Annotated in this window: 45 protein-coding genes and 5 pseudogenes; 9 read left to right on the top strand and 41 right to left on the bottom strand. The window is 62.5% G+C overall.

Annotated features, from left to right (window positions below; all coding sequences use genetic code 11):
• Nucleotides 1-182 precede the first annotated feature (182 nt).
• Nucleotides 183-298: pseudogene (locus HL671_RS38615) on the top strand (DDE-type integrase/transposase/recombinase); the annotation flags it as partial.
• 56 nt (nt 299-354) lie between these two features.
• Here HL671_RS38615 and HL671_RS34980 read toward each other — a convergent pair.
• The 37 genes and pseudogenes from HL671_RS34980 to HL671_RS34800 all read right to left on the bottom strand — a co-directional run bounded on the left by HL671_RS34980 (nt 355) and on the right by HL671_RS34800 (nt 34,962).
• Nucleotides 355-1,105, bottom strand: a protein-coding gene (locus HL671_RS34980) for an IS5 family transposase (RefSeq protein ID WP_210264229.1) whose coding sequence is annotated in 2 segments (ribosomal slippage) — nt 355-772 and nt 771-1,105 — 753 coding nt in all. Because the reading frame shifts where the segments join, the coding sequence is not laid out codon by codon here.
• A gap of 229 nt (nt 1,106-1,334) precedes the next feature.
• Nucleotides 1,335-1,934 (bottom strand): HupE/UreJ family protein, encoded by a 600-nt coding sequence (locus HL671_RS34975; protein WP_172243038.1) that lies wholly within the window; start codon nt 1,932-1,934, stop codon nt 1,335-1,337.
• Nucleotides 1,935-2,023: 89 nt separating this feature from the next.
• A complete protein-coding gene (hypB, locus tag HL671_RS34970) occupies nt 2,024-3,037 on the bottom strand; it encodes a hydrogenase nickel incorporation protein HypB (RefSeq protein WP_172243035.1) in 1,014 nt (337 codons plus the stop codon).
• Nucleotides 3,037-3,375 carry a hydrogenase maturation nickel metallochaperone HypA/HybF gene (locus HL671_RS34965; RefSeq protein ID WP_012040813.1) on the bottom strand — a complete coding sequence of 113 codons (339 nt, stop codon included), beginning with the start codon at nt 3,373-3,375 and terminating at the stop codon, nt 3,037-3,039. The genes hypB and HL671_RS34965 overlap by 1 nt, the downstream gene beginning before the upstream one ends.
• Nucleotides 3,376-3,387: 12 nt before the next feature.
• Nucleotides 3,388-4,458 (bottom strand): hydrogenase expression/formation protein HypE, encoded by a 1,071-nt coding sequence (gene hypE / locus HL671_RS34960; RefSeq protein ID WP_172243032.1) that lies wholly within the window; start codon nt 4,456-4,458, stop codon nt 3,388-3,390.
• A complete protein-coding gene (gene hypD, locus HL671_RS34955; RefSeq protein ID WP_172243029.1) occupies nt 4,455-5,603 on the bottom strand; it encodes a hydrogenase formation protein HypD in 1,149 nt (382 codons plus the stop codon). The genes hypE and hypD overlap by 4 nt, the downstream gene beginning before the upstream one ends.
• Entirely contained in the window at nt 5,600-6,292 is a 693-nt protein-coding gene (locus HL671_RS34950) for a D-sedoheptulose-7-phosphate isomerase (RefSeq protein ID WP_172243026.1), read from the bottom strand. The genes hypD and HL671_RS34950 overlap by 4 nt, the downstream gene beginning before the upstream one ends.
• Before the next feature lie 16 nt (nt 6,293-6,308).
• Nucleotides 6,309-6,590: a HypC/HybG/HupF family hydrogenase formation chaperone gene (locus HL671_RS34945; RefSeq protein WP_172243023.1), complete on the bottom strand. Its 282-nt coding sequence runs from the start codon at nt 6,588-6,590 to the stop codon at nt 6,309-6,311.
• Nucleotides 6,560-9,019 (bottom strand): carbamoyltransferase HypF, encoded by a 2,460-nt coding sequence (gene hypF, locus HL671_RS34940; protein WP_172243020.1) that lies wholly within the window; start codon nt 9,017-9,019, stop codon nt 6,560-6,562. Before hypF ends, HL671_RS34945 begins: the two co-directional genes overlap by 31 nt.
• Nucleotides 9,016-10,215 (bottom strand): NHL repeat-containing protein, encoded by a 1,200-nt coding sequence (locus HL671_RS34935; protein ID WP_246706040.1) that lies wholly within the window; start codon nt 10,213-10,215, stop codon nt 9,016-9,018. Before HL671_RS34935 ends, hypF begins: the two co-directional genes overlap by 4 nt.
• Nucleotides 10,212-11,081 carry a NifU family protein gene (locus tag HL671_RS34930; protein ID WP_172243017.1) on the bottom strand — a complete coding sequence of 290 codons (870 nt, stop codon included), beginning with the start codon at nt 11,079-11,081 and terminating at the stop codon, nt 10,212-10,214. The genes HL671_RS34935 and HL671_RS34930 overlap by 4 nt, the downstream gene beginning before the upstream one ends.
• Nucleotides 11,082-11,094: 13 nt before the next feature.
• Nucleotides 11,095-11,319, bottom strand: a complete 225-nt coding sequence (locus HL671_RS34925; protein ID WP_172243014.1) for a hypothetical protein — start codon at nt 11,317-11,319, stop codon at nt 11,095-11,097.
• A gap of 9 nt (nt 11,320-11,328) precedes the next feature.
• Nucleotides 11,329-11,541 (bottom strand): hypothetical protein, encoded by a 213-nt coding sequence (locus tag HL671_RS34920; protein WP_024918872.1) that lies wholly within the window; start codon nt 11,539-11,541, stop codon nt 11,329-11,331.
• A gap of 21 nt (nt 11,542-11,562) precedes the next feature.
• Nucleotides 11,563-12,585, bottom strand: a complete 1,023-nt coding sequence (locus HL671_RS34915) for a tetratricopeptide repeat protein (protein ID WP_172243011.1) — start codon at nt 12,583-12,585, stop codon at nt 11,563-11,565.
• Nucleotides 12,586-12,694: 109 nt separating this feature from the next.
• Nucleotides 12,695-12,955, bottom strand: a complete 261-nt coding sequence (locus HL671_RS34910) for a hypothetical protein (RefSeq protein ID WP_246706038.1) — start codon at nt 12,953-12,955, stop codon at nt 12,695-12,697.
• Between the two features lie 44 nt (nt 12,956-12,999).
• A complete protein-coding gene (locus HL671_RS34905; RefSeq protein WP_312010779.1) occupies nt 13,000-13,518 on the bottom strand; it encodes a hydrogenase maturation protease in 519 nt (172 codons plus the stop codon).
• A complete protein-coding gene (locus tag HL671_RS34900; RefSeq protein ID WP_172243008.1) occupies nt 13,491-13,820 on the bottom strand; it encodes a hypothetical protein in 330 nt (109 codons plus the stop codon). Before HL671_RS34900 ends, HL671_RS34905 begins: the two co-directional genes overlap by 28 nt.
• A gap of 40 nt (nt 13,821-13,860) precedes the next feature.
• The gene (locus HL671_RS34895; protein ID WP_172243005.1) at nt 13,861-14,175 is read right to left on the bottom strand and encodes a hypothetical protein; all 315 of its coding nucleotides are present in this window, start codon (nt 14,173-14,175) and stop codon (nt 13,861-13,863) included.
• A gap of 79 nt (nt 14,176-14,254) precedes the next feature.
• Complete coding sequence (locus HL671_RS34890; protein WP_172243002.1) at nt 14,255-15,853, bottom strand: nickel-dependent hydrogenase large subunit; 1,599 nt, start codon at nt 15,851-15,853, stop codon at nt 14,255-14,257.
• A 45-nt stretch (nt 15,854-15,898) separates the two neighbouring features.
• On the bottom strand, nt 15,899-16,861 hold the full coding sequence (locus HL671_RS34885; RefSeq protein ID WP_172242999.1) for an NADH-quinone oxidoreductase subunit B family protein: 963 nt from the start codon (nt 16,859-16,861) through the stop codon (nt 15,899-15,901).
• 371 nt (nt 16,862-17,232) lie between these two features.
• Nucleotides 17,233-18,574: pseudogene (locus tag HL671_RS34880) on the bottom strand (IS1380 family transposase).
• A 143-nt stretch (nt 18,575-18,717) separates the two neighbouring features.
• A pseudogene (locus tag HL671_RS34875) lies at nt 18,718-19,512 on the bottom strand (IS5 family transposase).
• Between the two features lie 94 nt (nt 19,513-19,606).
• Nucleotides 19,607-19,834 (bottom strand): hypothetical protein, encoded by a 228-nt coding sequence (locus HL671_RS34870; RefSeq protein ID WP_172242996.1) that lies wholly within the window; start codon nt 19,832-19,834, stop codon nt 19,607-19,609.
• A 4-nt stretch (nt 19,835-19,838) separates the two neighbouring features.
• The gene (locus HL671_RS34865; protein ID WP_172242993.1) at nt 19,839-21,290 is read right to left on the bottom strand and encodes a sigma-54 dependent transcriptional regulator; all 1,452 of its coding nucleotides are present in this window, start codon (nt 21,288-21,290) and stop codon (nt 19,839-19,841) included.
• Between the two features lie 95 nt (nt 21,291-21,385).
• Complete coding sequence (locus HL671_RS34860) at nt 21,386-22,096, bottom strand: HAD family hydrolase (RefSeq protein ID WP_172242990.1); 711 nt, start codon at nt 22,094-22,096, stop codon at nt 21,386-21,388.
• The gene (gene gph / locus HL671_RS34855) at nt 22,093-22,755 is read right to left on the bottom strand and encodes a phosphoglycolate phosphatase (RefSeq protein WP_024918867.1); all 663 of its coding nucleotides are present in this window, start codon (nt 22,753-22,755) and stop codon (nt 22,093-22,095) included. Before gph ends, HL671_RS34860 begins: the two co-directional genes overlap by 4 nt.
• Nucleotides 22,752-23,984, bottom strand: coding sequence for a class II fructose-bisphosphate aldolase (locus HL671_RS34850; protein ID WP_246706037.1), 1,233 nt, complete (start codon nt 23,982-23,984; stop codon nt 22,752-22,754). Before HL671_RS34850 ends, gph begins: the two co-directional genes overlap by 4 nt.
• Complete coding sequence (rpe, locus tag HL671_RS34845; protein ID WP_012040792.1) at nt 23,981-24,712, bottom strand: ribulose-phosphate 3-epimerase; 732 nt, start codon at nt 24,710-24,712, stop codon at nt 23,981-23,983. Before rpe ends, HL671_RS34850 begins: the two co-directional genes overlap by 4 nt.
• Complete coding sequence (gene cbbX / locus HL671_RS34840) at nt 24,709-25,713, bottom strand: CbbX protein (protein WP_012040791.1); 1,005 nt, start codon at nt 25,711-25,713, stop codon at nt 24,709-24,711. The genes rpe and cbbX overlap by 4 nt, the downstream gene beginning before the upstream one ends.
• Nucleotides 25,714-25,803: 90 nt before the next feature.
• Nucleotides 25,804-26,223 (bottom strand): ribulose bisphosphate carboxylase small subunit, encoded by a 420-nt coding sequence (locus HL671_RS34835; protein WP_172242984.1) that lies wholly within the window; start codon nt 26,221-26,223, stop codon nt 25,804-25,806.
• Nucleotides 26,224-26,233: 10 nt separating this feature from the next.
• Entirely contained in the window at nt 26,234-27,700 is a 1,467-nt protein-coding gene (locus HL671_RS34830) for a form I ribulose bisphosphate carboxylase large subunit (RefSeq protein ID WP_172242981.1), read from the bottom strand.
• Nucleotides 27,701-27,719: 19 nt separating this feature from the next.
• Complete coding sequence (gene fba, locus HL671_RS34825) at nt 27,720-28,799, bottom strand: class II fructose-bisphosphate aldolase (protein ID WP_172242978.1); 1,080 nt, start codon at nt 28,797-28,799, stop codon at nt 27,720-27,722.
• A gap of 17 nt (nt 28,800-28,816) precedes the next feature.
• Nucleotides 28,817-30,019: a phosphoglycerate kinase gene (locus tag HL671_RS34820; RefSeq protein ID WP_012040787.1), complete on the bottom strand. Its 1,203-nt coding sequence runs from the start codon at nt 30,017-30,019 to the stop codon at nt 28,817-28,819.
• Nucleotides 30,016-31,023 carry a type I glyceraldehyde-3-phosphate dehydrogenase gene (gap, locus tag HL671_RS34815; protein ID WP_012040786.1) on the bottom strand — a complete coding sequence of 336 codons (1,008 nt, stop codon included), beginning with the start codon at nt 31,021-31,023 and terminating at the stop codon, nt 30,016-30,018. Before gap ends, HL671_RS34820 begins: the two co-directional genes overlap by 4 nt.
• A complete protein-coding gene (gene tkt, locus HL671_RS34810; RefSeq protein WP_172242975.1) occupies nt 31,020-33,035 on the bottom strand; it encodes a transketolase in 2,016 nt (671 codons plus the stop codon). Before tkt ends, gap begins: the two co-directional genes overlap by 4 nt.
• On the bottom strand, nt 33,032-33,919 hold the full coding sequence (locus HL671_RS34805) for a phosphoribulokinase (protein WP_012040784.1): 888 nt from the start codon (nt 33,917-33,919) through the stop codon (nt 33,032-33,034). Before HL671_RS34805 ends, tkt begins: the two co-directional genes overlap by 4 nt.
• A gap of 26 nt (nt 33,920-33,945) precedes the next feature.
• Nucleotides 33,946-34,962 carry a class 1 fructose-bisphosphatase gene (locus tag HL671_RS34800; protein ID WP_012040783.1) on the bottom strand — a complete coding sequence of 339 codons (1,017 nt, stop codon included), beginning with the start codon at nt 34,960-34,962 and terminating at the stop codon, nt 33,946-33,948.
• Between the two features lie 37 nt (nt 34,963-34,999).
• Here HL671_RS34800 and HL671_RS34795 point away from each other — a divergent pair, with 37 nt between their 5' ends.
• Nucleotides 35,000-35,998: a LysR family transcriptional regulator gene (locus HL671_RS34795; RefSeq protein WP_210264227.1), complete on the top strand. Its 999-nt coding sequence runs from the start codon at nt 35,000-35,002 to the stop codon at nt 35,996-35,998.
• A gap of 59 nt (nt 35,999-36,057) precedes the next feature.
• On the opposite strand, the pseudogene HL671_RS34790 reads toward HL671_RS34795, so the two are convergent.
• A pseudogene (locus HL671_RS34790) lies at nt 36,058-36,300 on the bottom strand (IS256 family transposase); the annotation flags it as partial.
• Nucleotides 36,301-36,562: 262 nt separating this feature from the next.
• Between HL671_RS34790 and HL671_RS34785 the strand changes: the two are divergent.
• Nucleotides 36,563-37,780, top strand: a complete 1,218-nt coding sequence (locus HL671_RS34785) for an IS110 family RNA-guided transposase (RefSeq protein WP_417903712.1) — start codon at nt 36,563-36,565, stop codon at nt 37,778-37,780.
• A 305-nt stretch (nt 37,781-38,085) separates the two neighbouring features.
• Here the strand turns inward: HL671_RS34785 and HL671_RS34780 are convergent.
• From HL671_RS34780 to HL671_RS34770, 3 genes and pseudogenes are all read right to left on the bottom strand, one after another.
• Nucleotides 38,086-39,150 (bottom strand): annotated as a pseudogene (locus HL671_RS34780) (IS256 family transposase); the annotation flags it as partial.
• Between the two features lie 169 nt (nt 39,151-39,319).
• Complete coding sequence (locus HL671_RS34775) at nt 39,320-39,538, bottom strand: conjugal transfer protein TraD (protein ID WP_012040775.1); 219 nt, start codon at nt 39,536-39,538, stop codon at nt 39,320-39,322.
• A 1-nt stretch (nt 39,539) separates the two neighbouring features.
• A complete protein-coding gene (locus tag HL671_RS34770) occupies nt 39,540-39,866 on the bottom strand; it encodes a conjugal transfer protein TraD (RefSeq protein ID WP_012040774.1) in 327 nt (108 codons plus the stop codon).
• Nucleotides 39,867-40,038: 172 nt separating this feature from the next.
• Here HL671_RS34770 and traA point away from each other — a divergent pair, with 172 nt between their 5' ends.
• The 6 genes from traA to HL671_RS34740 all read left to right on the top strand — a co-directional run.
• Nucleotides 40,039-42,945, top strand: a complete 2,907-nt coding sequence (traA, locus tag HL671_RS34765; RefSeq protein WP_172242969.1) for a Ti-type conjugative transfer relaxase TraA — start codon at nt 40,039-40,041, stop codon at nt 42,943-42,945.
• A 130-nt stretch (nt 42,946-43,075) separates the two neighbouring features.
• Nucleotides 43,076-43,294: a helix-turn-helix transcriptional regulator gene (locus HL671_RS34760; protein ID WP_172242966.1), complete on the top strand. Its 219-nt coding sequence runs from the start codon at nt 43,076-43,078 to the stop codon at nt 43,292-43,294.
• On the top strand, nt 43,284-43,529 hold the full coding sequence (locus tag HL671_RS34755; RefSeq protein WP_172242954.1) for a hypothetical protein: 246 nt from the start codon (nt 43,284-43,286) through the stop codon (nt 43,527-43,529). Before HL671_RS34760 ends, HL671_RS34755 begins: the two co-directional genes overlap by 11 nt.
• An 86-nt stretch (nt 43,530-43,615) precedes the next feature.
• On the top strand, nt 43,616-43,864 hold the full coding sequence (locus tag HL671_RS34750) for a type II toxin-antitoxin system Phd/YefM family antitoxin (RefSeq protein ID WP_172242963.1): 249 nt from the start codon (nt 43,616-43,618) through the stop codon (nt 43,862-43,864).
• Complete coding sequence (locus HL671_RS34745; protein ID WP_172242960.1) at nt 43,861-44,322, top strand: type II toxin-antitoxin system VapC family toxin; 462 nt, start codon at nt 43,861-43,863, stop codon at nt 44,320-44,322. Before HL671_RS34750 ends, HL671_RS34745 begins: the two co-directional genes overlap by 4 nt.
• A partial coding sequence (locus HL671_RS34740) for a recombinase family protein (protein WP_172242957.1) occupies nt 44,319-45,947 on the top strand: 1,629 nt, incomplete at its 3' end. The genes HL671_RS34745 and HL671_RS34740, both read left to right, overlap by 4 nt.

Genomic DNA, 45,947 nt, shown 5'->3' with positions numbered 1-45,947 from the left:
TGGCGGGCCGCGCCAGATAGTGATGATCACTACGTTTACGCCATAGCCCTACCATAGGTGGAAGGACGCTGACGCGGCGCGTTGGCTTGGACAAAGCGGCGCACGCTGTCATGGGTGCCCCTCGTAGCCGCTCCCGGTCAAATCCTCAACCGGAAGACCTGCATCAATCGCCCCAACGCTCGCTGTTGGTGGTCGACTTCACCTACGTGCATACTCGGGCCGGCTTCGTTTACGTCGCCTTCGTGATCGATGCCTTCGCCGGCGGATTCTGGGGTGGAAGGTGAGCAGCTCAGCACGGCCGGCCTCGTCCTCAATGCCTCCAATTCCGGCTTGCCTGGGTTTAAGGGTCGGGACTCATAACCACCACGTGACGGCGGCGGCGAGGTAGATTGCGCCGAGGAAGTTGGTGGCGAGTTTGTCGTAGCGCGTGGCGATGCGGCGATAATCCTTGAGACGGCCGAACATGCGCTCGACGGCATTGCGCCCTTTGTAGAGCGTCTTGGAGAAGCAGCTTTTCCAGCGTCGGTTGGCCTTGGACGGGATATTCGGCACCGCGCCCTGGCGTTCGATCAGGTCGCGGATGGCGTTGCTGTCATAGGCCTTGTCGCCGAGCACGATGGTCCCGGCCGCAAGATCGTTCAACAGGACATCGACCGCACGGCAATCGGCGACCTGGCCGCCGGTCAGCAGGAAGCGGAGCGGCCGGCCTTCGCCGTCGGTGAGGGCGTGGAGCTTGCTGTTGCGGCCGCCCCGGCTGATCCCGATCGCCTGGACGAGCGCCCCCCTTTCCGCCGCCCGCCGAGCGGTGCGCCTTCATGTGCGTGCTGTCGATCAGAACCTCGGCCGGTGGTCCGCCCGCCGCTGCCAGCGTCACGAACAGCTCCTGCCACACGCCCTTCGCCGCCCAGCGCACGAACCGGTTGTAGAGCGTCTTCCTCGGTCCGTAGCAGGCCGGCGCATCGACCCAGCGACCGCCCGACTTCACGACATGGATGATGCCGCTGATCACCCGCCGATCATCAACCCGGGCAACGCCGCGCACCTTGCTCGGCAGCAGCGGCCGAAGCCGCTCGAACTGCTCTTCACTCAACCAGAATTCGCTCAAATCCACGCTCCTGCTGTTGCAGAGCCTGAATCACATCCGAGCCGCCATGGGAATCCTGTTTATGGGTCCGGACCCTGGGCTGGGGTGGCCATCGCACCTAGCGGCTAAAGGGTGGAGTCGCGAAGCTCCCACCGCTGGCCGACTGGCAGCGTCGTAACGTGCGCTGGTCAGCGAAACAGTTCCGGTCGAACGCACAGGCGAGATCATCTCGCCTGTGCGTTCGAAACGATCAAAGATAGCTCGTCAGGATACCGATGCCGGCAAGCGCTATAATGCTGCCGCTGGTCCGAAGCGCGACACGAGACGTTCGTGCGCCGATCCTGCCGATGCCAAGTGCGATGCCGATACCGACGACGTGCAACAAGGCGGTCGCCAGCATGAAGCCCATCGCATACTCGAAACCGGATGCGTCAACCGGCATCTCGGCGCCGTGCGCATGGCCGTGGAATATGGCGAAGAAGCCAACCAATCCCATCGCAGCGATCGTCGGTAGGCTCCATTGCATCGCAACAGCCAAGCCAAGCACGATGACGGAAGCCGCGATGCCGAGCTCCACATATAGCAACGGCACGCCAGTGATGCCGAGCACGCCGCCCACACCTATCATCAGCACGAAGGCTGTCGGCACCAGCCACAGCGCGCGGCCCCCGAGATAGGCTGCGAACATGCCGACCGCCACCATCGCCAAAATGTGGTCGATGCCAATGACCGGGTGGCCGAAGCCGTGCATGAAGCCATGGGTATCGCCGACGCCGACATGCGCGAAAGCGGTAACTGGAAGTCCAGCGATAGCGAGCCCCAGAAGGGCAGGTTTAAGGGTCGATTTCATGTCTAACTCCTCCAAAAGATGCCCAGTTGCATGACCAGATGCGGCGGCCCGGGCCATGACCGCTTATCGCCCCCACGGAGCGAATTCATTCAAAGCCGCGCTTGCGACGCCTGGGTGCCGAGCCAGTCGTACCAATCGCCGAGTCCCTCTCCCGTCCGAGCCGACACGCTGAACGTGACGATCTCCGGATTGACCTGGCGCGCATTGGCGTTAGCGATATCCACGTCGAAATCGACATGCGGCAAAAGATCGATCTTGTTGATGACCATGATCTCTGCAGCCCTGAACATGTGCGGATACTTCAGCGGCTTGTCGTCACCCTCGGTGACCGAGAGGATGACTACCTTGGCGTGCTCGCCGAGATCGAACATCGCCGGGCAGACGAGGTTGCCAACATTCTCGATTATGACGACGGAGCCGAAGGCCGGCTTCAGCTCGGCGAGCCCCTTGGCCACCATGTCGGCTTCGAGATGGCAGCCGGCGCCGGTGTTGACCTGGACAGCAGCAGCGCCCGCGGCGCGGATACGCTCACCGTCATTGGCGGTCGCCTGATCGCCCTCAATGACCGCGATCGGGATCTTGTCCTTGAGGTCGCGGATGGTGCGCTCGAGCAGCGTCGTCTTGCCGGAGCCTGGCGAGGAAACAAGGTTCAACGCCAGGATTTCGCGGCCGGCGAACCAGCCACGGTTCCTGGCCGCGAGCGCGTCGTTCTTGGCCAGGATCCGGGTCTCGAGTTCGATGACCGAGGAATGGCCATGGCTGTGCGGGTGATCATGGTCGTGCGGATGGTCGTGACCGTGCAACTCCACGTCGTCATGGGCGTGATCGTCATGGTGGTGATGCTCATGCGCATGCTCCGAACGATGATCGTGCCCGTGCTCATGGCCATGAATATGATCATGGGCATGGCCGTGCGGATGTTCATGATCATGGACATGGCCGTCGCCATGGTCGTGCCTGTGGTCATGACCATGCCGATGCACCATGTCATCGCCATGCGCATGCATGTGAGGGCGCTCATCGTCGAGAGTGGTCTCCTCACCTGTCTGCAGGTTGAGGAGTCGGGTTTCGGCCTTGGAGCCGCAGCCACAGGTTCCGCACATCAGGCAGCCTCCTCGATTTCCATTTCCCGGATCTTCAGTTCTTCCCCAGCAAGTCGGTCGATGGCGCGCGAGCCGCAGGCGCAAGCCTGGTAGAGGGATGTGGTCTTGAACGCCTCGCCGCAAGACCGGCAGCGTGCGAGACCGGCTATTTTCTGGATGTCGAGCAGCGCGCCGTCGAGCAGCGTACCCTTGGCGACGATGTCGAAGCAGAACAGGATCGCGTCGGGCATCACTCCGGAGAACTGCCCGACATCGAGCGTCACGCGCTTGACGCGCCGTCCCTTCGCCGCCTCCTCGACGATCTTCACGATGTTGCGTGTAATCCCGAGTTCGTGCATCGGACCCCGTTCTCAACAGATGCGTGGAAGCTGTTCACCAATCAGCATATCGACGATGCGCTTCCCGCCGAAGACAGTCTGCATGGTGACGCGCGCTGGAATTCCCCCGCTGGCATGGCCGATCAGGGCTGCTCCCGCGCCAAGCGGATGGGCGCGCATTGCCGCAAGCGCGGCTTCGATCTCGGCAGGCGGCACAGCGATGACCACCTTGCCCTCGTTGGCGAGATAGAGAGGATCAAGCCCGAGAATCTCGCAGAAGCCGCGCACCTCTTCACGCAGCGGCGTCGCCGCCTCGTCGATTTCGATCGACAGCGCGGAGGCCTCCGCCATCTCATTGAGCACCGTGGCGAGGCCGCCGCGGGTGGCGTCGCGGATGCAGCGTGTTCCAGGCGCCGCTCGTAGAAGGGCCTCGATCAGCCCGTGTAGGGCGGCGCAGTCGCTGGCGACTTCAGTCTTCAGCGCAAAATCGCCTCGGGCCGCGAGGATCGCTGCGCCGTGGTCGCCGAGCAGTCCGTTCACCAGTATGCCATCTCCGGGTTTGATCTGGTGAATGCCGAGGTCAATCTGGGACGGGATCACGCCGATGCCGGTCGTTGTGATAAAGAGCTTGTCGCAGGCGCCCCGCTGGACGACTTTGGTATCGCCAGTCACGATCCGCACACCTGCCATTCTCGCCGCTTCAGCCATGGAATTCGCAATCCCGCGCAAAGCATCGAGCGGCATTCCTTCCTCGATGACGACGGCGCAGGACAGATAAAGCGGCTTGGCGCCGCCGACGGCCAGATCGTTGATCGTGCCGCAGACCGCGAGCTTGCCGATATCGCCCCCGGGGAAGAACAGCGGATCGACGACGAAGGAGTCCGTGGTGAAGGCGAGCCGGTCGCCATAGCGGGCAAGCGCCGCGAGGTCGAGCCGCGCCTGATCCTCCAGTACATCCGGCGCCTTGGCATCGCAGAAGGCGCTGACGAAGACGTCGTCGATCAGATCCTTCATGGCCTTGCCGCCACCGCCATGCGCCAGTGTGACGGCTGGCACATGGACTCGGCCGAGCGAGCGCCGCGGGGGCAGGTCCAGAAGGTTCATGACACTACGGCCTCTTTCTCGGGAGTGTTGCTACGTTTAATCCCGCCATACTGGTAGTAGGCCGAGCAGGCTCCTTCCGGGGAAACCATTAGCGCGCCAAGCGGCGTTTCCGGCGTGCAGAGGGTACCGAACACCTTGCACTGCCAAGGCTTCAGAACGCCCTTGAGCACTTCTCCGCATTGGCAGGATTTAGGGTCGGCGATCTTGACATTTGGGATGGCGAATTTCCGCTCTGCATCAAAGCGGGCGTATTGATCACGCACTTTGACGCCGGAATGGTCAATCGAGCCGAGGCCACGCCATTCGAAGAACTCGCGCAGTTCATAGACCTCCGCAACAGCGGCGAGTGCAGGATGGTTCCCGGCTTCAGGAACAATGCGCGCGTACTGGTTTTCGATCTCGGCACGGCCCTCCTTGATCTGTTTCAGGAGCATCCAGATCGACTGCAAGACATCGAGGGGTTCGAATCCCGCGATGACCATTGGACGCTTGTAGAACTCGGCGATGAATGCGTAGGGCGCGGTGCCAATCACCATTGACACATGGCCTGGTCCGAGGAACCCGTCGAGGTGAAGATCTGGGCTATCGAGTATCGCCTTGATAGTCGGAACGATGGTGATGTGATTGCAGAAGACCGAGAAATTCTGGATTCCATCGGCCTCGGCCTGCAGCACAGTCAGCGCGGTTGACGGCATAGTGGTCTCGAAGCCCAGCCCGAAGAAGACCACCTCGCGATCCGGATGCTTGCGCGCGAGAGCCAGTGCGTCCATGGGCGAATAGACCATCCGCACATCCGCCCCGTCGGCCTTGGCCTGCATGAGGCTTTTCTTCGATCCGGGCACGCGCATCGCGTCGCCAAAGGTGGTGAAGATCACCCCGGGCCGCTCGGCGATCGCGACGCAATCATCGACCCGTCCCATGGGCAACACACAAACGGGGCAGCCAGGCCCGTGCACCAGTTCGATCGAGGAAGGCAGCATGCCTTCCAGGCCATAGCGGAAGATCGAATGCGTATGGCCGCCGCACACCTCCATGAGTTGGAGCGGCCGCGTCTTTGTCGTCTCGATCTGGTCGGCCAGCGTTTCGATTTCGCGGACCAGCGTCCTGGCCTTGTCGCGGTCACGGAATTCGTCGGCGAATTTCATTGCATGGCCTCCCTGTTAGCCGCCGAGCCGCGCTCGTCCGCAAGCAGGGTGTGCACCAGATCCCACAGGATGTGATAGGCGGCGACGTGACATTCCTGAATGCGATGGATGGATGTGGACGGGACGACAAGACAATGATCGACCGCGCCGGATGACTTCATCTTGCCGCCGTCGCCGCCGGTGAGCCCGATCGTGGCAACGCCGAGTTCCTTGGCCTTGACGAATGCGGCGATCAGGTTTTGCGAGTTCCCGCTTGTCGAGATGCCGATCAGCGCATCGCCCTTGCGGGCATGTGCCACGAGCTGACGAACGAATACATGATCGAAGCCTAGGTCGTTGCCGACTGCCGAGATCATAGCGAGATCGGCCACCAAATTGGTGGCCGCGAGCGCCGGCCGCCCTGCCGTGATAGGGTGCACAAACTCGACGGCGACATGGCTCGCATCGCAGCTCGAGCCGCCATTGCCCATCGAGAACAGCTTGCCGTTCCGCCGATAGACGTTGGCCAGTGTTCCTGCAGCGGCGACCAGAACTTCAGACTGGTCACCAAAGAAGCGCTCGTTGGTTTCTCGCGAGTCGCGCGCCTTCTCCGCCACCGAGTGGAGAAGGGCGGCATTCAGCTTTTCGGGATTCTGTGCCGTCCCGTGAAGGAAGGGGTAGAGGCCCCGCAGTACGCCTTCGTTGGACATATCTGGTCCTCCCTGGTTAGTGCACTGCGGTCTCGCGCATCGCCTGGATCTCGGCCTGTGCCTCCCCGAGTTCTGTCAGGATTTTCAGGGTCTCGGCCGCTTGTTCTTCATTGATACGGCTCATGGCGAAGCCGACATGGACGAGAACCCAGTCGCCGACACAGGATTCCACTGGGTGCGCGTCGTCGATGACGCAGGCGATGTTGATCCGGCGCCGCACGCCGCTGACTTCGACAGTCGCGAGCTTTCGCGTCGGGTCGTCGATCCTTACGATCCGTCCGGGAATCCCAAGGCACATGATGTTCCTCCCTTGCGCCGTGTTCGTTCCGCATCGATGAGATGCGCGGCGGCGATGGTTGCTTGGCCGAGAGCCACGCCGCCGTCGTTGGCGGGCACCTTGGCATGCGTAAGAACTTTGAATTTCTTTTCCTCGAGACGACGGACCGTCTGTTCCAGAAGAATGCGGTTTTGAAAACAGCCACCCGACAGCGCCACCGTGTCGAAACGCGGCTGCGCGTCTTCATCGTCTCGCCGCGCCAGCTGGATTGCCATTGTGACAATGGACCTGGCGAGCGCCTTGTGAAAACGCGCAGCAATGATCGGTTGAGGCGTGCCTAGGATCAGATCGCCTAGGATCGCGTTCCACATGGCAAGCGGCTCAATATACGGGAGGCCAGATCCCTTAAGAACGGGAATCGGCATCGGATAGCAGAGACTGTCGTCTTCCTCTGCGAGCGTATTTGGACATGCGATCGCCTCGAGTCGCGCCGCGGCCTCGCCCTCATAAGCCTGGCGCTCGAAGCAGACGTCGAGCGCGGCCGCAACCGCGTCGAAAAGGCGGCCGCAGGAGGAAGCAAGAGGCGAATTGATGTGATCGTGGATCATCGTGTCCAAGACCGCGCGAGGCTTGGCGGCCAGCCGCTCGAACAATGGGAGCTGCCTGAAATTCATGGCGAAGGCGGCCCATCCCATCTGCGCGGTCAGATGCGCGTAAAGGTTGCGCCACGGCTCGCGCGAGGCGGCAGCACCGCCTACCATGGCCACCGGCCGGAAGGTGCCGACACGCTGGAAACCGCGGTAGTCGCACAACAGGAATTCGCCACCCCAGATTGTGTCGTCCGTGCCGTAGCCCAACCCGTCGAGAGCGATGCCAAGCACGCGTGGCGCGTCAAGCGCGCGTGCGTTCTCGGTGAGACACGCGGCAATGTGGGCGTGGTGATGCTGGACCTCGATGAGCGCCAGACTGTCCTCACTGGCACGTTTTCGCGCGAGCTTCGCGGAAAGGTATTCCGGGTGCATGTCGCAGGCCAGCGCCTGCGGATCGTGCGCGAAGAGATCCCGGAAGAGCGCGAGATTCTTCCTGTAGTCGTCCCAGGTCGCGGCGTCCTGGAGATCGCCCTGATGTTGGGAAAGCACCGCCCGGCCTTCCTTTACCAGACAGAAAGTCGCCTTCATCTCCGGGCCGTAGGCGAGGATGTCGGGCGAGTCCTCGAAGCCCTTCGGCAGGGAAATGGAGGCCGGCGCGTAGCCGCGCGCGCGGCGTAACAGACGCATGCGCCCGTCCATGACGCGCATGACGGAATCGTCAACGCGATTGGCGATTTCGCGGTCGTGAACGAGGGCGTAAGGGGTGATGGTCCCGAGCTTGCGCGCTGCCTCCGCGTCGCCGATCGCTTGCGGTTCGTCCGAGAGGTTGCCGCTGGTCATGATCACGGGGCGCGGCATGCGGCGGAACATGAGCACATGCAGCGGCGTCGAGGGGAGCATGAAGCCGAGCATCCGCATTCCGGGAGCAACAGCCTCAGGCAAGCGTTCCGGACCGGCCGCATCGAGGAGCACGATCGGCGCTGCCGGCGAGCACAACGCTTCCTCCTCGTCCGGGCTGACGGCGCAGAATCGGCGGATCACATCGAGGTCGCGCGCCATGAGGGCGAAGGGCTTGACCTCGCGCCGCTTAAGCAGCCGCAGCCGCTCGACAGTGTCGAGCCTTGTAGCATCGCAGGCGAGCTGGTAGCCGCCGAGCGCCTTGACGGCGACGATTTCGCCTTTCTGGATCAAGCTCATTGCAGCATCGACGTCATCGAACATCGAATGCTGCTCGTAGGTCAAGGCTCGTCCATCGAAGCGGACGAGCTGCGCTTTCGGGCCACAGGCATGGCAGGCGATAGGCTCGGCGTGGAAGCGCCGATTGGCCGGGTCGCCATATTCGGCGGCGCATTCGGCGCACACGGGAAAGGCGGCCATTGTCGTGGCGCTGCGGTCATAGGGGATCGAGCGGATGATGGTGAAGCGTGGGCCGCAATGTGTGCAGTTGGTGAAAGCGTAGCGGAAGCGGCGCTCGAACGGATCGAGCACTTCAGCCGCACACGCGGGACAGATGGCAGCGTCGGGCGAAATCTCGGTGCGGGCCTCACTTCTGTTGCTCTCGATGATGCGGAACCCAGGCGCCAGTCTTCCAGTAAAGGGCTCGACCTCGATCGCTTCGATCGCAGCGAGCAACGGTGCCTCGTCGCGCAAGCGCCTGACCAACGTCTCGATGTCCTTCCCTTGGCCGCGGGCCCGGATGAGCACTCCCTCTCCGTCGTTCAGCACTTCACCGTCCAGGCCAACTTCACGGGCATGGCGCCAAACGGTCGGCCGGAAACCGACGCCCTGCACGCGACCGCGCACCCTGATCTGGACGCTTTCCAGAGCCGCGGCGTTGGCGATGGCGGGCTGCGTGCTCATACTGCCGCCTCCCACAGGAGCACGCGGTTATTGCCGGTGTCGGCGACGGCGACCAGCCCGTCGCAGACCGTGACGGCAAATGGCCAGCACAGGCTGTCGCGCGCCGCGAACCGCCAGCGGTTGTCGCCCTTATCGGAGAAGCGACGCTGGCCGGTGAGCGTTGTGGCGGCCGCGTCCATCGCGAGCCCCGGCAGGGGAAAGCCGACGAGACGAGAATTGCCCGTGTCGGCGCAAACCAGCATGTCGTCGTGCACTGTGATGCCATACGGCATCTGGAGCGCGTGCGCGCTCGGTTCATAGGCAGCGCGATTGTGATCGACGGCTTCGAAACCGGCCTGCCCAATCACGAAGCTGGCTGGAGCGCCATCTGCATTGGGAAAACCATTCCACACCATGATCCGGCTGTTGCCGGCATCGGCGACGAAGATGCGCCCATTTGCCACGACGATTGCGTGCGGCCAGCGCATCCCGACCGCACTCGCTTCCGCGCCCGCGTTGTCGTCATGGATCGTCATTCCCGCCTGGCCAAGCACCATGTCAGCTGGCTGACCATTTTCCCCCGGCAGCGTGTTCCAGATCAAAACGCGGCGGTTTCCAGTGTCGGCGACGAAGAGGCGGCCCTCCGCGATAGTGACGCCGTAACACCAATTGAGCGTATGCGGCCCGGCGTTGCTCGAGCCGCGGTTGGCGAGTCCGCCGCTGAAATCGGCCTGACCGAGCACGATGTCTGCTGGCTGATTGTTGACCTCAGGAAGTGAGCACCAGATGAGGATGCGATGGTTCCAAGCATCTGCAACTGCGAGGACGCGTCCATCTGTGGCGATGCCGCTCGGCATGTTGAGCGTCGCTGGACCCACATTGCCCCCCGCGTTGCGTCCCTCCACGTTGAAGTCGGGCTGGCCGATCAGGAGGTCGGCCGGCGAATTGTCCGTGTTGGGCACGGTCCGCCAGACAAGAAGCCGATGGTGCCCGGTGTCGGCGACAAAGAAGGGGCCCTGCCGGCTGGCGAAGGCCACGCCACGCGGGCCGAAGAGCGTGGCGCGGCTCGGTAAGAGCGGTGCTGGAAGACCGTCCGCTGCGAGGTGATCGCCGAGTACGATGCGGGCGCCCACCGGATTCAGCAGCGGAAGCGGAGCAGGCGCCGGCGCGAGAGCGGCAGCACGTTGAATACTAGAGGTGAGCGAGACGCGCATCATGTCGCCAGCCTCACTTCGACGCGATTGCCGACAACCTTGACAGCATGGGATTGAAGTTGAACTTCCGGTGCCGTCAGGCATTCGCCAGTCGCGAGGTCATATTGGAAGCCGTGCCAAGGGCAGGTGATGATGCCATTCTCGACTGCGCCTCCATCGATCTCCATACCGAGATGAGCGCAGGCGTTCTGGAAACAGGATACGACCGCGCCCTGCCGCGACAGGATGACGTTCTGTTCGCCGACGATCCGCGTGATGACGCCGCCCTGCGGTATCTCGTCCAGCCGACATACCAGATGCCAGCCGTTGACCGCGCCCAGCGCGAACGGACTGACGAAGCGCACGCTGTCATGCTGGCTGCCGCTAGCGCCTTTGACCTGCAGAATGTCGGTGATCTCCGGGCAGGCTTCTTCGACAGCTTTCTTGACGCCAGCGTGGAAGGTCAACGCTGACGCCGGACAGCCGTCGCAGGCGCCGGTGAAGCGCACTTCGATCGCCGGCGGTCTCACTGCGATGAGCTCGACGTCTCCGCCATGGGAAGCCAGGATCGGCCTCACGCTGTCGAGCGCCGCTTCGAGCCGCTCGCTGAGGCTCGGCTTGAGGATGTTGTGACGCCTCAATACCGCGTAGACAATCTCGTCCGAGACCGCCTGCTTCATCGCTGTCAGCGCTGCAGAGTCCGATTTCAAGGATCGCACGAGACGACGGAACGCTTCGCCCTGCAGATCTTCGATCGCGCGCCGATAGGCATCGACCGCGCTGCGCTGCGTCTCATCCCAGTCGGCAAAGACCGCCTCCAGCCGTTCGATGTCTCCGGTGAAGCCGGCCAGGGTCTCGCGACGTGTGGAGATGAGATCAATGGCGTTCATGTCAGTACCAGCCTCAGCGATAGCGCAGATCCTTGAAGAGGTAAGGCTGTGCCGCTCCGCCGATCAGTCCGGCAATGGCGGCTGAGGCGATTATCGGCAAGCCAAGTTTGGTGAGGCCGAACAGGATCACCGCCGTTGCGAGCGCTCCGATGGCGGTTTGACGGTAGACCTTGGCCGGATCGGCGAAGAGCTTTCCCCGGAAAAACAGGACAATCGAGCTTTTTACCATTTCCAACATGATCGCAACTCACTTCAAAAAAGCGAGCGCGATCAGCCCGACGATGAGTCCCGGGATGACACCAACAGGGCCGTAGAAGCTGCCCATCAGAGCAGCCAGCTGATTGCCGATCGCCTTGCCACCGGTGAGCACGCCGCCGCCCGCTCCACCAATCCCGGAGGCGACCAGGCCCACAATCAGAGCGGCCACTGCGCTCGCCGCTGTTACTTCTGTTCCCGTCACGTGAAAGCTCCTCACTCCGGTTCAGTTGAGATGTTGCGAGCGGCTGTCCGCCGGCCCGCGTGAGCGCGCTGGAGGCGCTGAGAGCAATTCGCGATCGATTTGCTCGCAGGCTTCCGCGACAATGCGTGCTTTCGCGACTTCGCCGGCCCGAATGAAGATTTCCCGACTCTCCAGATAGGATTCGCGTGCCGCTATGAGATTAGCGCGGTTGCCGTCCTCTGGACGTTGTGGGTCGTCGGGCAGGTTCCGCAGGCAATTGGCTTTGTTTGCGAGCGTGTTGGCGTATTCGACCGGCATGGCCGCGCGCGTGCGCACCTTCAGGGCCTCGTCATAGGCGTCAAGAGCGCGTAAGTTGTTTTCGATCATATGGCTGGAGGAACTGTACTGAAGCGCGTTGCCGAGATTGTTTTGCAGCATCGCGTATTCGGTTGGATGATCGATCAGGGTTACGATCCTCAAGCCTTCCTCGAAGGCTTGGACGGCGAGCGCTTCTCGCATCTTGGCACGACTGTCGGTGAACGGCATCGACAGGAAGGCGGTCGCAAGATTGTTCTGTAGAATCGCGAACTCCTTCGGGAAGCGATGCTTGTCGAAGGTTCGCAGCGCCCGCTGGTATGCTGCGATCGCATCTGTGATACGAGTTCTGTTGCGGCCAGCGAGATTTTGGATAGCGAGGCCAAGATTCATCTCTGCTTCCGCCAATTCTTCGGGGCGGCCAAAATCACGAAGGACCGGGATCGCTGCCTCGAATCCCGCCCGGGCAACCTCGAGCGGCTCCACGCCTTCGCCGGGGAGCGCCAGCAAGGCGGTGCCCTGGCGCGCGCGGATGCGCGCCGCAAGCAGGCGCTCGTCCTCAGGGCAGATATCCAGAGCGCGCGCATAGAGGTCGATCGCCGAGCGGAGCTGGCCAATATCTTTCGGCCGCTGTTGGAGGCCCAATGCGATCTCCATCAGCATCTCGGCGCGTTCCGCGGGGGTTGCCGTCTCGTCCTCGGCGGCAGCAAGAGCGGCCCTAACGTCGTCGTCGGTGCGGTCAATCTTCACCAGACCATTCCTCCCGGAGTCTGCTTTTCAACGCAGCTCTCCCTCTGACAGCAAACGATAGTCAACTTTGCCAAGTCTGTCTATTTGAATTACGAAATGAAAACATCGTTTACAGTCCGGAGGCGATCAAGGCTGCTGCGTGATCGTCCCAGTGGGCTTCGAGCACCACTTCGGCATCATCATCGAACCCGCACGCCCGAAAGAATTCGGGAGCGGAAACCACCCGGTCGCCGCAGCTGTTGCGCTGCTTGAGCAGATATCCGCCCGCCGCCGCGTGACGCACGGGCAGTACAACGAGATCGCCGTCACGCCGCAGCAGGGCGACGGCGTCGATATTCGCAAAATACTGTTCGCACGCGGCAGCAGACATATAGAGCGCGCCCCGCCGTATCATGAGACTGACAGGCGCCTCGTTCACATCACGTCCTTCGACCGACGCTCCTCAATCAGGGCCTCGATGCGGCAGGCAACTTTATCGGCTGCCCGCGAGACTGCTGGCGTGAGGCCCACGCCGAAGCCGAGCTCGGCGGCTTCGATCAAGAAGACGGTGACGTCACTTGGAAAGGCATCGCGGAAGATTTGACGGCCCGCGTGAAGAGCTGCGTCCCAACGGAAGTCATGGAGATTAAGTCCGGGACTATAGGGACGTTCGAGTTCAGCTCCTGGAACTTCGTAGATTGCACCGGGCTCCACCCCGGTCTGAGCCGCATCAACCACGATGAGCGACGAACAGCCGCGTGCCGAGAACATCACGGCCATTCCGTCGGTACCGGCATCGAGCAGCCTTACGTCCATTCCGTCGAGTTGCTTGCCCTTTAAGGTCTGAATCACCTGTTGCCCGACGCCGTCGTCCTGGCGGTTCGGATTGCCACATCCTACCACAACGATGATTGGATCCGGCGCGATCATATGCGCCACAACCGGCAGGACCACTGCGGCTCGACGGGCAGGTTGAGCTCGGGCAATTCGCAGAATCGACGATGAACGACGTAGTACATGCACGTCTCGCATGACTGCTCGATGCCGCCGTGTTCTATCGGCTCCAGCGTGAACCCCGCGATCACCAACTTGGCCTTGAGATCGCCGCCCGCCGCGCGAAGACGGGCGACGATCTGCGTGACTTCCTCATGCGTGTCGGCGCGTGGCTGGACCTCAGTGGTTAGGCCACCGGCCAGAAGCCCACGAACTTCCTCACGCCCGGCGACGTCGGCCAGTTCCTTTGTGTCCGTGGTCATCCCTTCCTCCGTGGCGGATGCCTGCTCCGATGGCCTTCAATCAGATGCGCCAGAGTCTGCACCACCAGTCCGCTTTCACCGGCACTGCAAGCTCCGGCAGGTCACACCATTCTCGATGAACGAGGTAGTACATGCATTCCATGCAGCGCTGCTTGTCTGGTCCGTAGGGATGGTCAACAAAGCCGCTGATGACCATCTTGGCTTTGATATCGTTCGGATCAAGCTTGCGCAGCTCGTCAAGGATGCCGGCGAACTCCCGTTCCGTTTCCGGAACGGGCTCCGTTTGCGTCTTCAGACCTGCCTCCATGAGGTCGGCCATTCGGAGGAGCAGTGCGCGTTGTTGCTCGCTGTTCATCGGCTGTGGCCCATATATTTCTGCGCCGCTCTATCACCCTGGAAGTGATGATCAAGCGGGTCGCCCAACCGGTGACCAACTAGGCCGTGCGGAAACGCGCAAGTTCCTTGCCCGTGCTGGCGTCATGGGCGTGCACAGTACAGACGAGGCACGAGTCATATGAGCGACAAACATGCCCGACCTCGACAGGATCATTCATGTCGGCAATCGGTGTTCCGACGAGCGCTTGCTCGATCGGCCCAAGTTCACCGCCGTCGGAACGCGGACCGACGTTCCAGGTCGTTGGCGCAATGATCTGGTAGTTCTTGATCTTGCCGCCCTGCACCTCGATCCAGTGACAAAGGGCGCCGCGGATCGCCTCGGTGGCGCCCCAGCCCCGCCCATCCTTTTCCGTCGGTTTGACATACCAGGGATCGTTCAGCCGGAATTCGCGCAAAGCATGCTCGGCTTGCCGATAGAGCTTCACGCCTTCATGCATGCGGGCGAAGTGGCGCAGCATGACACTGGCGCCGCCCAGTTTCCTATACATGTCGAGCACCAGCGGATCGTGATGCTGCCAGCTTTCTCCGTGCGGTCCGCCAGCAATGAGCTGGCGCGCGAGCGGGCCGGCTTCGAGCCTGCCGTTCTGGTCGTGGCGAACGGCCGTCGCCCATGAATATTGCTTGGTGTGATCGACGGGGTTTCTGCCAACCGGCTTGGTGACTCGGTCGAAGGGATGTTTGCCGCTCTGCTCATCGTACCAGGCATGCATCAGATCCTCGCGGGTGTGAATCTGATCCATCAGCTTATGGGTGTCGCTGGCGCCATCATAGACACCGCTCTTCATGATCACTGCCGCATTGCGGCCCTCGATCGTCGGGCGGTTGTACTTGTCCTCATGAGGCAGATATCCCCAGGACACGTATTTTCTGTGGCCCTTGCCGTATTTGTCGACGCCGATGTCCTGGCTCATGCGCCAGAACATCCCGAGGTCTGAGTTGGCATGCTCGGGCCGCTCGTCTAGCCACGCCATGAAGTCGTCGTAGGATTTGATTTCCTCGTAGCGCTCGAAGGAGCAGCCAAGCCATACCGGCTCCATCCAGTTGCGCCGGAAATGCTCCAGAATCGACCAGGCACGGGTCACGTCAGTCAGCGTGGGCGCGCACATGACGCCGCCGGGGACCATGAAACTCGAGTGCGGCCACTGACCACCAAGAAGCGCGTAGATTTCTACGGGACGTCCGGAAATCGTAACGCCGAGCTCGTAGTTGGTACCGGTGAAGGGCGACCAACGCCGAACAGCCTCCTCGTAATATTTGGAGCGCGAATAGTTCTTGTGCGTGTAGTCGATCATGAAGAGCCCGTAGTGGTGCCTAGGAAGGCTCTGCAAGCTCTCCACGATCTGCCCGAGATTGCGCGCAAGGATGGCGTTCCGCGGAACCTCTGTCTTCCACGCTGTATCGAGCGCCCAAGCTGCGCAGGTCAGATGCGAGGCGCCGCAGATGCCGCACGCGCGTGGCGTCACGACGAGTCCCGCTTGAGGATCCTTGTCGCGAAGAATCACCTCGAAGCCGCGAAAGAGCTCGGCTTGAGTCCATGCATTGACGACGACTCCGTTCTGGATATCGACGCGCACGTCGAGGTCGCCCTCAACGCGTCCGACTGGTGAAATATCGAGCGTTTGAACTGCTGCGGACATGGTTTTGTTGACCTCTCTGAATGGATGTGGGCGAATCGCGGGCGATCAAACGACGAAAATGTCTTCTTCAGCCCACCGCGGTGAGGCTGCCTTGGCGGCGGCCGTCAGCTTGACGTAACCGGTCTTGTCCACGCCTGCCGGCATGTCCTTCGGTACGCCCATCACGGTCTGGGTCTTGAAGACAGTGCCCGGAGCGAGGTCAAAGAAGGGAAACTCCGGCTCGGTGCAGCCCATGCAAGGCATGCCAGAGCGAGTCTTCGAGGATTGACGATTCCACAAGATGCGATTGCAGGGCGAATGGGTCATCGGCCCGCGGCACCCGAGGTCATAGAAGAGACACCCCTTGCGCTGGCCGAATTCGGTCGCCGAGACCTTGTAGGCGAAGTGCATGTTGCGGGTGCAGCCGGTCTGGGTGAATGAGGTGAAGAAGGTCTTCGGCCGCTGGAATTCATCGAGCGCCAGATCTCCGGCGCGGCCGGTTGCCACCGCGACGACGATTTGGGTAATCCAGTCGGGGTGGGCGGGACAGCCGGGCACGTTGATCACGGGAAGGCCGGCCTTGGACTTATAATCCTTGCCAAGGAAACCGCCTTGACTGCGCTTCAGGAATTGGAGTCCCTGGCTCTCGGACGGATTGGGCGCGGTGGCTGGAATGCCGCCCCACGTGGCGCAGTCGCCGATGGCGACAACGAAGTTCGCCACCTTGGACAGGTCCTGGACCCAGTCACGCATCGGCCGGCCGGCGAAGCGATTCCATTCGCCGGTGCCGTTCGGCGCATTGACGACGGTTCCTTCGAAGACAAAGATGTCGAGCGGCATTTGGCCGGACGTTAGCGCCCGCAGCATCTTTTGGAGATTTTCACCAAGCTCGAGGCCCAGCGAAGGGTGCCACAGCACGTTGATGCCGAAGTCGGTGACGAGGTCGCAGGCACTTGGTTCTTCGGCATTCAGGAACGACATCGTGTTGCCAGAGCATGCCCCACCTTGGAGCCACAAAAGATTCGCCATTGAGTTTCTCCTCCCGGTAGCCGCCGATCGTTGAACGCGTGAAGGCGCTTAAACGGGCGACGAGCAAGTCCCGCGCCAATCTCTAAGGAAAGCAGAATACATAGAAATATCAAATATATAAAGGCGTCGCCACAACGATCACATTGCGGTCGCACTTCCGCAGATCCTGCAAACCTTCTTAGCGGCTGTAAATTTAGTTTGGGACTTAGCCCGTCCTATTCACCGTAGTTGATCGCCGGGGCATAATTTTTGATGCGAGGCGCGGCGCGGCGATCGCGTCGAACGCGCTCGACGCGGCGAGCTGGGTATGTATTTTCCGGGTTGGAGGTTGCGACGAGGTGGTGTGAGACGCGGCGACACCGCCGCGTCGCTCACGGTCCGACCGCGCAGAGCCAGCCTGCGAGCTGGCGGAAGACCGCGCGATCGGGACATGCGGTGGGCAGGAAGACACGGATGCGGGCCGCGCCTTCGATGACGCGGGCGGCGATCTTGATCAGACGAAGGCGCAGCGTCGCGAATTCTGCAACCGCGAGCGGCGAGCGCTTTGCGATCGCATTGCGCGCGGTGAGCATGAGCCAGTAGGCGGCGGTGTGCAGAATCAGCCGGAACTGGTTGGCCTTTGGATCGCGGCACGAGGTGCGGTCGGAGGCGAGTTGCGCCTTGTGCCACTTGATGAAGTTCTCCGCCTGACCGCGGCCGCAATAGACGGTTTCGTAGAGATTGCTTTGCCGTGCCCTTGAGCGAGGTGACGACGTAGCCGGATGTCGAGACCATTCCGCGTTGCCTCGATGCGCGCGGCCATGCGGCGCTGCTTGTTCCAGCCCTTGGCGGCGTAGCTCAGGTGGCGAAGGTGCGCAGCTTTGCCGCGGAGCTTGTGGCGCGCTCCACACATAACGCATCGGCGACCTCTTGGGTCATGGCCTTGAGAACCGCGTTGCCGCCAAAGCCGAAAATGTAGTCGACGCCTTGTTCTTCGCACCATTCCATGGCTTCGGCACGGCCGTAATGGCTGTCGCCGCGCACCAGGATGCGGACCTTGGGCCAGTGGCCACGGATGCGCCCGATCACATGCTTGAGGATGGTCCGCACCTCCATGCCGGCGGGCGTCCTGCCCTCGCGCAGGATCACCGCCACCGGCTTGCCGCTGGTTCCTTCATAAATGTGGATCGGCAAGAAGCCGCGCTCGTCGTAGTGGGCGTTGAACAGCGACAGTTGCTGATGGCCGCGCACGGCATCGAAGGTGTCGTCGATATCGAGCGTGATCCAAGCCGGCGCGCTGCCGTAGCTCTCGCAGAACTGGTCCACCATGGCCGCCATCGCCCGCGCGATCTCGATCTTCGATGGGGCATTCTCCAGCCGCGACATCGTCGGCTGCGAGCACAGAGGCTCGCCCGTTCTCGGCAGACGGCCCACCGCCATCTTGAAGATCGAATCGTGCCGCAGCGAATCGCAGTCGTCGGCATCCTCGTAGCCCGCCGCAATGGCAAACATCCGAAGCTTGAGCATCTCCTCGATAGAGTGCTCGATTAGATCGGGGTCACGCTTGTCCCTGATGCACGAAGCAAGCCGGCCGGCCAGACCGAGCCTCCTCTCAACGCCGCGCAGCAGAAGAACTCCAGCGTCCGACGAAAGCCGCCCGCCATCGAACCCCACGCTCACCTTCTTGCGGCAAACCGATGGAAGATCGAAGGGAAGTGCAATATCTTCACTCATGACGGGTGTGGCGCTCCTCAATCGATCGATGAACCGGCTTCGCAACCAGGATCATGAATCGAATGGCGGATTCGCGCTACAGCCGTCGCTCATTTGCGCAACTGCGATGAATAAGACGGGTTAGAGTCCGTTTGAGAATGGGCTCAATGCCTGATACGGCGCAAGAGGAGGCTGCCCATGGCGACGTGGATCATGGCCTCGGAGACGTCGATACGGGCTTCGTAATCGCGGACGAGACGGCGCCAGCGGGTCATCCAGCCGAAGGTGCGCTCGACAACCCAGCGCCGCGGCAGGACTTTGAAGCGCGGCTCGGCGTCGAGACGGCGGACGATCGCGATGACGAAGTCGAGGAAGGCGGCCTTATCCATGAGCTGGGTTCGATCGTAAGCGCCGTCGGCGAACAGATGCTTGATCCACGGCCAGCGCTTTCGGATCGCCTCAAGGATCGCCTAGGCACCGGCGCTGTCGGAGATATCGGCCGTGGAGAGATTGACCATCAGGAGGCAGCCATCGGTGTCGACGACGATATGCCGCTTGCGGCCGACGATCTTCTTGCCGGCGTCGTACGCTCGCGCTTTGGCGGCGGGCGCTTTCACCGTCTGGCTGTCGGCGACACCCGCCGTTGGACTGGCCTCGCGGCCCGCGCGCTCCCGGTCCACCATCAGGGCGATATCGTGGATGGTGCGAAACAGGAGCAGCCGCACGAACCGCCGGAGCCACCAGTAGACCGTCTGCCAGGGTGGAAAATCCTTGGGCAGCATGCGCCAGCCGCCGCCCGTGCGCGTCATGTAGCGGATGCCGTTCAGAACCTCGCGCAGATCAACGCTGGGCTTGCGCCCGCGCTGCGCTGGCCGCGGCAACAACGGTCGGATGCGCTCCCATTCCGGGTCCGTCAGGTCCGTCGGATAGCGCTTCGCCTTCTTCTCGATGGCCGCCATCCGGCGGCGCGTCTTGGGGGGCCAACATGGCGAGCTTGAATCATGCCCGCCCGCGTCGCTCCGAGCATTTTCAAACGGGCTCTTAGAGGGCGGTTTAGCCCTGTCTGTTTCCACACACGGGGCAGGCGACCTCGAGCAGGTAGCCGAACCAGATGCCCTGACAGCGGCTGCACCAATGGCCGGTGGTCTGATGAGCAGGTGTACCCAGAAGCTCGGCCATTTTCCCGGCGCCGAGAAGCTTGGTCGGCTTGGCCGCAGCAGTTGGGGAAACGCGCGATTGGGGAAAGCGAACGACTTCGGAGGATTGTTCGTTCTTGATCATCTCGCTAGCCTTGTTGCTCGAGGTTGTAGCGCTTGATCTTGTTTGAAAGTCCAACGCGCGATAAGCCGAGTTCAGCGGCCGTGCGGCTTTGGTTCCAGTGGTTGCGCAACAGCGCACGTCCAACAATCTGTTTTTCCAAGCTTTCGACTTGATCCTTCAGAGTCGCGCCTTCGGGTACAAAGCCGCGCGGTCCATCGCTCCGACTGCGCGCCGCGGCGGATGCCAACAACGAAGCCGACATATTGCGCGTTGTGATGTATTCGCCGTCCTTGGCCAATGCAACCATGCGCCGGATTTCGTTCTCAAGCTCACGGACATTGCCGGGGAAGTCGCAGGCGGAAAGCTTCTCGATCGTGCTCGCTGTGATGCCGAGGATCTTCCGACCCATCGCATCGGCATGCTTCGCGGCGAAGAATTCGGAAAGGGGCGCGATATCGTCGCGGCGCTCACGAAGCGGAGGCACCTCAAGCTCGAAACCTTTGAGGCGGAAATAGAGGTCCTGACGAAATTCCCGACGCGCGACCATGTCTTTGAGCGACCTGTTCGAGGCGGCAATGATGCGAACGTTACAGTGCTCGACTTTGTCAGAGCCAAGCGGTTTGACCTCGCCCTCCTGGAGAAAGCGCAGCAGGCTCACCTGGAAAGATGGGGACACCTCCGAAATCTCGTCGAGGAATACCGTGCCGCCATCGGCGGCGCGAAAGAGGCCGAGCCGGTCGGAGATGGCGCCGGTGAAGGCGCCACGCTTATGGCCGAACAATTCTGATTGCAGCAAGTCGTCCGGCATGCCGCCGCAGTTCTGGACGAGGAGCGGGCTCGTGCGTCGTGGCGAATTGTAATGGATAGCGCGCGCCAAAAGCTCCTTGCCCGTTCCGGTCTCACCCTGAATCAAGATCGGCAATTCTGTTGTGGCGGCTTGTTTGGCCAAATCACACAGCTCTGCCATTTTCTCGCTGGCATAGACGAGCTTTTCGAATTGGTGGCTTTCGGGCCTGAAGAGGAGATCCCGGCGCTCGCCTAATCTGAGTGCGTCACCGGAGATCTTGAACTCCCGCGAAAGAATGCGGTGGCGGCGGGCGAGTTCGCGAGCTTCAAGCGCCCGCTCGACGACGAGGCCGAGCTGCGCTGCGTCGAGTGGGGTGAGCAAGAACTGGTAGATTGCGGCCTTGGTCAAGGTGTCGTAGGATAGAGGCGACCCCTCCGAGGTTACATACACCCGCATGATTTCCGGGTGGGAAACGCGCAGCCTGGTTAGAAAATCCAGTCCGATAGTCTCGTCCTTGCGATCTTCGGCTACGGCGAGATCGACATGGACGCCGCTCATTGTGGTCAGCGCTTCGGCCACGGAGCCGACATGCACTACGCGATAGGCATAGCGCTCGGACAGGACGTCAAGGCAGTCCGTCCAATCGCCTCCCCGCCGAGCTACGATGAGGACCGTACCAGAGTGCTCCATTCAAGAATCTTTTCAAGCTGCTTACTTTCTTTGCAGAATGGCGCAAGCGGCGATGGTATGCAAGGAACTTGTCAAGAGAGAACGGCCAGAAGGCATTACGGGTTCTCTAAACCTTCGGCCGGCGCTCTCGTGAAATGGGCAACGTCGAATCCGGTGAGATCCGGCAAAAACAGATCCGCTTCCGTGAAGTCCTCTCCCGTTGAGTATTGGCTTGGCGTAACGACGACCCGAAGCCCCGCCGATTTCGCGGAGAGCAGGCCGTTGCGCGAGTCCTCGAATGCGATGCAGTCCTTGGGCTCCAGGCCAAGCCGGTCCAGCGCAATCGTATAGATGTCGGGGGCCGGCTTCTTGCGCGGCGCCTCGTCGCCGGCGGCTATCACATCGAACACAGCGCCGGCCGGTTCGCCCCAGAACGCGACGCAAAGCGCATCGACATTCGGCAGGTTCGTCGTCGTCGCCACGGCGGTTTTGATCCCTTGGAGCTTGGCGAACTGGATGAGCTCCCGGACGCCGGGACGCAAGGGAACGCCGCCGCCGACGATGATATCGCCGTAAGCCTTGGTCTTTTGGCGATGCAGGCCGACGATGCTCTCATCCGACATGACAACTCCGGGGTATGCGCGCTCAAGAAAGGCACGGATCCGCTCTTTGCCGCCGGTGACCTTGAGGAGTTCCCCATAGAGCGGCGCGTCCCAGTGCCAATCAAGACCGGCGGCAGCGAATGTCGCATTGAAGGCCTGCCGATGGGCCTCCTCCGTCTCGGCAAGTGTGCCGTCAACGTCGAAAATGAAGGCAGCGGTCTTCATCGTCTGCCGACCCCCTGCAGCACGTAATCCGAAAGATCGTCGAAGTGATCGAACACGTACACCGGTTCGAAGGCGTCGACGGATTCCCGGAGATACCCCCCGGAGAACAGCGCGAACGGAACCTTCGCGCGGAATGCGGTTTCGGCGTCGATCTCGCTGTCGCCGACATAGAGCGCGGAAGTTTCGTCCGCGCCGAGCCGGTCCAAGCAATGGAGCAGGGGAGCGGGGTCGGGTTTGAGCTGCGGCACCGTGCCTTCCCCCACGAGGGCGCCGACGAAGCGCATAAGCCCGAGCTCTTTGAGAATGGTGACGGCGAACTCAGGCGGCTTGTTCGTGCAGATGCCGAGCGCAACCCCGGATGCGGCGAGCCGCTCGAGCGTCGGCTCGACGCCAGCGTAAGGCCGTGTCAGCTGCGCCGGGGCACGCGCATAGTGCTTCCGGAACCGGGCGAGCGCGCTATCGAAATCGTCCGCAGGGCCGCCGGTCGCATCGAGGCACCGCGCGACCAATGCCGGCACGCCGTTGCCGACGAAACCGGCGACACGCTCAAGCGTCAGGGGCGGCCGCCCAAGGTCGCCGAGCATCCGGTTCGCCGCAGCATGGAGATCCGGCGCACTGTCGATCAGCGTGCCGTCAAGGTCGAAAACGATCGCTTTCATCTTTTGGTTCCCGACGAAGTCGGCGGCTGGGTGCTCAAACTCGACTTTTTCTCCTCGCCCGAAACATCGACAAGCTCGAAATCGATTGTGACGCGATCTGGAGCTGTCGGCCGGAACACCTTGTCGGCATAGCCGACGTGATCAGGGTGATCGCGGTAGCTGGCGACGACCTCGGGGGATGCGAAGCGGATGAGCCAGCACAAGAGATATGGTGCATCCGTTCGCAGCGCGCGCCCGGCCAGCACATTGCGCACACCGGGGATTGCGCCAAGCGCCTCAACGCCCTGCGCCGCAAAAGCGCTCCAGTCTACGTTCTGCCCGCCGTCGCGCAGGTTGTAGACGACGACATGCTCGACTTCGCGCCAACGACGGCAAGCGGCCGACGCGGCGCCAGCGCGTCCCGCGGCTCCGAACAGCCGGCAAGTCCGCTCGACCTCGGCGCGAACAGCCCCCCGAACGCCGTGGATGAGTGCGGTGTCGGCCGGCGAGTCCTTGCTTTCCGCTTCCTCTACTATCGAACGCGCCGCGGCGTCGGCGAGGCCGGTAAAGTAGTTGATCTTGGCGACACCGTTTGCGGCGAGCATCCCGTACTGGTCGTCGCTCAAGCCGGTCCCGCCATGGATGACGAGTGGAATGTGCAGGGCACTGCTGAGCGCGGACAGACGTTCGAAGTCGAGTCGCGGTGCGACGCGTAGACGGCCGTGGACGGTGCCGATGGAGATCGCAAGGCAATCCACAGGCGTTTCCGCGATGTACCGCTCGGCGTCCGCGAGCGAAGTGAGCTGCATCGCGCGGGGATGTTTTTCTGCGTCCTCCCCCTCGACGCCAGGCACATAGCCGAGCTCGCCCTCCACCCTTACGCCGCAGCGGCGGGCAAGGCGGACGACCTCGCGCGTGGCCTTGATGTTGTCCTCAAGCGACGATAGCGACGCGTCGACCATGACATTGTTGCAGCCGAGCCGAATCGCCCGTTCGACCGTCGCGAGAGAGTGCCCGTGGTCGAGATGGATAGCAACCGGCACCCGGGCGCGGCGCGCGGCATCCACGACCACCGGCATGAGGCACTCGAAATCGAAATGATCGAAATGGGACTCGGCCAGGCTCGCGATCACCGGGGCGCGGCAGCCCTCGGCGCCGTCCAGCACAGCCTCTAGAAAAGCTGTGTCCACGACATCATAGGCGCCGATGGCGTATCGCTCACAATGGGCGTGCCGAAGCAGGTCGCTCATGTCCAATGTCCACGAGTGCCATCGGCTTCCGCCACCTTTCTCTGCGCCGCAGTCGCAGCTTCACGGATGGCCAAGATGTTCCGCCCATAGGGTGCAGGGTCGGCAGCCGATCCGCCTTTGAAGACAGCTGATCCTGCGACCAACACGTCGGCGCCAGCGGCTGCGACGAGCGGCGCCGTCGCGGGCGTTACACCGCCATCAACCTCGATATGAATAGGCCGGTCGCCAACCATCTCGCGCAAACGGCGGATCTTCGGGACCATGGCCTCGATGAAGCTTTGCCCGCCGAAGCCGGGGTTGACGGTCATCACGAGGACCAGGTCGATCCGGTCGAGGACGAATTCGATCGCTTCCGCTGGCGTGGACGGGTTAAGCGAGACGCCCGCTTTAGCGCCGGCGGCGCGGATGGCTTGCAAGGTCCGGTCAAGATGCGGGCCAGCCTCGACATGTGCGGTGATGACGTCGGCGCCCGCCTCGGCGAATGCGTGAATGTAGGGGTCCACTGGAGTGATCATCAAATGTACATCCATGACCGTCTTCACGTGCGGCCGGATGGCCCTGCAGAGTTGCGGGCCAAAGGTAATGTTCGGTACGAAATGGCCGTCCATCACGTCGACATGCACCCAATCGCAGCCTTGTGCTTCGATAGCGCGGCATTCGGCACCGAAAGCGGCGAAGTCGGCGCTGAGGATAGAAGGTGCGATCTTGATGGAGCGATCGAACGTCATCTGTCGTCCTCCTTCCCGCCGTCCTCGCGCGCCACATCGCTGTCCAGCCCGCCGCGAAACACGCGGCTCGCACGCACGTCGCTTTCCTCGATTGTGGATACCGCCTCGATTCCTACCGGGCCGTCTACGCTCTCGAAGAGGCGATTGGCTTGACGCAGCCGCATACGATCAATGGCGTTGCGGATCGAGCGCGCGTTGGCAAAATGCGGCTGCGCGCGCCGCAGCGCGATATACTCGGCCATCGCCGCGCGCGCTCCGTCCGTGAAGCGGTAGTTCTGGGCGTCCAGCATGAGCGTTGCGATATGCAGCAGCTCCTCGTCGGTATAGTCTGGGAACTCGATGTGATGCGCGATCCGCGAGCGGAAGCCTGGATTGCTGTTGAAGAACCGGTCCATGCGGTCGGCATACCCCGCGAGGATCACCACAAGATCGTCACGGTTGTTCTCCATCACCTGTAGCAGGATTTCGATGGACTCCTGACCATAGTCCCGTTCGTTCTCCGGACGGTACAGATAATACGCCTCATCAATGAACAGAACACCGCCCATCGCCTTCTTCAGCACTTCCTTCGTCTTGGGCGCCGTGTGACCGATATACTGGCCGACCAGGTCGTCGCGGGTCACCGTCACAAGATGACCCCTGCGAATGTAGCCGAGCCGGTGAAGCAGATCGGCCATTTTGAGCGCGACGGTGGTTTTGCCGGTTCCAGGATTTCCGGTGAAGGACATATGCAGGGTCGGCGTCTCGTGCGCGAGTCCGAAGCTCTTGCGTGCCCGATCGACTAAGAGAAGCGCGGCTGTCTCCCGGATACGGCGCTTGACCGGCTTCAGACCGATGAGCGATCGGTCAAGTTCCTCGAGCACAGCGTGCACGCCGGACGATTCGAACTCCCTTCTGAGGTCGATCTCTGCCGTTGGTTGGATATCCTTATCGACGGGCACCGTCAGCCTGGCCGTGTCGCCGGTGTGGGTGTCCAGCCGTGAATCGGTGCTCGCAGACATGCGTCGTTTCTCCGTCCAACGAATCCGGACCACCACTCCGTCACGGGGCTGCCGGCACGTCAGCCTGCCGGATGCCACCGTGGAGAGGGGTCAGCCGTAGCGCTGACCTTCGGGACGGTCGGTCACATAGGCATGTGTTGAGTATCGGATGCGCCGTCCCGCCACCTCCTGACGGTCGAGCCGGAAGCCAGGCTCCTCCTTCGGCCGGTTAACGATAAAGGAGAGACGCACCGACTCCCAGCCATGGCTCGAATCGAAGGCGGAGAGGCGGACGTAGCGGTCGGCATAGACGCGCCGGCATTTGGCGAGTTCCATCATGACGCCGGCGGCGTCCCTGAGGTCGAACATCGGCAGGCCCCACATTTCCCAATAAGTGTTGCGGGGATGCGGGTCGTCGGTGAACTCGATGTTCACCGACCAGCCTTTCTCCAGGCAGTATTGCACTTGCTTGGTGATTTGCTCGTCGGTGAGGTCCGGCAGGAAGGAGAAGCAACCCTGGGTGATGCGCATGATCTGATCCTCAAGCAGTGACAGCAGCGGTTGGCACGAAATCGGGCGTGTCGGTTGAATCGTAATTGAAGGTTACGTTCTTCCAGACATCGAGAGCCTGCTTGAGCGGCGTGCATGTCGCCGCCGCCTTGGCGAGGATCTCAGGCCCCTCATGGACATAGTCACGACCCTCGTTTCGAGCGAGGATCATGGCCTCGAGCGCGACGCGATTGGCGGTGGCGCCCGCCTGAATCCCCAGCGGATGTCCGATGGTGCCGCCGCCGAACTGCAACACGACATCCTCGCCGAGGTAGTTGAGGAGCTGGTGCATCTGGCCGGCATGGATGCCGCCCGAAGCGACAGGCATCAGCTTGTTGAGGCTTGCCCAATGCTGTTCAAAGAACAGGCCATACTCGAGCGCCATTGGGTTGTGGTCCTCGCGACAGATGTCGTAGTAGCCGCGCGTCGTATTGGGATCGCCCTCCAGCTTGCCGACCACCGTGCCGGCATGGATATGGTCAACGCCAGCTAGCCGCATCCATTTTGCGATGACGCGGAACGACACGCCATGGGACTTCTGGCGGGTATAGGTGCCGTGACCAGCCCGGTGGAGGTGCAGGATCATGTCGTTTCTGCGCGCCCACTTCGCCATAGACTGAATCGCGGTGTAGCCGATGACGAGGTCGATCATGATGATGACCGAACCAAGTTCTTTGGCGAATTCCGCCCGCTCGTACATGTCCTCCATGGTGGCGGCAGTGACGTTGAGATAGGTCCCCTTCACTTCGCCGGTGGCAGCCTGGGCCTTGTTGACGGCTTCCATGCAGTAGAGGAACCGATCGCGCCAGTGCATGAAGGGTTGCGAGTTGATGTTCTCGTCGTCCTTGGTGAAGTCCAGGCCGCCCTTCAGCGCCTCATACACAACGCGGCCATAGTTGCGACCGGAGAGGCCGAGCTTTGGCTTCACCGTGGCGCCGAGCAGCGGCCGACCGAACTTGTCGAGCCGCTCGCGCTCCACCACGATGCCGGTCGCTGGCCCCTGGAAGGTCTTCACATAGGCGACGGGGAAGCGCATGTCCTCGAGGCGTAACGCCTTGAGCGGCTTGAAGCCGAAAACGTTGCCGATGATCGAGGCCGAAAGATTGGCGATCGAGCCCGGCTCGAACAGGTCGAGATCGTACGCGATGTAGGCGAAGTAGGAGCCAGGCGTGTTCGGGACAGGATCGACCCGGTAGCATTTGGCGCGGTACTTCTCCGCCGCCGTCAGACGGTCGGTCCACACCACCGTCCAGGTCGCGGTCGAGGATTCGCCCGCCACCGCCGCCGAGGCCTCGATCGGGTCGACGCCGTTCTGGGGCGTGACGCGGAAGAGCGCAATGACGTCGGTGTCCTTAGGCTCGTAGTCGGGCTCCCAGTAGCCCATTCGCTTGTATTCGAGGACGCCAGACTTGTAGCGTTCCTTGCCGGTGACGGTCAGGGACTTCAATGCTTCGTTCATGACAGGTTCCTTTCCTGGTTCATGCGGCTCTGGCAGCGGAGATTTGCGGCTCTAGCGCGCCATTGGTGTAGCGCTTCGCCATTTCGCTCAGCGGAATCGGCTTGATCTTCGAGGCGTTGCCCGCAGCGCCGAACGCTTCGAAACGCTCCGCGCAGACCTTCCGCATCGCGTCCATCGCCGGCTTCAGGAACTTGCGAGGATCGAACTCATCTTTCTTGGTATTGGCGACGCGACGGAACTCGGCAGTTGCGGCGAGTCGGAGATCGGTGTCGATGTTGATTTTCCGCACCCCGTGTTTGATGCCGCGCACAATCTCTTCGACAGGCACACCATAGGTTTCGCGCATTTGCCCGCCATGTGCGTTGAAAACCTCCTGCCATTCCTCCGGAACCGACGAGGACCCATGCATGACGATGTGCGTGTTTGGTAGCTTCTGATGGATCGCTTCGATCACAGTCATGGCCAGCACTTCGCCCGTCGGCTTCCTCGTGAATTTGTATGCGCCGTGGCTTGTGCCGATGGCGACGGCGAGCGCATCGACTTTCGTCTCGGCAACGAAGCGCATGGCTTCGTCAGGATCCGTCAGGAGCATCGACTTGTCGAGCTTGCCTTCGAATCCGTGCCCGTCCTCCGCCTCGCCATGGCCGGTCTCCAACGAGCCAAGACAGCCGAGCTCACCCTCCACCGACACCCCGACCATATGGGCGAGTTCGGTGACTTGCCGCGTCACCTTGACGTTGTAGTCGTAGTCGGCTGGCGTCTTCGCATCCTCCTTCAGCGAGCCGTCCATCATGACAGACGAAAAGCCGTTCTGGATCGCGGAAAGGCAGGTATTGACGTTGTTTCCGTGATCTTGATGCAAACACACAGGGATGTCGGGAAACATTTCGACGAGCGCCTCAATCACCTTTCGCAGCATGACGTCCCCGGCGTAGGAGCGCGCGCCTCGACTGGCCTGAATGATGACGGGCGCATCCATTTCGCGGGCTGCCTCCAGGATTGCGAGGCCCTGTTCCATATTGTTGATGTTGAAGGCCGGGACGCCGTAACCCTGTTCCGCCGCGTGGTCGAGCAATTGTCTGAGCGTTATGAGCGCCATCGTCGTTTCCTTTCCGATCATGCCAACTGGGGGGTTCTGAGAACCGACACGCCCGGCAGTTCCTTGCCCTCTAACCATTCGAGGAAAGCGCCACCTGCTGTGGACACGTAGGTGAAGTCCTCGGTCACTCCGGCAGCGTTCAACGCCGCGACGGTGTCGCCGCCCCCGGCAATCGATTTGACCTTCCCGACACGTGTCAGGCGCGCCGCTTCGGCGGCGACAGCCTCCGTGGCGTGATCGAAAGGCTCGATCTCGAAAGCGCCAAGAGGGCCGTTCCAGAGGATGGTCTTCGCCTCTGCGAGGACATCCCAAATGCGCTCGATCGAGCGCGGGCCTGCGTCCAATATCATGCCGTGCTGAGGACAACAGTCGAGCTCGGCGATGTGCGCCTCCGCGCCGCGTTCGAAGCGGTCAGCCCAAACAATGTCGACCGGCAAAACGATCTGGCAGCCGCAGCTTTGGGCCCGCGACAGGATCTTGCGCACGGTCTCGAACTTAGCGGATTCGTGCGGTGATTTGCCAATGGGCAAGCCGTTGGCGGCCAGGAACGTGTTGGCCATGCCGCCGCCAACGATCACGGTATCGAGCTTGCCGATCAGATTGAAGAGCACGTCAATCTTGCTCGATACCTTGGCACCGCCCACGAGCGCGACAGCAGGCCGCTGCGGTGCTTCCAGCGCCTGCGTCAGTGCCGAGATCTCCGCCATCATCAGCGGACCGGCCACTGCCGGCAGTCGCTCCGCGATGGCTACCGTCGAGGCGTGTGCCCGATGCGCACAGGAGAATGCATCGTTGACGTAGAGATCGCCGAGCTCCGCCAGTTCTTCCGCCAGGCTCGCGTCATTGGCTTCCTCGCGCTGGTCGAACCGTAGATTCTCGCAGACGAGAACATCGCCAGGGCCGAGTGCGGCGGCGGATCTCGCGGCGACGGGTCCACTTATCGCTTCGCTGAAGGCCACGTCCTTGCCAAGCACTCGGCCCAATGCCGCGGCCACTGGTTCAAGTGAGAGTTCCGGCCGCCGCTGCCCGTCGGGTCGCCCGAGGTGAGAGAGAACGACGGCTCGGGCACCTCTCGCCAGAAGCGGCTTCAGACCAGCCACGAAGCGCTCGATGCGCGTCGCGTCCGCAACGCCGCCGTTGTTCATCGGCACATTCAAGTCCGCACGAATGAGGAGGCGACGGCTGGATATGTCGACGTCGTGGACGGACTTCAGCGTCATCCGATGAGCCTCCCCATCGCGACAGCTGTATCGGCCATCCGGTTCGAGAAGCCCCACTCATTGTCGTACCACGACATGACGCGACAGAGGCGCCCGTCGATCACCTTGGTCTGATCCATATGGACGATCGAAGAGCGCGGATCATGCGTGAAATCCACAGAGACCAGCGGTTCGTCCGTGAAGCCCAGGATACCCTCAAGGTCCGCGCCAGCAGCTGTCCGGACGACGCTGTTGATCTCCTCGGCGGTCGTTTCGCGGCTTGCGATGAACTTAAAATCGACGACCGAAACGTTCGGCGTCGGCACTCTGATCGCGACACCGTCGAGCTTCCCATTCAGCTCTGGCAGCACCAGGCCCACGGCCTTGGCCGCTCCCGTCGAGGTTGGAATCATCGACATCGCGGCGGCGCGGGCTCGGTACGGATCCTTGTGCAGGGTATCCAGTGTCGGCTGGTCGCCAGTATAGCTATGGATGGTAGTCATGAATCCCTTGTCGATGCCGATGGTCCGATGAAGCACGGCCGCAACCGGGGCGAGACAATTGGTGGTGCAGGACGCGCAGGAAACGACATTGTCTCCCGGCGACAGGCTATTGTGGTTGACGCCGAAGACGATTGTCTTGTCGGCGCCCGCGGCGGGTGCGGAGACGAGGACGCGCTTCGAGCCGTTCTCGAGGTGTAGCGAGGCCTTCTCGCGCGCGGTGAAGATGCCGGTGCATTCAAGCGCGATGTCTACGTCTTTCCATGGCAGTGTTTTGGGGTCGCGCTCGGCGGTCACACGGATCGGCGAGCCGCGACCAATATCAATGCTGGCGCCGTTCACCTTGACGGCGCCTGGGAAAGTTCCGTGCACGCTGTCGTATCGCAGCAGATGGGCGTTAATATCGACCGAGCCGAGGTCGTTAATCGCGACGACTTCGATATCGCCCCGCCCCGACTCGTAGATCGCGCGCAGCACGTTGCGCCCGATGCGCCCGAATCCATTGATGGCAACCCTGACCGTCATTCGTGCTCCTCCCCGGGCTTACGGGCGAGCCTCCACCCCTCGGCCGCGACCCGTTCGGCTGTGATGCCAAAGTGGTTGTAGAGATCGGCGGCAGGACCAGAGGCGCCGAAGCCCGTCATTCCAATGAAGATGGAATTGGGCCCGAGCCATTCTGCCCAGCCGAGAGCGACTCCGGCCTCGACGCCGACGCGCGGTCCCTCGCCCAGAACAGCAGCGCGATAGCCGGCTTCCTGGGCGGCAAACAGCTCCCAGCAGGGCGCAGAAACTACGGCGACCGCCAGCCCGTCCGCCGACAACTCGTCGGCGGCCTCGACCGCAATAGCGACTTCGGAACCTGTGGCGATGATGGTCAGATCCCTATGCTCGCCAGGATCGCGCAGGAGATAGGCGCCGCGTGCCGTCATGTTCTCGTCGCCGTGCTCCGTGCGCAGCGTCGGCAGATCCTGCCGCGAGAGGCAAAGCACCGACGGCGTCTTGGCTGCGGCAAGCGCGACCTCCCAGGCTTCCGCCGTCTCCACCGCGTCGGCGGGCCGGAACACGTAGACGTTCGGCATCGCTCTCAGCGATGCGAGGTGCTCGACCGGTTGGTGCGTCGGACCGTCCTCCCCCAGGCCGATGCTATCGTGCGTCATCACGTAGATGACCGGCCGACCCATGAGAGCAGAAAGGCGGATCGCCCCGCGGCAATAATCCGAAAAGGCGAGGAACGTGCCGCCATAGGGGCGCAATCCTCCATGCAGCGAGATGCCGTTCATCGCCGCGGCCATCCCATGCTCGCGCACCCCGTAGTGGATGTAGTTGCCCGTGAAATCGCTCCGCGTCACGGGACGCATGCCCTTGGTGCGCGTGTTGTTGGAGCCGGTGAGATCGGCTGAGCCGCCTACCATGTTGGGGATGGTTGAATTCACGACCTCCAACGCCAGCTCGGAAGCCTTGCGAGTGGCAACCTTCGGCCGCTCGCCGCACAGGCGTCGGCGATGATCGGCCAACGCTGCGTGCAACCTCGCGGCATCGGGGGGCGCGAGATGGGCCACAAACTCCTCCCGCTGGGGGCTGCGAGCGAGCCGCTCTTGCCATTCGGCTCGGATGCGCGTTCCGCGAGCGCCAACTACGCGCCAGGCATGGACGATCGCCTCCGGAACCTCGAAGGGCGAATAGATCCAGCCGAGGCTCTCGCGTGCCGCGGCCACCTCCTCCTTGCCCAGCGGCGCACCATGCGTGGCCGATGTCCCCTGCTTGTTGGGTGCGCCAAAGCCGATAATGGTGCGGCAGGCAATCAAGGACGGACGGGGATCGGCTCTTGCTTCGATAATCGCGTTGGCGACCGCTTCACCGTCGTGGCCGTCGACGGCCGCGACATGCCAGCCCGCAGCAACGAACCGTGCCTTCTGATCCAGCGAGGTCGACAGACTTGTGGGCCCGTCGATCGTGATCTGGTTGTCGTCCCACAGCACGATGAGCCGGCCAAGGCCGAGATGGCCGGCAAGATCAATCGCCTCGTGACTGATCCCCTCCATCAGGCAGCCGTCGCCGGCGATCACATAGGTGTGGTGATCGACGAGGTCATCGCCGAAACGCGCATTCAGCATGCGTTCGCTGAGAGCCATACCCACGGCGGTTGCGATTCCCTGACCGAGCGGACCGGTGGTCGTTTCGATGCCAGCGGCATGGCCGAATTCCGGATGCCCGGCAGTGCGACTACCGAGCTGACGAAAACGGCGCAATTGATCCATCGGCATGTCGTGGAAGCCGAGGAGGTGATGAAGCGCGTACAGCAACATCGATCCATGCCCAGCGCTCAGCACAAAGCGATCGCGATCAGGCCAATTGGGCTGCGTCGGGTCGATCTTGACGAAGTGCTTGAAGAGCACCGTAGCCACATCCGCCATGCCCATGGGCATTCCGGGATGGCCCGACTTCGCAGCCTCGACCGCGTCCATCGCGAGCGCGCGGATCGCGTTCGCCATCTGCGCCTCATCTATGGCTGCTCTGCGCTCCGCAACGAGATTCATGAGGAAGCCCTTTTCAAACGTTTGGATTGGTCGACGAGCCGAAGGATCATCGGCGTGAGGATGAGCTGCATGGCGAGATCGAGCTTGTCTCCCGGCACGACAATCGAGTTGGCACGGCTCATCCAGCTGTCACGGATCATCTGTACGAGATACGGAAAATCGATGCCCCGCGGGTTCTTAAAGCGGATGACGACAAGGCTTTCCCCCGCCGTCGGAATCCAGCGGGCGATGAACGGATTGGATGTATCCACAACCGGCACGCGCTGGAAATTGATGTCGGTCTCAGAGAACTGCGGACAGATGCAGTGCACATAGGCGTGCATCCGCCGCAGAATGACATCGGTCACGGCTTCGGCGGTGTAGCCGCGCGAAGCCTTGTCCCTATGGACTTTCTGGATCCATTCGAGGTTGATCACCGGAACAACGCCGATCTTCAGATCGGCATGGTCAGCGATGCGAATGTCCTGGGTACGCACAGCTCCGTGCAGCCCTTCATAGAGGAGAATGTCCGACCCCTTATCGAAATCTTCCCATTCAGTGAAGCGACCGGGCGGCACTCCATAGCGTTCAGCTTCCTCGTCGTCGTGGACGTAGTGACGCGTCCGCCCAGTACCTGTCGCACCGTAGGAAGCGAAGACTTTCTCAAGCTCGGAAAGCTCATTTGCTTCGAAGCTGAAGTGGCTGAAGGTGCGGTCGCCCGCATCATAGCGGCGCTGTAACTCAGCCTTCATCGATGCTCGATCGAACTTGTGGAACGCGTCGCCCTCGATCGAGACTGCCTTGATACCCTCCCGTCGGAAGATCTGATCGAATGTGTGCTTCACCGTGCTTGTACCGGCGCCGGAGGACCCGACAACCGAGATGATTGGATGCTGTTCGCTCACCGTCCCGCTCCTTCCGCGATTGCTCGTCAAGCTCTGAACAAGCCACGTGTGCCGAACAGTGGCGAGACCTCGCTTTCGGGAAGGTCGTGATAAGCGCAAACTTGGCTGACTTTCTCGGCAGTGCCGAAGACGAGGGGCGTGCGCTGATGGAGCTCACTCGGTGTCAGGTCGAGGATGCGGTCGATCCCGTCGGTCGCCTTGCCGCCTGCGCGCTCAACGATGAAGGCGATCGGAGCGCACTCATAGACTAGGCGCAGTCGCCCCTGGCCATAGCCTCGCCTGGCGTCAGCGGGATAGAGGAAAATCCCGCCACGCGTGAGAATTCGGTGGGTCTCGGCGACCAGCGATGCGACCCAACGCATATTGAAGTTCTCTCCCCACGGCCCTTCATCACCGGCGATGCAGTCGTCGACGAAAGCCCGTATCGGCCGCGACCAATGCCGGTAATTGGATGCGTTGATGGCGAACTCGGTTGTCCGATCAGGGATGCGCAAGCTGTCGGAAACGAGGAAGAAATGACCACGGTGGAGCACAAATTGGGCGAGTGTGGTCCGAGTCGCGAGGATGAACACCGTCTGGGGGCCATAGACCACATATCCTGCAGCGATTTGCTCACGGCCCGGACGAAGGAAACTCTCCACGCCGGATTCTTTGGCTTCGAAGACCGAGAAGATCGTCCCGATCGATATGTTCACATCGATATTGGACGACCCGTCCAGCGGATCGATCGCAAGCGCTAGAGTGCCTTCGGGGTTGAGCATTTCGGCAGTTGGGCGCTCCTCCGACGCATACCAGCGAACAGGTGTGGGAGCGAGCGCCCCGGCGAAGAGTTCATCCGCCACGACGTCGAGTTTCTTCTGGCGGTCGCCATCGCTGTTCGCACCCACCTCCTCGCCGAGGCGCCCATTGAGCGGACCGCTCGATATCACCCCGGCTAGGGTCTCCGCGACAAAGGCGAGCGCCGTAACGGTGATCGCAAGCGGTTCCGAAACGGAGCAGTCGCCCTCTAGGAAGCTTTCGAGAGTGCCTTCCGGTGCCGTCATGATCGTCCTCCGGCAGCTAGTTCCCGCATAACATGCCTTGACGCGTGCGAAAGGAAAAATTAAAAAAATCTTTGCTGCATTAAACAAAGCTACAACGATGATCCATGAACAAGCGATCACGCTAAAACAGCTGCGCGCGCTGGCAGCGATTGTCGCAGGAGGGAACCTGTCGTTGGCTGCCAGCCGGCTCAACGTAACCGTCCCCGCGGTTTCAACGCAGCTTCGCAATCTGGAAGCGAATCTGGGCGAACCGCTGTTGGAGCGCGGCCCCGACGGTAAGACGCTTCTAACCGCGATAGGACGGGAGGTTCTGGCCGCAGCCGAACAGATTGATGCGATATTGTCTTCTTGTATTCAAAAAGTCTCTGCGATCTCGGCCGGACATGAAGGGCTCGTCTTCCTTGGCGCAGTGAGCACTGCAAAGTACTTTGCACCACATCTCATTGCTCAGCTTCGACGTCAGGTGCCACGCATCAAGATCGAATTTCGTATTGGCAATCGTGAGGAAATCATCTCGGCTCTAAAGAGTCGTCAGATTGAGTTGGCGATCATGGGCCGGCCACCGCGAGAGCCGGAAGTGGATACGGACCTGCTTGGCGATCACCCCCATGTGCTTATCGCGCCACCGAAGCATCCCCTTGTCGGACGCCACGACATTTCGTCCAGTGACCTCTTAACTAACGCCTTTTTGGTGCGCGAGAAAGGCTCGGGCACGCGCGCGCTCATGGAGCGCCTTTTCGATCGGATCGGGGTCGGCAGTGACTACGAGTCCATCGAGTTCGGAAGCAATGAGACCATTAAGCAGGCGGTGATGGCGGGGCTTGGCATCGCGGTCATTTCGGCACACACGGTGCAAGCAGAGCTCATGGGGGGGCGCCTAGCAATGCTCTCGTTTCCTGGCTTTCCGATCATCCGTCAGTGGTTTCTAGTCCGTCGGCGTGATACCCCAATGACGCCTTCGGCAAAGCGAGTGCGCGACGTGGTCCTAGCATTGAAGGGAAGTTTCCTGCCCGGTGCGCTATCTCGCTCGGGTTGAGAAAAGGGACTTGAGTCAGGTACGAGCTATCGCCAAATTTTGGTGACGGCCTGAGCCGGTCAGGCGGCGGCGGTTGTGGGCTGGCGGTCGGTCGACTTGGCGATGACCTCGATCCCGTCGTTGAATGTCACACCGAGAACGAGTTTTGACAACTGGTTATGACCGTCGAGGCGGCGCCAGCTTCTCTGCGCGCCCTCGACCAGTTTGAAGACCATCGCGAGCGCGGTCTTGTTGGATAGGCAGCCCTTCGATCGGATGGTGCGGTGGCGCACGGTGGCGAAGGTGCTTTCGATGGGGTTGGTAACCGGTATGAGATGTCTCGGTGCCAACGTTCTGCCCCGGCGTCCCGCGCCGTGGCGTATGGTGCGACCATCGGGACAGAGGCACCGGGAGCACGAAGGTGCGGGCAGGCCGATACACACGATGAGCCGAGAGTTCGAGTTAGTAGCTGGCCGCCTCTGCGACTCGCCCGGTTGCGCCGAGATCGCGAATCCGTAGTTGTCGTGTCGCCCGCAGCTCCCGTCATGTGTCAGGCAGGAGGTACAAATGCGACGGGTAGTTGGCATTGACGTCCACCGAACTTTCGGGGAGGTGGTGTTTTGGGCAGACGGCAGGCTCCGACATGCGGGCCGCATTGATATGACGCGGACTGCGCTGGAGGGATTTGGCAAGACCCTGCTGGCCAATGATGAGGTGGTGGTTGAAGCGACCGCCAACAGCATGGCGGTGTCGCGGGTTCTGGCGCCGTTCGTGGCGCGGGTGATTATCGCGAATCCGTTGCAGGTGAAGGCGATCGCCCAGGCTCACGTCAAGACCGACAAGATCGATGCCGGCACGCTCGCCAGTCTGCAGGCGGCCGGGTATCTGCCGCAGATCTGGACGCCGGACGCGGAGACCGAACGCAAGCGTCGGCTGGTAGCGCGGCGCTACCAGGTTGTGCGGCATCGCACGCGGCTCAAGAACGAGGTGCATTCGATCCTGCACGCGCACCTGATCCCGAAGTGCCCGCATGCCGATCTTTTCAACGCCCGCGGCCGGGCGTGGTTGGCCGCTCAACAGTTGCCGGACGATGAGCGCGCAGCGATCGATCGGCACGTCCGTGAGCTTGACCGTTTGGCGGAAGATCTGGCCCTGCTCGACCGCGAGATCGCGCAGGACGCCATCGACGATTCCGCGGTCAACAGATTGATGACGATCACCGGCGTCAATCTGGCGGTCGCCGCCGGCATCGTGGCGGCGATCGGCGACGTCAGCCGGTTCAGCAGCCCACAGAAGCTGGTGAGCTATTTCGGGCTGAACCCGCGGGTGCGGCAGTCGGGGTTGGTAGCGGCCCACCACGGCCGCATCAGCAAGATCGGCCGTTCTCACGCGCGCGCCATGCTGGTCGAGGCGGCCTGGGCAGCGGCCAAGGCGCCCGGCCCACTGCATGCGTTTTTCGTGCGCATCCGCGCTCGGCGCGGTCATCAGATCGCTGCGGTGGCCGTGGCTCGCAAGCTCACTGTGCTTTGCTGGCATTTGCTGACGAAGGGCGAAGATTACCTGTGGGCGCGCCCAGCGCTGGTCGCCAACAAGACCCGCGCAATGCAACTTCAAGCCGGACATCCGCAACAGAAAGGTAACCGGCGTGGACCTGCCTACGCCTACAACATCAAGGCGCTGCGCGACCGCGAGATGGTGATTGCCGCCCAGGCGGAGCGAAACTACGAACAATTCGTGTCGCAATGGAAACCGCGGCGGCCAAAAACCGGCGCGCGGGCGCCTCAGCTCGGCAGGACAAAATAGGCAGTCCGGTGACGCTTGCAGCCGACGCATCACGCTTCGCCACGAGGTCACCCGCGCCCAACAACCATAGTCGCGCCTGACGGCAAGTTCTAGCAGGAATGCAGTCCCATTCCACGCCAGCGTGCCGCCGTGCTCGGGCCGGTCAAGACCAAGCCTTCCGGTGGCCGCAAATGCGGCCAGCCTTGACCGCCCCTGCGCGCGGCGGCTGCGAGATCGGTGGCCGGGACGGAAGAATGGCCCGCAGCGCAGCCGAACAAAAGAATGGACTTACAGCGATCTCCGCAATCGTCGTCTCGGCCAGGAAGAAATCGCTTGTCCATCTCATCCGTCGTCCGCAAGTGTTTCCAGTGCTCAGCCGGGAAGTCGTAGAAAGCCAGCAGCGTGTACCGATCCTTGTTCAGGCAGTCGGCCGCCTTGTCGTATTTCAGCGCGTAGCTCTCGATGAAGGCGTCGAACGCCAGCTCGGCTGCGACCTTCGTTTCAGCCATCCAGATCTCCTGCAACGCGCGCTTGGCTTTCGGCTGCTGGCTCTTCGGCAACTTGGCGAGCACGTTCGCGGTCTTGTGCACCCAGCAGCGCTGCTCGCGCGTTTTCGGCCAGACCTCGCCGGCAGCTTTCCAGAAGCCGAGCGCTCCATCGGCGATGACGAGCCGCGGAGGCACGACAAGCCCGCGCCGCTTCAGATCAAGCAGCAGCTCGCGCCAGTCGTGCGCGCTCTCGCGGGAACCATCGGTGAAGCCGACCAGTTCCTTGCGGCCTTCCGGCGTCGCACCGATCAGCACCAGGATGCACTGCTTTTCGTCCTCGAGGCGGGCTTCGAGATGGATGCCGTCGGCCCAGATGTAGACGTAGCGCTTTGCCGACAGATCGCGCTTCTGCCACGCGGTGTGTTCATCGAGCCAACCGTCCTTCAGGCGACCGATGGCGGAAGCCGACAACCCGGCAGCATCCTTGCCGAGCAGCGCAGCCAGCGCCTCCGAGAAGTCGCCGGTCGAGATACCCTTCAGGTAAAGGATCGGCAGCAGCGTCTCGATCGATTTCGAGCGGCGCATGTAGGGCGGCAGGATCGACGGAGAGAACCGGGTGCGGTCGGGGTCGGTGGCGGCCGCCTCGCGATCGCGTACACGTGGCTGGCGGACGGCAACCGGACCGATGCAGGTCATCACCTCGCGTTCCGGCAGGTGACCGTGGCGCACGACGCGCTGGTGGCCGTCCGCGGTCTTCAAATCGGCATGCTGGCCGAGAAAGTCCGCGACTTCGGCCTCGATCGCCTTGGCGAGAAGGGCACGTGCCCCGTTGCGCAACACTTCTGTGAGTTGATCGTCGAAGATTCCTGGCTGAATCAGCTGGATGACGTTATCGTTGGACACGGCATATCGCTCCTTCGGTGGAGAAGTGGAGGCGTCAAGCACCCCCACGATATGCCGCCTTTCCGATTCCCGCCGTCACCAACTTTCAGCGATAGCTCCTTGACGCTGATCCTTCTTTCCATAACCACAACGCCTATCGAGGGGGCGCGTCGTTTGGCGATACTGATGCTTAATCATCCTCGAACGCCTGCTTGCCCTTCGCGTTCCAGAGAGTTCGCGCATGTTCGCCCTGATCGCTTTGGAGCTTGTCGGCCATCCAGAGCAGCGCGCCGTAGATCATGGCGCGGTCGTCGCCGGTCAGGTCCACGATGCCGGCCTTGACGACAAGGCCGCCGAGTTCGATGAGATGCCGCGTGCGTTTGCGGCGTTCGAGCTGCCAGGTTCGCATGTTATGTCGCGCCAGCGCCGCCCGATGTCGGTTGTGCGCCGCCCGGTTGCGCCGGAGGGTCGCCACCGTCGCGGTCAGGCGCTGATACAGATCGCCGCGCCCGGCCCTGAAAGAACGCGGCGCCGCGCTTGGCCCATGCCTCCCTCTTTCCGGTATCTTTCGTCTCCGTCAGCACGATCAGCGCGCCCGCCAGTTCGTCGGCGCTGAGGGCGTCGGCTCCGGTCGAGATGACCAGCTCGCCGAGCTGCTGCACCTTGCGGGCTTTCAGGTCTCGCGCCTTGTCCTCAAGCGCTTTGAGTTCCGCATCGAAGTCTCTCGGTTTTCGCATCATGTCCTCCATAGGCAATCGATGGAGCGATGATAGTTGAGTGCTTGCCGCAATGCTGTAAGGTTGCCGAGACGGGCTAACACGGCGCGAGCAGTCCCGAGAAATTAGTTTCGAGGGCGCGCTTATACGTCGTTCCGACGTGCACTTCGCCCATGTAGATGATCGGGTCGCGATGGCGATCTATCATCTTCACGTCAAGGTCATTGGCCGCAAGTCCGGGTCCAGCGCGGTGGCGTCCGCGGCCTACCGCTCGGCCTCACGGCTGCACGACGACCGGCTTGAGCGCAGCCACGACTTCTCCAACAAGCGCGGCGTCGTCCACTCCGAGGTCATGCTGCCGGAGGATGCGCCCGAACAATGGAGCGACCGCGAGCGACTTTGGAACGATGTCGAGGCGTTCGAGGTCAGGAAGGACGCCCAGCTTGCCCGCGAGGTCGAGTTCGCCCTTCCGCGCGAGATGACGCAAGCCCAAGGCATCGAACTCGCCCGCGACTTCGCGCAGGCGGAGTTTGTCGATCAGGGCATGATCGCCGACCTCAATGTGCATTGGGACATGGCCGAGGACGGGACGCCCAAGCCCCACGCCCATGTCATGCTGACCATGCGCGCAGTGGACGAAAACGGCTTCGGCCAAAAGGTGCGGGAGTGGAACGCTACCCAGATGGTCGAGCGTTGGCGCGAACGCTGGGCGGAGTTGGCCAACGAGCGCCTTGCTGAACTCGACATCGACGCGCGCATCGACCATCGCAGCCTGGAAGCGCAAGGCATCGCGTTGGAGCCGCAGACCAAGATCGGTGCACCCGCGCAGCGCATGGAGGCCGCCGGGATCGGGGCCGACCGCGCCGAGGATCACCGGCGCATCGCCCGCGAGAACGGCGCGCGGATCATCGCCGATCCTTCCGCTGCGCTTGATGCGATCACGCAGCAGCAATCGACCTTCACGCGCCGCGACATGGCGATGTTTGCGCACCGGCATAGCGACGGGATCGACCAGTTCAACGACGTGATGGGCGCGATGCGCAACGCGGCCGATCTTGTCGAACTCGGCAAAGGCGGGCGCGGTGACGACCGTTTCACCACCCGCGATATGATCGAGGCGGAACAGCGCCTGCATCGCGCCGCCGCACTGATGGCGAAAAGCGAGCGCCATGAGGTGAACGACAGGGGCCGCGAAGCGGCGCTGGCGCGTGCAGAAGCGCGTGGTCTTGCCCTTTCGGGGGAGCAGGCCGAGGCGCTTACGCATGTCACGGATGGGCGCGATCTGGGCGTCGTCGTCGGCTACGCCGGAACAGGAAAGAGCGCAATGCTGGGTGTGGCGCGCGAAGCGTGGGAAGCGGCGGGCTACGAGGTCCGGGGCGCGGCGCTGTCCGGCATCGCGGCCGAGAATCTGGAAAGCGGCTCGGGCATCGCGTCCCGCACCATCGCCAGCATGGAACACGGTTGGGGACAGGGCCGCGACGTGCTTACTTCCCGCGATGTGCTTGTCATCGACGAGGCGGGCATGGTCGGCACGCGCCAGTTGGAGCGCGTGCTCTCCCATGCCGCCGAGGTTGGTGCCAAAGTGGTCTTGGTCGGCGATCCGCAGCAACTTCAGTCTATAGAAGCTGGCGCGGCATTCCGCTCGATCTTCGAGCGCCACGGCGGGGCGGAGATCGGCGAGGTTCGCCGCCAGCGGCAGGACTGGCAGCGCGACGCCACCCGCGACCTGGCGACCGGCCGAACCGGCGACGCGATCCATGCCTATGACGCGCATGGCATGGTGCATGAGGCCGCATCACGCGAGCAGGCGCGCGGCGAATTGATCGACCGCTGGGACCGCGAGCGGCAGGCGAACCCGGACGCAAGCCGCATCATCCTCACTCACACCAATGCCGAGGTGCGCGCGCTAAACGAGGTGGCGCGTGGGCGGATGCGTGAAGCCGGAAACCTTGGCGACGACGTGTATGTCGCCGCCGAACGCGGTGCCCGGAACTTCGCACCTGGCGACCGCGTGATGTTCTTGGCTAACGAGCGCGGGCTTGGCGTGAAGAACGGCACGCTCGGGACCATCGAGCAAGTCAACGCCCAGAGCATGACCGTGCGCACCGATGACGGCCGCGATGTGGCGTTCGACCTGAAGGACTACAATCGCATCGACCACGGCTATGCCGCGACGATCCACAAAGCGCAGGGTATGACCGTGGATCGCGCCCATGTGCTGGCGACACCGGGCATGGACGCTCACGGCAGCTATGTCGCCCTCTCGCGCCACCGCGACGGTATGGACCTGCACTATGGCCGCGACGACTTCGCCAGTCAGGACAAGCTCATTAGCGTCTTATCACGCGACCGGGCCAAGGACATGGCGAGCGACTACGAACCCGCCCGCGACTATGCCGAACGGCGCGGCATCACCTTCCGCGAGCGCGTGGACCGGGTCGTCGAGATTGTCCGCCAAGTGCCCGAAAAGGTGCGCGGCATGTTCGACGGGTTGCGCCTGCCCGCCGAGAGCGAACAGGGGCCGGAAAGGAAGGTAGAGGAAGACCCCGAGGAAGCTTTGCGCCGCTCCCGTGGCCGGGCGCTCGTCCGCCATGCCCGCGCCGTCGATGCGATCTTCACGGCGCAGGACCAGGGCGGCAGGGCCAGCCCCGATCAGATCAGGGAATTGCAGGAGGCGCGCCAGCGGTTCGAGGAGGTGCGCCCCTACGGCTCGCATGACGCTGAGGCGGCCTACAAGAAAAACCCGGAGCTTGCGGCGGAGGCGGCGTTAGGCGACGCCCGGCGCGCGATCCGCGCCCTGCAACTGGAAACCGAGCTGCGCACCGAACCGGCCCGCCGCGCCGACCGTTTCGTGGAACGCTGGCGAAATCTGCACAGGGCCAGTGAGGAACGCTATGCGGCGGGCGACTATGCCGGCCATCGGGCCGCGCGGACGGAAATGGGGAACATGGCGCAGAGCCTCGAACGCGACCCGCAAATGGAGTCCCTTCTGGCGGGCCGCAAGCGGGAACTCGGCATCTCATTCGATTCGGGGATGAGCGTCGGCCGCGACCTCACCCTCACGTTCGGGCTCGGTCGGGGCCGGGGTCTCGGGTTGTAGAACCATCCTATTTTTCGCCGTCTCCACGCCACAGCCCTACGACGCCTAACTATCTATTGCACAACGACAAATCGTTGCGTTTGCCTGTCCTGGCAGTTCCCAGAAACAGCCAGCAGGAGGCATCGCGGCCATGCGTCAGCCAGACCGTATTATCCGCCTGAACACCGTCCTTGACCGCACCGGCCTGTCCCGGTCCACCATCTACCGCAAGATCGCCGAAGGCACGTTCCCGCCCCAGATCAGGATCAGCGTCAATGGCGCGGGCTGGCGGGAATCCGACATCGACCGATGGATCGCCAATCCCGTGGCGTGGCGGCCCGGAAGCGGGCGTGACCTCGATGGCGTCTGATCGCGGCGCGCGCTCCCGCGCCCGGCGCGTCAGATCGCCCACGGCATCGGAGCAGCTTGAGGCGCTGCTGGGCTATCCGTGGCCGTTCCCCGGCCGGCCGCCCAAACATGACCTGTCCACCTGGACCGTCACCGACGACTGGCCCCATCCCGTTCCGGTCACGCAGGCCGAGATCGAGGTGTTCGAGCAGTGGTTCGGTGATCTGTTCGATGACCTGTTCGGCTACGAGGGCTGACACCTCGGAGATTTGAAATCGGCGTTGAAATCCGCCCTTCAATAGATTACATGTGGTCACATATGTCTACATATGGAGGACGCAACATGCTAACCATCAACCTCAGAGACGCCAAGGCTGGATTTTCCAGCCTTGTTGATGAGGCTGTCAAAGGAGAGATCGTGACCATCACCCGTCATGGCAAACCCGTCGCGGCTTTGGTCTCGGTCGAGGCGGCGGAGATCGCGCGCAAGGCGCTCGAACGCAAACGGGCGGGCCTTGTCAGCTATCTCAGGACGTTCCCAGGCGGAGAGTTCACGCGTAATCGCACACCGTCGCGGGATGTCGAGCTTTGAGCGGCTTCCTTCTCGATACCAACGTTGTCTCCATGCTGGCTCCGTCGAGGGCGGAAGCATCCGCCGACTTCCTCAACTGGCTGGACCGCATGGACGCCGACGGCCGGTTATTCCTGTCGGTGGTCTCCATCCATGAGATCGAGAAGGGGATCGCGCTCCTCGACCACAAGGGGGCTACGGCGAAGGCCGCGAGCCTGAAAGCATGGCTCAGTGGCCTTGTCTCCACATACGATGACAAGATTATTGGCTTCGACGCGCAGGCTGCCGCGATCGGTGGGCGATTGGAAGCGAAGGCGCTCGCCGCCGGTCATGATCCCGGCATGGCCGATGCCGTGATCGCCGGCATCGCTGCGGCGCATGAACTCGCCGTTGTCACCCGCAACACGAAGCATTTTCTGCCGTTCGGTGTCGCCGTGTTTTCGCCTGACGAGGCTGCTGCCCAAGGAGGCCCGGCATGAGCGCTTCCTCTTCCGCAATTCCACTACGCGCCGCCCTTTATCTGCGCGTCTCGACAGCGCGGCAGGCCGAGCATGATGTCTCGATCCCCGACCAGAAGCGGCAGGGTGAAGCCTATTGCGCCTCGCGCGGCTATCAGCTTGTCGAAACCTATGTGGAGCCGGGTGCGTCGGCCACCAACGACCGCCGCCCAGAGTTCCAACGCATGATCGAGGCTGGCACGTCGAAGCCCGCGCCCTTCGACGTGGTAGTGGTTCACAGCTTCTCCCGCTTTTTCCGCGATCACTTCGAGTTGGAGTTCTACGTTCGCAAGCTGGCGAAGAACGGCGTTAAGCTCGTCTCGATCACGCAGGAAATGGGGGATGACCCCATGCACGTCATGATGCGGCAGATCATGGCCCTGTTCGACGAATATCAGTCGAAGGAAAACGCCAAGCACGTCATGCGCGCCTTGAAGGAGAATGCCCGGCAGGGCTTCTGGAACGGCTCGCTTCCGCCCATCGGCTACCGTGTCGTCGCCGCCGAGCAGCGCGGAGCCAAGACCAAGAAGAAACTGGAAATCGACCCGTTCCACGCCGACACGGTGCGGCTGATCTATCGCCTCGCGCTGGAAGGCGACGGCACGACCGGCCAGATGGGCGTCAAGAACATCGTCTCCTACCTCAACAGCCGCCGCATCTTCACCCGCGACGGCGGACGCTGGGGCATCGGCCAAGTCCATCGCATCCTGACCCGCCGCACCTATATGGGCGAGCATGAGTTCAACAAGCGCAGCAAGACCAAGGAACTGAAACCCGTCAGCGAGATCGTCACGGTTCCGGTCCCGCCGATCATCGACCGCGAAACCTTCGACACCGTGCAGGCGCTATTGAAGGCCCGCAACCCGAAGGTCATGCCATCCGCCGTCATCAGCGGCCCGACCATGCTGACGGGGCTTATCCATTGCGCCAGATGCGGCGGGGCCATGACCATCCGTACCGGCAAGGGCGGGCGCTACCGCTACTATGCTTGCTCCATGAAAGCGCGGCAGGGACCGACCGCCTGCGAAGGCATGGCGGTGCCGATGGACAAGCTGGACGATCTTGTCGCCAGCCACCTGGAAGACCATCTACTCCAGCCCGAGCGGCTTGAAACCATCCTCGCCAGCGTCCTCGACCGGCGGCAGGAGCAATCCGAGCGCCGCCGCGAGCACATCGCCGAACTGAACAAGCGTGCGTCCGAATCGGAATTGCGCCTCAAGCGCCTCTACGACGCCATCGAGGCAGGCGTGGCCGACATCGACGATCCCGCCCTCAAGGACCGGGTCGACGGGCTCAAAGCCATCAGGGATCAGGCGAAGGCCGATGCAGAGCGCGCCCAGGCCATGCTCGACAACTCCGGCGCCAAGGCCATCACGACGCAAATGGTCCGCACCTTTGCCAAAGCCGCCCGCCAGCGCCTCCGCCTCGAAGGCGGCGGCTACCGCCGCGACCATCTTCGCGCGCTCGCCCAGCGCGTCGAGGTCGCGGACGGCGAGGTTCGGATCATGGGATCGAAGACCCGGCTGCTTCAGGCGCTCACCGGAAAAAGCGGCGTAAACTCAGTGCCCACTCAGGGACTGAAGTGGCGGAGAGGGAGGGATTCGAAC

This window comes from Bradyrhizobium denitrificans (assembly GCF_013179005.1).
Classification (GTDB): domain Bacteria; phylum Pseudomonadota; class Alphaproteobacteria; order Rhizobiales; family Xanthobacteraceae; genus Bradyrhizobium; species Bradyrhizobium denitrificans.
The sequence above is the reverse complement of the archived record's forward strand: the minus strand, read 5'-3'. Positions and strand labels throughout refer to the sequence as shown.

What these genes read in the sequence shown, in the direction of transcription:
- HL671_RS34860 (WP_172242990.1), bottom strand. Translation starts at nt 22,096, where the DNA reads ATGAAGACCGCTGCCTTCATTTTCGACGTTGACGGCACACTTGCCGAG.
- HL671_RS34755 (WP_172242954.1), top strand. Translation starts at nt 43,284, where the DNA reads ATGGCGTCTGATCGCGGCGCGCGCTCCCGCGCCCGGCGCGTCAGATCG.
- HL671_RS34975 (WP_172243038.1), bottom strand. Translation starts at nt 1,934, where the DNA reads ATGAAATCGACCCTTAAACCTGCCCTTCTGGGGCTCGCTATCGCTGGA.
- HL671_RS34870 (WP_172242996.1), bottom strand. Translation starts at nt 19,834, where the DNA reads ATGATCAAGAACGAACAATCCTCCGAAGTCGTTCGCTTTCCCCAATCG.
- HL671_RS34945 (WP_172243023.1), bottom strand. Translation starts at nt 6,590, where the DNA reads ATGTGCCTTGGGATTCCCGGACGGATCGTAAGGATCGACGACCCGACG.
- HL671_RS34800 (WP_012040783.1), bottom strand. Translation starts at nt 34,962, where the DNA reads ATGACGGCACCGGAAGGCACTCTCGAAAGCTTCCTAGAGGGCGACTGC.
- HL671_RS34865 (WP_172242993.1), bottom strand. Translation starts at nt 21,290, where the DNA reads ATGGAGCACTCTGGTACGGTCCTCATCGTAGCTCGGCGGGGAGGCGAT.
- hypF (WP_172243020.1), bottom strand. Translation starts at nt 9,019, where the DNA reads ATGAGCACGCAGCCCGCCATCGCCAACGCCGCGGCTCTGGAAAGCGTC.
- HL671_RS34760 (WP_172242966.1), top strand. Translation starts at nt 43,076, where the DNA reads ATGCGTCAGCCAGACCGTATTATCCGCCTGAACACCGTCCTTGACCGC.
- HL671_RS34750 (WP_172242963.1), top strand. Translation starts at nt 43,616, where the DNA reads ATGCTAACCATCAACCTCAGAGACGCCAAGGCTGGATTTTCCAGCCTT.
- HL671_RS34830 (WP_172242981.1), bottom strand. Translation starts at nt 27,700, where the DNA reads ATGAACGAAGCATTGAAGTCCCTGACCGTCACCGGCAAGGAACGCTAC.
- gap (WP_012040786.1), bottom strand. Translation starts at nt 31,023, where the DNA reads ATGACGGTCAGGGTTGCCATCAATGGATTCGGGCGCATCGGGCGCAAC.
- traA (WP_172242969.1), top strand. Translation starts at nt 40,039, where the DNA reads ATGGCGATCTATCATCTTCACGTCAAGGTCATTGGCCGCAAGTCCGGG.
- HL671_RS34885 (WP_172242999.1), bottom strand. Translation starts at nt 16,861, where the DNA reads ATGGCGAATCTTTTGTGGCTCCAAGGTGGGGCATGCTCTGGCAACACG.
- HL671_RS34775 (WP_012040775.1), bottom strand. Translation starts at nt 39,538, where the DNA reads ATGCGAACCTGGCAGCTCGAACGCCGCAAACGCACGCGGCATCTCATC.
- HL671_RS34925 (WP_172243014.1), bottom strand. Translation starts at nt 11,319, where the DNA reads ATGTTGGAAATGGTAAAAAGCTCGATTGTCCTGTTTTTCCGGGGAAAG.
- HL671_RS34930 (WP_172243017.1), bottom strand. Translation starts at nt 11,081, where the DNA reads ATGAACGCCATTGATCTCATCTCCACACGTCGCGAGACCCTGGCCGGC.
- hypE (WP_172243032.1), bottom strand. Translation starts at nt 4,458, where the DNA reads ATGAACCTTCTGGACCTGCCCCCGCGGCGCTCGCTCGGCCGAGTCCAT.
- cbbX (WP_012040791.1), bottom strand. Translation starts at nt 25,713, where the DNA reads ATGTCTGCGAGCACCGATTCACGGCTGGACACCCACACCGGCGACACG.
- HL671_RS34835 (WP_172242984.1), bottom strand. Translation starts at nt 26,223, where the DNA reads ATGCGCATCACCCAGGGTTGCTTCTCCTTCCTGCCGGACCTCACCGAC.
- HL671_RS34950 (WP_172243026.1), bottom strand. Translation starts at nt 6,292, where the DNA reads ATGTCCAACGAAGGCGTACTGCGGGGCCTCTACCCCTTCCTTCACGGG.
- HL671_RS34770 (WP_012040774.1), bottom strand. Translation starts at nt 39,866, where the DNA reads ATGCGAAAACCGAGAGACTTCGATGCGGAACTCAAAGCGCTTGAGGAC.
- HL671_RS34910 (WP_246706038.1), bottom strand. Translation starts at nt 12,955, where the DNA reads ATGTCTGCTGCCGCGTGCGAACAGTATTTTGCGAATATCGACGCCGTC.
- gph (WP_024918867.1), bottom strand. Translation starts at nt 22,755, where the DNA reads ATGAAAGCGATCGTTTTCGACCTTGACGGCACGCTGATCGACAGTGCG.
- HL671_RS34965 (WP_012040813.1), bottom strand. Translation starts at nt 3,375, where the DNA reads ATGCACGAACTCGGGATTACACGCAACATCGTGAAGATCGTCGAGGAG.
- tkt (WP_172242975.1), bottom strand. Translation starts at nt 33,035, where the DNA reads ATGAATCTCGTTGCGGAGCGCAGAGCAGCCATAGATGAGGCGCAGATG.
- HL671_RS34850 (WP_246706037.1), bottom strand. Translation starts at nt 23,984, where the DNA reads ATGAGCGACCTGCTTCGGCACGCCCATTGTGAGCGATACGCCATCGGC.
- fba (WP_172242978.1), bottom strand. Translation starts at nt 28,799, where the DNA reads ATGGCGCTCATAACGCTCAGACAATTGCTCGACCACGCGGCGGAACAG.
- HL671_RS34890 (WP_172243002.1), bottom strand. Translation starts at nt 15,853, where the DNA reads ATGTCCGCAGCAGTTCAAACGCTCGATATTTCACCAGTCGGACGCGTT.
- HL671_RS34935 (WP_246706040.1), bottom strand. Translation starts at nt 10,215, where the DNA reads ATGATGCGCGTCTCGCTCACCTCTAGTATTCAACGTGCTGCCGCTCTC.
- hypD (WP_172243029.1), bottom strand. Translation starts at nt 5,603, where the DNA reads ATGAAATTCGCCGACGAATTCCGTGACCGCGACAAGGCCAGGACGCTG.
- HL671_RS34900 (WP_172243008.1), bottom strand. Translation starts at nt 13,820, where the DNA reads ATGACCACGGACACAAAGGAACTGGCCGACGTCGCCGGGCGTGAGGAA.
- HL671_RS34895 (WP_172243005.1), bottom strand. Translation starts at nt 14,175, where the DNA reads ATGAACAGCGAGCAACAACGCGCACTGCTCCTCCGAATGGCCGACCTC.
- rpe (WP_012040792.1), bottom strand. Translation starts at nt 24,712, where the DNA reads ATGACGTTCGATCGCTCCATCAAGATCGCACCTTCTATCCTCAGCGCC.
- HL671_RS34820 (WP_012040787.1), bottom strand. Translation starts at nt 30,019, where the DNA reads ATGACGCTGAAGTCCGTCCACGACGTCGACATATCCAGCCGTCGCCTC.
- hypB (WP_172243035.1), bottom strand. Translation starts at nt 3,037, where the DNA reads ATGTGCGGAACCTGTGGCTGCGGCTCCAAGGCCGAAACCCGACTCCTC.